Annotated in this window: 51 protein-coding genes (1 of these 51 cut by a window edge); 27 read left to right on the top strand and 24 right to left on the bottom strand. The window is 61.3% G+C overall.

Features of this window, described 5'->3' with window-relative positions; translation table 11 throughout:
- Positions 1-194 precede the first annotated feature (194 nt).
- On the bottom strand, positions 195-1,211 hold the full coding sequence (locus tag AC3WJP_RS21470) for a 1-aminocyclopropane-1-carboxylate deaminase (protein ID WP_493724259.1): 1,017 nt from the start codon (positions 1,209-1,211) through the stop codon (positions 195-197).
- Between the two features lie 167 nt (positions 1,212-1,378).
- Here AC3WJP_RS21470 and AC3WJP_RS21465 point away from each other — a divergent pair, with 167 nt between their 5' ends.
- Positions 1,379-1,888 (top strand): Lrp/AsnC family transcriptional regulator, encoded by a 510-nt coding sequence (locus tag AC3WJP_RS21465; RefSeq protein ID WP_493724260.1) that lies wholly within the window; start codon positions 1,379-1,381, stop codon positions 1,886-1,888.
- Here the strand turns inward: AC3WJP_RS21465 and AC3WJP_RS21460 are convergent, their stop codons facing one another.
- Positions 1,889-2,341 carry a hypothetical protein gene (locus AC3WJP_RS21460; protein ID WP_493724261.1) on the bottom strand — a complete coding sequence of 151 codons (453 nt, stop codon included), beginning with the start codon at positions 2,339-2,341 and terminating at the stop codon, positions 1,889-1,891.
- A 196-nt stretch (positions 2,342-2,537) separates the two neighbouring features.
- Here AC3WJP_RS21460 and AC3WJP_RS21455 point away from each other — a divergent pair, with 196 nt between their 5' ends.
- The gene (locus AC3WJP_RS21455; RefSeq protein WP_493724262.1) at positions 2,538-3,008 is read left to right on the top strand and encodes an Lrp/AsnC family transcriptional regulator; all 471 of its coding nucleotides are present in this window, start codon (positions 2,538-2,540) and stop codon (positions 3,006-3,008) included.
- A gap of 3 nt (positions 3,009-3,011) precedes the next feature.
- On the opposite strand, the gene AC3WJP_RS21450 is transcribed toward AC3WJP_RS21455, so the two are convergent.
- Both AC3WJP_RS21450 and bkdR read right to left on the bottom strand, forming a co-directional pair.
- Entirely contained in the window at positions 3,012-4,025 is a 1,014-nt protein-coding gene (locus AC3WJP_RS21450) for a zinc-dependent alcohol dehydrogenase family protein (RefSeq protein WP_493724263.1), read from the bottom strand.
- Between the two features lie 72 nt (positions 4,026-4,097).
- Positions 4,098-4,586, bottom strand: coding sequence for a Bkd operon transcriptional regulator BkdR (gene bkdR, locus AC3WJP_RS21445; RefSeq protein ID WP_493724264.1), 489 nt, complete (start codon positions 4,584-4,586; stop codon positions 4,098-4,100).
- A 246-nt stretch (positions 4,587-4,832) separates the two neighbouring features.
- Here bkdR and AC3WJP_RS21440 point away from each other — a divergent pair, with 246 nt between their 5' ends.
- The 3 genes from AC3WJP_RS21440 (at position 4,833) to AC3WJP_RS21430 (ending at position 9,773) form a co-directional block, all read left to right on the top strand.
- Positions 4,833-6,170 carry an MFS transporter gene (locus tag AC3WJP_RS21440; protein WP_493735691.1) on the top strand — a complete coding sequence of 446 codons (1,338 nt, stop codon included), beginning with the start codon at positions 4,833-4,835 and terminating at the stop codon, positions 6,168-6,170.
- A gap of 208 nt (positions 6,171-6,378) precedes the next feature.
- Complete coding sequence (locus AC3WJP_RS21435; RefSeq protein ID WP_493724266.1) at positions 6,379-8,043, top strand: GMC family oxidoreductase; 1,665 nt, start codon at positions 6,379-6,381, stop codon at positions 8,041-8,043.
- 128 nt (positions 8,044-8,171) lie between these two features.
- A complete protein-coding gene (locus AC3WJP_RS21430; protein WP_493724283.1) occupies positions 8,172-9,773 on the top strand; it encodes an MFS transporter in 1,602 nt (533 codons plus the stop codon).
- 184 nt (positions 9,774-9,957) lie between these two features.
- On the opposite strand, the gene AC3WJP_RS21425 is transcribed toward AC3WJP_RS21430, so the two are convergent.
- The 4 genes from AC3WJP_RS21425 to glyQ form a co-directional block, all read right to left on the bottom strand.
- A complete protein-coding gene (locus tag AC3WJP_RS21425) occupies positions 9,958-10,731 on the bottom strand; it encodes a lysophospholipid acyltransferase family protein (RefSeq protein WP_493724267.1) in 774 nt (257 codons plus the stop codon).
- Positions 10,732-10,808: 77 nt separating this feature from the next.
- Complete coding sequence (gene gmhB, locus AC3WJP_RS21420; protein WP_493724268.1) at positions 10,809-11,360, bottom strand: D-glycero-beta-D-manno-heptose 1,7-bisphosphate 7-phosphatase; 552 nt, start codon at positions 11,358-11,360, stop codon at positions 10,809-10,811.
- Positions 11,361-11,363: 3 nt separating this feature from the next.
- Positions 11,364-13,418, bottom strand: coding sequence for a glycine--tRNA ligase subunit beta (gene glyS, locus AC3WJP_RS21415; protein WP_493724269.1), 2,055 nt, complete (start codon positions 13,416-13,418; stop codon positions 11,364-11,366).
- A complete protein-coding gene (glyQ, locus tag AC3WJP_RS21410) occupies positions 13,415-14,362 on the bottom strand; it encodes a glycine--tRNA ligase subunit alpha (protein ID WP_493724270.1) in 948 nt (315 codons plus the stop codon). The genes glyS and glyQ overlap by 4 nt, the downstream gene beginning before the upstream one ends.
- Positions 14,363-14,444: 82 nt before the next feature.
- Between glyQ and AC3WJP_RS21405 the strand changes: the two genes are divergently transcribed.
- Positions 14,445-14,996 carry a DNA-3-methyladenine glycosylase I gene (locus AC3WJP_RS21405; RefSeq protein ID WP_493724271.1) on the top strand — a complete coding sequence of 184 codons (552 nt, stop codon included), beginning with the start codon at positions 14,445-14,447 and terminating at the stop codon, positions 14,994-14,996.
- A 38-nt stretch (positions 14,997-15,034) separates the two neighbouring features.
- Positions 15,035-15,922: a lysophospholipid acyltransferase gene (locus AC3WJP_RS21400; RefSeq protein WP_493735690.1), complete on the top strand. Its 888-nt coding sequence runs from the start codon at positions 15,035-15,037 to the stop codon at positions 15,920-15,922.
- 108 nt (positions 15,923-16,030) lie between these two features.
- Here AC3WJP_RS21400 and trkA read toward each other — a convergent pair whose 3' ends face one another.
- The 4 genes from trkA to def all read right to left on the bottom strand — a co-directional run bounded on the left by trkA (position 16,031) and on the right by def (position 20,223).
- The gene (trkA, locus tag AC3WJP_RS21395; protein WP_493724273.1) at positions 16,031-17,404 is read right to left on the bottom strand and encodes a Trk system potassium transporter TrkA; all 1,374 of its coding nucleotides are present in this window, start codon (positions 17,402-17,404) and stop codon (positions 16,031-16,033) included.
- 11 nt (positions 17,405-17,415) lie between these two features.
- A complete protein-coding gene (gene rsmB / locus AC3WJP_RS21390; RefSeq protein ID WP_493724274.1) occupies positions 17,416-18,723 on the bottom strand; it encodes a 16S rRNA (cytosine(967)-C(5))-methyltransferase RsmB in 1,308 nt (435 codons plus the stop codon).
- Positions 18,720-19,652 carry a methionyl-tRNA formyltransferase gene (gene fmt, locus AC3WJP_RS21385; protein WP_493724275.1) on the bottom strand — a complete coding sequence of 311 codons (933 nt, stop codon included), beginning with the start codon at positions 19,650-19,652 and terminating at the stop codon, positions 18,720-18,722. The genes rsmB and fmt overlap by 4 nt, the downstream gene beginning before the upstream one ends.
- A gap of 67 nt (positions 19,653-19,719) precedes the next feature.
- Positions 19,720-20,223, bottom strand: coding sequence for a peptide deformylase (gene def, locus AC3WJP_RS21380; RefSeq protein ID WP_493724276.1), 504 nt, complete (start codon positions 20,221-20,223; stop codon positions 19,720-19,722).
- Positions 20,224-20,375: 152 nt separating this feature from the next.
- Between def and AC3WJP_RS21375 the strand changes: the two genes are divergently transcribed.
- The 3 genes from AC3WJP_RS21375 to tsaC all read left to right on the top strand — a co-directional run bounded on the left by AC3WJP_RS21375 (position 20,376) and on the right by tsaC (position 23,247).
- Complete coding sequence (locus AC3WJP_RS21375) at positions 20,376-21,401, top strand: LysM peptidoglycan-binding domain-containing protein (RefSeq protein ID WP_493724277.1); 1,026 nt, start codon at positions 20,376-20,378, stop codon at positions 21,399-21,401.
- Between the two features lie 102 nt (positions 21,402-21,503).
- The gene (dprA, locus tag AC3WJP_RS21370; protein ID WP_493724278.1) at positions 21,504-22,640 is read left to right on the top strand and encodes a DNA-processing protein DprA; all 1,137 of its coding nucleotides are present in this window, start codon (positions 21,504-21,506) and stop codon (positions 22,638-22,640) included.
- Positions 22,641-22,692: 52 nt separating this feature from the next.
- On the top strand, positions 22,693-23,247 hold the full coding sequence (gene tsaC / locus AC3WJP_RS21365; RefSeq protein ID WP_493724279.1) for an L-threonylcarbamoyladenylate synthase type 1 TsaC: 555 nt from the start codon (positions 22,693-22,695) through the stop codon (positions 23,245-23,247).
- Between the two features lie 266 nt (positions 23,248-23,513).
- On the opposite strand, the gene AC3WJP_RS21360 is transcribed toward tsaC, so the two are convergent.
- The gene (locus AC3WJP_RS21360) at positions 23,514-24,488 is read right to left on the bottom strand and encodes an NADPH:quinone reductase (RefSeq protein ID WP_493724280.1); all 975 of its coding nucleotides are present in this window, start codon (positions 24,486-24,488) and stop codon (positions 23,514-23,516) included.
- Between the two features lie 177 nt (positions 24,489-24,665).
- Here AC3WJP_RS21360 and hemF point away from each other — a divergent pair, with 177 nt between their 5' ends.
- Positions 24,666-25,580, top strand: coding sequence for an oxygen-dependent coproporphyrinogen oxidase (gene hemF / locus AC3WJP_RS21355; protein WP_493724281.1), 915 nt, complete (start codon positions 24,666-24,668; stop codon positions 25,578-25,580).
- Positions 25,581-25,667: 87 nt separating this feature from the next.
- Positions 25,668-26,483, top strand: coding sequence for a shikimate dehydrogenase (gene aroE / locus AC3WJP_RS21350; protein ID WP_493724282.1), 816 nt, complete (start codon positions 25,668-25,670; stop codon positions 26,481-26,483).
- A gap of 105 nt (positions 26,484-26,588) precedes the next feature.
- On the opposite strand, the gene choX is transcribed toward aroE, so the two are convergent.
- Positions 26,589-27,512, bottom strand: a complete 924-nt coding sequence (gene choX / locus AC3WJP_RS21345) for a choline ABC transporter substrate-binding protein (protein ID WP_493723498.1) — start codon at positions 27,510-27,512, stop codon at positions 26,589-26,591.
- A gap of 43 nt (positions 27,513-27,555) precedes the next feature.
- Positions 27,556-29,073 (bottom strand): choline-sulfatase, encoded by a 1,518-nt coding sequence (betC, locus tag AC3WJP_RS21340; protein WP_493723499.1) that lies wholly within the window; start codon positions 29,071-29,073, stop codon positions 27,556-27,558.
- Positions 29,074-29,188: 115 nt separating this feature from the next.
- On the opposite strand from betC, the gene AC3WJP_RS21335 reads away from it, so the two are divergent.
- The 6 genes from AC3WJP_RS21335 to AC3WJP_RS21310 all read left to right on the top strand — a co-directional run bounded on the left by AC3WJP_RS21335 (position 29,189) and on the right by AC3WJP_RS21310 (position 34,565).
- Positions 29,189-30,118, top strand: coding sequence for a choline sulfate utilization transcriptional regulator (locus AC3WJP_RS21335; RefSeq protein WP_493723500.1), 930 nt, complete (start codon positions 29,189-29,191; stop codon positions 30,116-30,118).
- 392 nt (positions 30,119-30,510) lie between these two features.
- On the top strand, positions 30,511-31,464 hold the full coding sequence (locus AC3WJP_RS21330) for a hypothetical protein (protein ID WP_493723501.1): 954 nt from the start codon (positions 30,511-30,513) through the stop codon (positions 31,462-31,464).
- 177 nt (positions 31,465-31,641) lie between these two features.
- Complete coding sequence (locus AC3WJP_RS21325) at positions 31,642-31,971, top strand: DOPA 4,5-dioxygenase family protein (protein ID WP_493723567.1); 330 nt, start codon at positions 31,642-31,644, stop codon at positions 31,969-31,971.
- 121 nt (positions 31,972-32,092) lie between these two features.
- Positions 32,093-32,851: a hypothetical protein gene (locus tag AC3WJP_RS21320; protein WP_493723502.1), complete on the top strand. Its 759-nt coding sequence runs from the start codon at positions 32,093-32,095 to the stop codon at positions 32,849-32,851.
- A 217-nt stretch (positions 32,852-33,068) separates the two neighbouring features.
- On the top strand, positions 33,069-33,755 hold the full coding sequence (locus AC3WJP_RS21315; protein ID WP_493723503.1) for a hypothetical protein: 687 nt from the start codon (positions 33,069-33,071) through the stop codon (positions 33,753-33,755).
- Between the two features lie 237 nt (positions 33,756-33,992).
- On the top strand, positions 33,993-34,565 hold the full coding sequence (locus AC3WJP_RS21310; protein ID WP_493723504.1) for a hypothetical protein: 573 nt from the start codon (positions 33,993-33,995) through the stop codon (positions 34,563-34,565).
- A gap of 75 nt (positions 34,566-34,640) precedes the next feature.
- Here the strand turns inward: AC3WJP_RS21310 and AC3WJP_RS21305 are convergent, their stop codons facing one another.
- The 3 genes from AC3WJP_RS21305 to trpB all read right to left on the bottom strand — a co-directional run bounded on the left by AC3WJP_RS21305 (position 34,641) and on the right by trpB (position 37,286).
- Positions 34,641-35,135, bottom strand: coding sequence for an anti-virulence regulator CigR family protein (locus AC3WJP_RS21305; RefSeq protein ID WP_493723505.1), 495 nt, complete (start codon positions 35,133-35,135; stop codon positions 34,641-34,643).
- A gap of 115 nt (positions 35,136-35,250) precedes the next feature.
- Positions 35,251-36,069, bottom strand: coding sequence for a tryptophan synthase subunit alpha (gene trpA, locus AC3WJP_RS21300; protein ID WP_493723506.1), 819 nt, complete (start codon positions 36,067-36,069; stop codon positions 35,251-35,253).
- Positions 36,066-37,286 carry a tryptophan synthase subunit beta gene (gene trpB, locus AC3WJP_RS21295; protein ID WP_493723507.1) on the bottom strand — a complete coding sequence of 407 codons (1,221 nt, stop codon included), beginning with the start codon at positions 37,284-37,286 and terminating at the stop codon, positions 36,066-36,068. Before trpB ends, trpA begins: the two co-directional genes overlap by 4 nt.
- Positions 37,287-37,358: 72 nt before the next feature.
- Between trpB and AC3WJP_RS21290 the strand changes: the two genes are divergently transcribed.
- Positions 37,359-38,309: a LysR family transcriptional regulator gene (locus tag AC3WJP_RS21290; protein ID WP_493723508.1), complete on the top strand. Its 951-nt coding sequence runs from the start codon at positions 37,359-37,361 to the stop codon at positions 38,307-38,309.
- A gap of 10 nt (positions 38,310-38,319) precedes the next feature.
- Here the strand turns inward: AC3WJP_RS21290 and AC3WJP_RS21285 are convergent, their stop codons facing one another.
- Positions 38,320-38,643: an ElaB/YgaM/YqjD family protein gene (locus AC3WJP_RS21285; protein ID WP_493723509.1), complete on the bottom strand. Its 324-nt coding sequence runs from the start codon at positions 38,641-38,643 to the stop codon at positions 38,320-38,322.
- 154 nt (positions 38,644-38,797) lie between these two features.
- Here AC3WJP_RS21285 and AC3WJP_RS21280 point away from each other — a divergent pair, with 154 nt between their 5' ends.
- Together AC3WJP_RS21280 and AC3WJP_RS21275 are read left to right on the top strand one after the other, a co-directional pair.
- Positions 38,798-39,013, top strand: coding sequence for a dodecin (locus AC3WJP_RS21280; protein WP_493723510.1), 216 nt, complete (start codon positions 38,798-38,800; stop codon positions 39,011-39,013).
- A 133-nt stretch (positions 39,014-39,146) separates the two neighbouring features.
- On the top strand, positions 39,147-39,371 hold the full coding sequence (locus AC3WJP_RS21275) for a DUF1161 domain-containing protein (RefSeq protein ID WP_493723511.1): 225 nt from the start codon (positions 39,147-39,149) through the stop codon (positions 39,369-39,371).
- A 185-nt stretch (positions 39,372-39,556) separates the two neighbouring features.
- Here AC3WJP_RS21275 and AC3WJP_RS21270 read toward each other — a convergent pair whose 3' ends face one another.
- Complete coding sequence (locus AC3WJP_RS21270) at positions 39,557-40,558, bottom strand: LLM class flavin-dependent oxidoreductase (RefSeq protein ID WP_493723512.1); 1,002 nt, start codon at positions 40,556-40,558, stop codon at positions 39,557-39,559.
- 213 nt (positions 40,559-40,771) lie between these two features.
- On the opposite strand from AC3WJP_RS21270, the gene AC3WJP_RS21265 reads away from it, so the two are divergent.
- Both AC3WJP_RS21265 and AC3WJP_RS21260 read left to right on the top strand, forming a co-directional pair.
- The gene (locus AC3WJP_RS21265; RefSeq protein WP_493723513.1) at positions 40,772-41,200 is read left to right on the top strand and encodes an OsmC family protein; all 429 of its coding nucleotides are present in this window, start codon (positions 40,772-40,774) and stop codon (positions 41,198-41,200) included.
- 116 nt (positions 41,201-41,316) lie between these two features.
- Entirely contained in the window at positions 41,317-41,526 is a 210-nt protein-coding gene (locus tag AC3WJP_RS21260) for a DUF1161 domain-containing protein (RefSeq protein ID WP_493723514.1), read from the top strand.
- A 3-nt stretch (positions 41,527-41,529) separates the two neighbouring features.
- Here the strand turns inward: AC3WJP_RS21260 and AC3WJP_RS21255 are convergent, their stop codons facing one another.
- Positions 41,530-41,940, bottom strand: coding sequence for a PA0061/PA0062 family lipoprotein (locus tag AC3WJP_RS21255; protein WP_493723515.1), 411 nt, complete (start codon positions 41,938-41,940; stop codon positions 41,530-41,532).
- Positions 41,941-42,085: 145 nt separating this feature from the next.
- A complete protein-coding gene (locus tag AC3WJP_RS21250; RefSeq protein WP_493723516.1) occupies positions 42,086-42,502 on the bottom strand; it encodes a PA0061/PA0062 family lipoprotein in 417 nt (138 codons plus the stop codon).
- 120 nt (positions 42,503-42,622) lie between these two features.
- Between AC3WJP_RS21250 and AC3WJP_RS21245 the strand changes: the two genes are divergently transcribed.
- Entirely contained in the window at positions 42,623-43,690 is a 1,068-nt protein-coding gene (locus AC3WJP_RS21245; protein WP_493723517.1) for an aminopeptidase, read from the top strand.
- Between the two features lie 87 nt (positions 43,691-43,777).
- Here the strand turns inward: AC3WJP_RS21245 and AC3WJP_RS21240 are convergent, their stop codons facing one another.
- A complete protein-coding gene (locus tag AC3WJP_RS21240; RefSeq protein ID WP_493723518.1) occupies positions 43,778-44,440 on the bottom strand; it encodes an HAD family hydrolase in 663 nt (220 codons plus the stop codon).
- Positions 44,441-44,453: 13 nt separating this feature from the next.
- Positions 44,454-45,002: a gamma carbonic anhydrase family protein gene (locus AC3WJP_RS21235; protein ID WP_493723519.1), complete on the bottom strand. Its 549-nt coding sequence runs from the start codon at positions 45,000-45,002 to the stop codon at positions 44,454-44,456.
- A gap of 91 nt (positions 45,003-45,093) precedes the next feature.
- On the opposite strand from AC3WJP_RS21235, the gene prlC reads away from it, so the two are divergent.
- The 3 genes from prlC to AC3WJP_RS21220 form a co-directional block, all read left to right on the top strand.
- Positions 45,094-47,145, top strand: a complete 2,052-nt coding sequence (gene prlC / locus AC3WJP_RS21230) for an oligopeptidase A (protein WP_493723520.1) — start codon at positions 45,094-45,096, stop codon at positions 47,143-47,145.
- Positions 47,142-47,405: a YheV family putative zinc ribbon protein gene (locus AC3WJP_RS21225; protein ID WP_493723521.1), complete on the top strand. Its 264-nt coding sequence runs from the start codon at positions 47,142-47,144 to the stop codon at positions 47,403-47,405. The genes prlC and AC3WJP_RS21225 overlap by 4 nt, the downstream gene beginning before the upstream one ends.
- Before the next feature lie 122 nt (positions 47,406-47,527).
- Positions 47,528-48,126: the start of a M3 family metallopeptidase gene (locus tag AC3WJP_RS21220; RefSeq protein WP_493723522.1), read on the top strand. It continues 1,417 nt past the right edge of the window; 599 of the gene's 2,016 nt are visible here — the first part of the coding sequence; it begins with the start codon at positions 47,528-47,530; its stop codon lies beyond the right edge, outside the window.

The following is a 48,126-nucleotide window of genomic DNA, read 5'->3' as shown; positions in this document are numbered from 1 at the left end:
GCCCTGTTGAAAAACCAGAGCGAATACCAATCCAAAGCACCGATTCTGGCTTGTTGAAAACCATAGAATCTCCCACATGTAGGAGCCGGCCCTCCGCGGGCAAGCCCTGCTCCTACAGATGGAACCCTGTGGGAGCCGGGCTTGCCCGCGAAGGCGTCATCAGCATCACCGCAGATCCAGCGGCTTGATCACCCTCACCCGTTACGGAAAATAAAGCTGTAAGCACTCAACGCCGGCACACCACCAAGGTGGGCATACAGTACTTTCGAGCCCTCGGGAAACTCGCCATTGCGCACCATGTCGATCATCCCATGCATCGACTTGCCCTCGTACACCGGGTCGGTCAGCACCCCTTCCAGCCGTGCGCACAGGCGGATCGCTTCCAGCGTCCCTTCGCTTGGCAGTCCGTATTCCGGGCCGCCGTAACGGGTATCCAGCACCACATCCTCATCGGTAATCGGCCGCCCCAGGTCGACGATTTCGGCGGTATGCCGGGCGATGCGCAGCACTTGCTCGCGGGTCTTCTCCGGCTTGGCCGATGCATCGATGCCGATCACCTTGTTGGCCCGACCATCGGCGGCGAAGCCCACCACCATGCCGGCATGGGTACTGCCGGTCACCGAGCAGACGACGATGTAGTCGAACGTGAAGCCCAGCTCCTTTTCTTGCTCGCGGACTTCTTCAGCGAAGGCCACGAAGCCGATACCGCCATAGGGGTGCTCGGAACAACCGGCGGGGATCGGGAAGGGTTTGCCGCCGCTTTCCCGCACATCGCTCATGGCCTGTTCCCAGCTCGGGCGGATGCCGATATCGAAGCCGGCCGAATCCAGGCGCACGTCGGCACCCATGATGCGCGACATCTCGATGTTGCCGACGCGGTCATACACGGCGTCGGAGTAGTTGACCCAGTTTTCCTGGACCAGCACGCACTTCATGCCCAGGTGCGCCGCCACGGCCGCGACCTGGCGGGTCTGGTTGGACTGGATGCCACCGATCGACACCAGGGTATCGCAGCCCTGCTCCAGCGCTTCCGGTATCAGGTATTCCAGCTTGCGGGTCTTGTTGCCGCCGAAGGCCAGGCCGCTGTTGCAGTCTTCGCGCTTTGCGTACAGCTCGACCTTGCCACCCAGGTGTGCGCTCAGGCGCTTGAGCGGGGTGATCGGCGATGGCCCGAAGGTCAGCGGGTAGCGCTTGAATTTCTCGAGATTCATGCTGTGGCTCCTGATTCGAAAGGGTATCCAGGCGGCGCAAAAGACTGCGCGGCAACAACGACAGGTTATGAGAAACGGCAAAAAAGCGGGTTGCGATTAGTGGCTTGTTTTTCGCATTTAATTAGCTGGAATCCATGAGTAACGTTTTTTGTTCGGCAGGAGGTCGCTTGAAAGCAATAAATGAAAGTCACCGCGCCGCGGGCCCAACCACGGCGGCGCTTGAGCTGGACCGCATCGATCGAGCCATTCTCAAGACCCTGCAGAAGGATGCGTCGATCTCCAACGTCGCCTTGGCCGAGAAGGTAAAACTCAGCCCACCCGCTTGCCTGCGCCGTGTCGAGCGCTTGAAGGAGGCAGGGTTGATACGGGGCATCGTGGCGTTGCTCGACCCCCAGGCGCTGGATGTCGGTATGGTGATTCTGATCGGCGTGGTGCTGGATCGCTCGACGCCGCAGTCGTTCGCGGATTTCGAAACGGCCGCGCAGAAGGTATCCGGCTGCATGGAGCTGCACGTGGTGACGGGGGAATTCGATTACTTCATGTTGCTGCGTACCCGCGACAATGCCAGCTTCAACCGCTTGCACGCCGAGCAGTTGCTGTATCTGCCGGGCGTGCGGCAAATCCGTTCGTTCATGGGCTTGCGGCAGGTGCTGTCGACCACCTTGCTGCCGATCTGATCAGCACATCGAGAAGTGATCCTGCAGCTGGTGTTTCACCAACTCCCGGGCGGTATCGAGGATGCGCTGCAACTGTGCGTCCACATCGGCAACGCCCGATTGCAGTTCGATAAAGCGCAGCGAATGCCCGCACACCGAACCGAGCCACGCCAGTTGCCCGCCGGTATCCTGCTCGAGATCGAGCAGCACGCAGTGGTGCGGCAGCGCCTTGAGCACAGCGCCGATTTCGCAGTTCGAGTCGAATCCGATTCTCTGGTTTTCAGCATTGAGCCAGTCACGCTGCAGCCCATCGGCATCGTTTATGTGCAGGTAGGCCACCTGCTCCCAGCCCTCAATGGCCGCGTGCAGCGCCGAGGCCAGCGGCTGGGGCATGCGGTTGCCCTCGACCAATACCAGGGCGACGTTTGGGTTCGGGGCTTTGATCCACTGTGATTTGAGCGAGGTGATCGACATGCTGAACCTCCGAATGGGCTGCCCTGAAAGTACGCAAAGACCGAAAGAATTTCATACCTTTAATGGCGGCGGTTTCGGGAGGTTGTTCAGCCTCCGCTGGAAGGAGCGACAGGATCAATGATCCGCGGGCATGGATATTCGGCAGGATCATTGCAAGCAACTCCAGCACCTGCGGGCCTGATCAGGATCGATTGCCATGACGCAAGCCACCGACCTCAACCCTTACGAACGGAAGATTCTTCGCGCCCTGCAGGCCGACGGTAGGATGAGCAATGCCGAGCTGGCCAAGCAGGTCGGCCTTAGCACCACCGCGTGCTGGAACTACACCCGGCGCCTGTTCGATAACGGTGTGATCAAAAGCGTACACGCGCTGATCGACCCCAACGCAGTGGAGCAAGGCACGGTGGTATTGATCGGCGTGGTGCTGGATCGCTCGACGCCGGACAGTTTCGCCGCCTTCGAGAGCGCCGCACGTGCCCTGCCCCATGTGCTCGAATGCTGGCTCGTGGCCGGCGATGTGGATTACTTCATGAAGCTGAGGGTGCGCGACCTGCCGGCCTTCAACCAACTGCACAACGCGCAGATCATCGCGCTGCCAGGCGTTCGTCAGGTGCGCACCTTTTTCGTCCTCAACGAAGTGAAGAGCGACGGTTTGCTGGATTTTTAAGGCTTACCACTCGACCACGATCTTGCCGAAATGCCCGGCGCTCTCCTGATAGCGAAAGGCATCGCCGAGCTTTTCCAGTGGGAAGCTTTTATCCACCACCGGGCGGATCCCAGCCTGGTTCAGGGCTGCGACGTATTCCTGCTGCTGGCGCCGGGTGCCAACGATCAACCCCTGCAACCGCGCTTGCTTGGCCATCAGCAACGACGTCGGGACCTCGCCCCCGCGCCCCGTCAGCACGCCGATCAAAGAGATATGCCCGCCCACACGCACGGCCTTGATGGATTGCCCGAGCGTGCCGGGGCCGCTCAGCTCCACGACATGGTCGACGCCTTTGCCGCCAGTCAGCTTGAGCACATGATCCGCCCAGTCCGGGTGCTCTTTGTAGTTGATGCCATGGTCGGCCCCGAGGGCTTTGGCTTTCGCCAGTTTCTCGTTCGATGACGAGGTGATGATGACCGTGGCACCGAACAACTTGGCGATCTGCAAAGCGGCGATGGAGACACCGCCAGTACCCAAAGTCAGTACGGTGTCGCCGGCTTTCAACAGCCCGTCCGCCACCAATGCCCGCCAAGCGGTGAGCCCTGCAGTCGTGATGGTTGCGGCTTCGGCGTGAGTCCAGCCTTGCGGGGCGTGGGTGAAATCCGTGGCGGCGCGTACGGTGAACTCGGTTGCATAGCCATCGATGCCATCGCCTGGTGTGCCGGCGAAGTTACCGGCGGAGGAAGTCGGCAGGCCGTCCAGCCAGTGTGGGAAAAAGGTAGAGACCACCGAATCGCCCACCTTGAATTCCTCGACTCCCTCACCGGTTGCTTCGACCACGCCCGCACCATCGGCCATCAGCAAGCGCGGTTCTTTCTTCGGGGTCCCGCCTTTGGCTACCAGCAGATCGTGGTAGTTGAGGGAGGTGGCGTGCAGGGCGACACGAATCTGCCCCGGGCCAGGCTGCCCTGGGTCTGGAATGTCACGAACTTCGAGATTATCCAAGCCACCGGGGCCGTTGACGTAAACTGCTTTCATCGAGCTTTCTCCAGGCTGAGGACGGCAAGCCGTCGTTCTCGCAAAGGTGTTCCACGTGGAACAGCATAGAAATCAGTCGCCGATGACCAGCCCATTGGGCGGCAGCGGCAATGCAGTTTTATAACGCACTTGTTTGAGGGCAAAACTGGAACGGATGTTCGCCACATCGGGAAACTTGGTCAGGTGGTCGAGGATAAAACGCTCCAGTGACTGAATATTCGGCACCAACACCCGAATCAGGTAATCCGCGTCGCCGGACATCAGATAGCACTCCATCACCTCCGGGCGGTCGGCGATGGCGTCTTCGAATCGCTGTAGCGCACCTTCGACCTGCTTTTCCAGGCTCACGTGGATGAATACGTTGACGTGCAACCCGAGCACGTCGGGTTCGAGCAAGGTCACCTGGCGCTTGATCACCCCGAGTTCCTCCATTGCCTTGACGCGATTGAAGCAGGGGGTGGGGGACAGATTAACGGAGCGCGCCAGGTCGGCATTGGTGATCCTGGCGTTTTCCTGAAGTGAATTGAGGATTCCGATGTCGGTGCGGTCGAGTTTTTTCATCAGTCATTCATTCTTGTTTTGGCCCTGAATAGGGTCAGATTAACTGTAATTGCCCGTTTCTGCCCGCTGATGATGCACCCTGCCAGGGCGCCACACGCGGTCACTGCTGTCTGCGACCAAATGGCACGGATCCTGCGCGCCCCTGGGTATGTGGATGCCGGTATTTGGCATTCATGCTTGAAGGCGGTGCCGATAATCGAATGAACCTTTATTCATTCTCAATCATCCGGATTCGAGGTCAGCATGATGAACATCGCAGAACAGCAGGTTGATCCCGCAACCCTTAAACGGGTGATATGCGCCGCCGCCATTGGCAACTTCGTCGAGTGGTTCGATTTTGCGGTTTATGGGTTTCTGGCGACGGTCATCGCCGCACAGTTCTTCCCCAGCGGCGACCCGAGCGTGGCGCTGCTGAAAACTTTCGCGGTGTTTGCCGTGGCCTTCGCATTCCGGCCGTTGGGCGGTATTTTCTTCGGCATGCTCGGCGACCGTATTGGCCGCAAGCGGGTGTTGTCGACGACCATCCTGCTGATGGCCGGAGCGACCACGCTTATCGGCGTGCTGCCGGGTTATGCACAGATCGGCCTGTTCGCGCCGCTGCTGCTGACCATCATCCGCTGCGCCCAGGGCTTCTCGGCGGGTGGCGAATATGCCGGCGCCTGTGCCTATCTGATGGAACATGCGCCACGGACCAAACGCGCCTGGTATGGCAGCTTCGTGCCGGTTTCCACCTTCAGCGCCTTCGCCTGCGCCGCAGTCATCGCCTACGCATTGGATGCCTCACTGACGCCTGAGTCGATGGCGAGCTGGGGCTGGCGCGTGCCTTTTTTGGTGGCGGCGCCACTGGGCATCGTCGGGCTGTACCTGCGCTTGCGACTGGATGAAACACCGGCTTTCCAGGCGGTCGCCAACGAGCATGCCGTGGCGCACTCGCCGCTGCGTGAAACCCTCAAGACCCAGGGCGGTGCGATCTGCTGCCTCGGTGCGTTCGTGTCCTTGACCGCCCTGTCCTTCTATACCTTCACCACCTACTTCACCACTTACCTGCAGGTCGCCGGTGGCTTGAGCCGTGCGACTGCCCTGTTGATCTCGGTAATCGCTTTGGTGTTTGCCGCTTTGATGTGTCCGGTGGCGGGCGCGTATTCCGACAAGGTTGGGCGGCGAGCGACCATTCTCACCACCGGCGTTGGCTTGATCGTGGTGGTGTACCCGGCCTTCATGCTGGCCAGCTCCGGCTCCTTTGCCGGTTCCATCGTCGGCGTGATGTTGCTGGCGCTGGGGGCGGTACTCAGTGGTGTGGTGACCGCAGCGCTGTTGTCGGAAGTATTCCCGACCCGCACGCGCTATACCGCTTCGGCGATCACCTACAACATGGCGTACACCCTCTTCGGCGGCACAGCGCCGTTGATGGCGACTTGGTTGATCGGCATGACTGGCAGCAACCTGGCACCGGCGTACTACCTGATCGCGATTTCATTGCTGGCGTTGGCGGGTGGGTTGGCGCTGCCGGAGACCTCGAAGATATCGCTGCACAGTTCGTTACCGGATGCGGATGAGGGATCGTTGGCAGGCTCGGTTGGTTGATTGGCTTTGGTGGCCTCATCGCGGGCAAGCCCTGCTCCACAGGTGTATAGCCTTTCACTGTGGGAGCAGGGCTTGCCCGCGAAAGGGCCATAAGCTGCACGACACATCCTGGATAAAAACGCACAACCGATGGGTGAAAATCATCGGCCACGTTTTCCGCACAAGGGTCTAGGATTAAGGGGTAAAAAAATAATAAAAGAGGCGTTCAATGCCATCTTCCACCCCGTACGACTTTATCGTGGTCGGCGCCGGGCCCGCAGGGGCTTTGCTCGCCAATCGTCTATCGGCAGACCCGACAAAGCGGGTGCTGCTGCTCGAAGCCGGTGGCCGGGACAACTACGCCTGGATTCACATCCCCGTCGGCTACCTGTTCTGTATCGGCAACCCCCGCACTGACTGGTGCTTCAAGACCGAGGCGCAATCCGGACTGCAAGGCCGTGCCCTGAGTTATCCCCGAGGCAAGGTGCTGGGCGGCTGCTCCTCCATCAACGGCATGATCTACATGCGCGGCCAGGCGGCGGACTACGATGGCTGGGCCGCCGCAGGCAATCGCGGCTGGGGCTGGGACGATGTGCTGCCGTTGTTCAAGAAGAGCGAAAACCATTATCAGGGCAACTCGGACTTCCACAGTGCCGAGGGCGAGTGGCGGGTCGAGAACCAGCGTTATCGATGGCCGATCCTCAACTCCTTTCAACTGGCCGCCGCGCAGTCGGGCATCGCCAGCATCGATGATTTCAACACGGGCGATAACGAAGGCTGCAGCTACTTTCAGGTCAACCAACGTTCCGGTGTGCGCTGGAACTCCGCCAAAGCCTTCCTGCGACCGATCCTCAAACGTCCCAATCTCACCCTGCTCACCGGTGTCGAGGTCAGCAAGGTCATCCTCGAGCAAGGCCGCGCTGTGGCTGTCAGTGCACGTTGGCAGCAAGCCCAACAGCGCTTTGAATGCCGCGGCGAGATCATCCTCTGCGCTGGCGCCATTGGCACGCCCAATATTCTCCAACGCTCGGGCATCGGCCCGCGGTCATTGCTCGAACGTCTGGGCATCCCAGTGCAGGTGGAGCGGCCAGCAGTGGGCGGCAATCTTCAGGATCACTTGCAGCTGCGGCTGATCTACCAGATCGACAAGGCCCGGACCCTCAACCAGGTCGCCAACAGCCTGTGGGGCAAGTTCGGCATGGGCCTGCGCTATCTGTACGATCGCAGCGGCCCGCTGGCCATGGCGCCGAGCCAGTTGGGCGCCTTCGTGCGCTCGGGGCCGGAACAGACCCGGGCGAATCTCGAATACCACGTGCAACCGCTGTCGCTTGAGCGTTTCGGTGAACCCTTGCACAGCTTCCCGGCGTTTACCGCTTCGGTGTGCAACCTGCGGCCGATGAGTCGCGGCCGGGTCGATATCGTCTCTGCCGAGGCGGATCACGCCCCCTCCATAGACCCCAACTACCTGAGCCACCCGGACGACCTGCGCGTTGCCGCCGACTCCATCCGTCTGACTCGCCGGATCGTCAACGCCCCGGCCCTGGCCGCCTTCAATCCCAGAGAGTACCTCCCGGGCCCCGAATTGCAGACCGAAGAACAGCTGCACGAAGCGGCCGCGCGAATCGGCACGACGATTTTCCACCCGGTTGGCACGTGCCGTATGGGCAATGACGCTGATGCGGTGGTCGACGACCAGCTACGGGTCCGGGGTGTGCAAGGGCTGCGGGTCGCCGATGCCTCGATCATGCCCAGCATCACCTCCGGCAACACCTGCTCCCCGACCCTGATGATCGCTGAAAAGGCCGCGCAATTACTGGCGGCACAACGCGCCCCTTCCGTTCGCGTAGACACAGGAACGACCCAGAAGAGAGAGGCAGAACCCTTGGAAACCTGAACACCCACGCTGTGATTTAGCCTCGGGGCCGTCAAGCCTTGAGTCGACAGTGGACAACAACAATAAGCACTGTGCCCTCGGGCCGAAGGAAATCACCTATGTCGGACTACCTCCACAAGCACCCGGCCATGGCCGCCCCCGATCCTGCGGCCGCAGGTCGGGAGGAAAGAAAGATCATTTTCGCGTCATCCCTTGGGACTGTTTTCGAGTGGTATGACTTTTTTCTCTATGGCGCGTTGGCGGCGATCATCAGCAAGCAGTTCTTTGCCGGGGTCAACGACACCACCGCGTTTATCTTCGCCTTGATGGCCTTCGCCGCCGGCTTCCTGGTTCGCCCTTTTGGCGCGCTGGTGTTCGGGCGCCTGGGTGACATGATCGGGCGCAAATACACCTTTCTGATGACCATCGTGCTGATGGGCCTGTCGACCTTCGCGGTGGGCCTGTTGCCGACGTACGGCACCATCGGCATCGCCGCCCCGATCATGCTGATATGCCTGCGCATGCTGCAGGGGCTGGCGCTAGGGGGCGAGTATGGTGGTGCTGCCACCTATGTGGCCGAGCATGCGCCACCTGGCAAGCGTGGGCATCACACTGGCTGGATTCAATCCACCGCGACGCTGGGTCTGTTGCTGTCGCTGTTGGTCGTGCTGGGTTGCCGCTACCTGACCGGAGATCAGTTCGAAGTCTGGGGCTGGCGCCTGCCCTTTCTGCTGTCGGTGGTGCTGCTGGGCATTTCGACCTGGATCCGCATGAGCCTGCACGAGTCGCCCTCGTTCAGCAAAATGAAATCCGAGGGCAAGACCAGCAAGTCGCCGATTCGTGAATCCTTCGGCTCCTGGCCCAACCTCAAGATTGTTCTCATCGCGCTGTTCAGCATCAACGCCGGTCAGGCAGTGACCTTCTACGCTGCGCAGTTCTACGTGCTGTTCTTCCTGACCCAGATCCTCAAGATGGATGCCGCCCAGGCCAACACCTTGCTGATCATCAGCGTAGTGATCGGTGCGCCGTTCTTCGTGTTCTTCGGCTGGCTGTCGGATCGCATAGGTCGCAAGCCGATTCTGCTGATGGGCCTGCTGCTGGCGACGGTGCTGTACTTCCCGCTGTTCAAGGCGCTGAGCCATTACGCCAATCCGCAGATCGATGCAGCCAGCCGCCAATCGCCGATTACCGTGATGGCGGACCCTTCGACCTGCACCTTCCAGTTCGACCCAGTGGGCAAAGCCAAATTCGACAGCCCATGCGATAAGGTCAAAACCTTCCTGGTCAAAGCGGGCCTGCCCTACAGCACGGAAAAAGTTGCCGCCGGCACCAACGTGGCGGTGACCATCGGCAACACGCGCATCGATGGCTATGACGAAGCGGCCATGCGCGCGGCAGTCACCACTGCCGGGTATCCCGCCAAGGCGGATGCCAGCCAGGTCAACCAGCCGATGGTGGTGTTGATCATCTTCGCGCTGATTCTGATCGCGACCATGACCTACGGGCCATTGGCGGCGGTGATGGTCGAACTGTTCCCGACGCGGATCCGCTACACCTCGATGTCCCTGCCCTACCACATCGGCAACGGCTGGTTTGGCGGCTTCCTGCCGACGGTGTCGTTCGCGCTGGTGGTGTACACCGGGGACATTTTCTATGGGCTTTGGTACCCCGTGATAGTCACTGCGGTGAGCTTGGTAGTGAACATCTTCTTCCTCAAGGAAACCAAAGACGTCGACCTCGACAACGCCTGATGCAAACCTGGCGACAATAAAAAAACCGGCGCTCTGGAGAGTGCCGGTTTTTTGTTGCGCGAAAAACTTATGCACGTTTTTCGGTTTTTTAGACCACTGGGAAATAACATTAAAAATCAGCTACTTAGATAAAAATAATGATTTTTATCAAAAAACTGTACACAAGTTATCCACAGATGACCCGTTATACCGGATTAGCGTTTTCCACCACTTGCGGGACCTCTGGGAGAGAGCCCATTTGCCGCTGGGTTTCTTCGTTCCAGGCGTAGGCGCGGTCATTCAAGGCGGCGATGGCACGAGGCCCGGTACCTTCGGCATACATCGGCGCGCCGATCACCAGTTCGATGGTCCCGGCGTGCTTGCCCCAGCCCTCGCGCGGCCAGTACTTACCGGCGTTGTGTGCAACCGGCAGCACGGGCAGGCCGGCATTCACCGCCAATGCGGTACCACTGCGGGAGAACTTGCCGATCTGGCCATAGGGGGTGCGCGTGCCTTCCGGGAAGATCAGCACCCAGACGCCATCCTTGAGCAACGGATCGCCCTTGGAGGCCACTTGCTTGAGCGCCGCCTTGGGGTTGTCCCGGTCGATGGCGATGGGCCGCAGCATGGCCATGGCCCAGCCGAAGAACGGCACGTACAACAGCTCGCGCTTGAGCACCTGGCTCAGTGGCTGAAAGTAGGCGGAGAGAAAGAACGTCTCCCAGGTGCTCTGGTGGTTGGAGAGGATTACGCAGGGCGTGGTCGGGACGTTTTCGGCGCCGGTGATATTGACCTTGATCCCCAGAATGCTGCGCGTCAGCAGCAGCGCGAAGCGGCACCAGTAGACGTTGATGAACCGATACCGGACGCGGAATGGCATGAACGGCGCGACGAAAAAGCTCAGCGTGCACCAGAGCAACGAGCTGGTGCCCAGCAGCAGGTAAAAAAGGACGAGCCTGATTGGCTGCACATTGGCCATGCGGTGATTACCGTTGCGGGCATGCCCGCCTGATGGCGGCGATTCCGGGCTGGGCGGGGCGATGGATTGCCCGCGGCCTAGGCGTGGGAAGCGCCGGCGTTGTGGATAAGTGTTCTGGCCACCTCGGCCAGATCCTCGAAAATCAGTGTGCCCGCCGGCAGTGACTTGCCAAGCGTGCGTTGGCCTTTACCGGTTTTCACCAATACTGGCTGAGAGTCGACGGCCACGGCGGCCTCCAGGTCACTGGCGCTGTCGCCAACGAACCAGAGACCGGCCGGTGTCGTATGGTAATGCTCTGAAATGTTTTGCAACATCCCCGGAAGCGGTTTCCGGCATCGGCAACCGTCGTTCGGCCCATGGGGGCAGTAGACGATCAGGCCGAGTTCACCGCCCTGCTCCCGCACCAGATCGCGAAGACGCTGGTGCATGGCCTCGAGCACCGCGATGCTGTAATAGCCACGGGCGATGCCGGACTGGTTGGTGGCCACGGCCACGGTCCAGCCGGCCTTGCTCAACTGCGCGATGGCCTCGATCGCGCCGGGAATGGGAATCCACTCCTCCAGCGACTTGATATAGGCGTCGGAGTCCTGGTTGATCACCCCGTCACGATCGAGAATCAGCAGTTTCACGGCTTACCCCAGCAGCGAGATGTCGGCGACGCCCAGGAACAAGCCGCGCAGCCGTGCCAGCAACGCATAACGGTTGGCCCGTACCGAGGCGTCTTCGGCGTTGACCATCACTGCCTCGAAGAAGGCGTCGACCGGTTCACGCAGTGCCGCCAGGCGAGCCAACGCTTCACGGTACTGACGGCTGGCAGCCATCGGCGCCACGGCGTGATCCGCCTGCTGGATGGCCGAGTACAGCGAGAACTCGTTGGCGTTGTCGAAGTACTTGGGCTCGACAGTTGCCGCCACGCCACCTTCGGCCTTGCTCAGCAGGTTGGACACGCGCTTGTTGACGGCGGCCAGGGCGGCGGCTTCCGGCAGACGGCGGAAGGCCTGCACGGCCTGCACGCGCTGATCGAAGTCCAGTGCCGAACCCGGCTTGAGCGCGCGCACCGACAGGTACACGGCGACGTCGGTGCCTTCGTCTTCATAACGCGCGCGCAGGCGGTCGAAGATGAAGTCCAGCACCTGTTCGGCCAGGCCAGCGCCTTTGACCTTGGTCCCCAGGGCCGAGACAGCGAAGGCCACCGCTTCGGTCAGGTCGAGGTCAAGTTGCTTCTCGATGAGGATACGCAGCACGCCCAGCGCCGCACGACGCAAGGCGTACGGGTCCTTGCTGCCGGTGGGCAGCATGCCGATGCCGAAGATCCCCACCAGGGTGTCGAGCTTGTCGGCGATGGCCACGGCGGCGCCGGTCAGGGTGGTCGGCAGTTCGGCGCCGGCACCGCGAGGCATGTATTGCTCGTTCAGCGCCAGGGCGACATCGTCAGGCTCGCCGTCGTTGAGGGCGTAGTAGTAGCCGGCGACACCTTGCATCTCCGGGAACTCGCCGACCATTTCGGTGGCCAGGTCGCACTTGGACAGCAAACCTGCACGGGCGGCGCGTTCGGCATCGCCGCCGATGCGCGGGGCAATGAACGCGGCCAGTTTGGAAACCCGCACGGCCTTGTCGTAGACGCTGCCCAGTTGCGCCTGAAACACCACGTTCTCAAGGCGCTGGTTGAAGGTCTCCAGCGGCTGCTTCTTGTCTTGCTTGAAGAAGAACTCGGCGTCGGTCAGGCGTGGGCGCACGACCTTCTCGTTACCCGAGACGATCTGGCGCGGGTCCTTGCTCTCGACGTTGGCCACGGTAATGAAGCGCGGCAGCAGCTTGCCGTCGGCATCCAGCAGGCAGAAGTACTTCTGGTTGTCCTGCATGGTGGTGATCAGGGCTTCCTGTGGCACTTCGAGGAAACGCTCCTCGAACGAGCACACCAGCGGCACCGGCCACTCGACCAGCGCGGTGACTTCGTCCAGCAGGCCGGCGGGCACGATGGCGGTGCCTTCCTGCTGGGTCGCCAGTTCGGCGGTGCGCTTGCTGATCAGTTCGCGACGCTCATCGGCATCGGCCAGCACGTAGGCCTTGCGCAGGTCCTCGGCATAGTTGGCCGGGGCGCTGATGCGTACGTTTTGCGGATGATGGAAGCGGTGCCCCCGGGATTCGCGGCCCGCCGTTTGCGCGAGGATGGTGCAGTCGATGACCTGCTCGCCGAACAGCATCACCAGCCACTGGGTCGGACGCACGAACTCTTCCTTGCGAGCACCCCAGCGCATGCGCTTGGGAATCGGCAGGTCGTTGAGCGAGTCTTCGACGATCTGTGGCAGCAGGCTCACAGTCGGCTTGCCGGCGATGTGCTGGCTGAAGCGCAGCTTGGCACCGCTCTGATCGATTTCACTCAGCTCGACGCCGCATTTTTTCGCGAAGCCCAACGCCGCCTGGGTCGGATTGCCCTCGGCGTCGAACGCGGCCTGACGGGGCGGGCCGTCGAGATTGATGCTGCGGTCAGGTTGTTGCACGTCCAGCGCGGTCAGCAACACGGCCAGGCGACGTGGCGCGGCGTAGGCTTTTTTCGCGGTGAAATTCAAGCCGGCGCTGTGCAGACCTTTTTCGATACCGGCCAGAAAGGCCTCGGCCAAGGTGTTCAGGGCCTTGGGTGGCAGCTCTCCGGTGCCCAGTTCAACCAGAAAATCTTGAGCACTCATTGTGCAGCCTCCAGCTTAGCCAACACTTCATCACGCAGATCGGGGGGGGCCATCGGGAAGCCCAGCTTGGCGCGAGCTTGCAGGTAGCTTTGCGCCACGGCACGGGCCAGGGTGCGCACGCGCAGGATGTACTGCTGGCGCGCGGTCACCGAGATGGCGCGGCGGGCGTCGAGCAGGTTGAAGGTGTGCGAGGCCTTGAGGACCATTTCGTAGGTCGGCAGCGGCAGTTGCAGCTCGATCAGGCGGTTGGCTTCGCTTTCGTAGAAGTCGAACAGCTCGAACAGTTTTTCGACGTTGGCGTGCTCGAAGTTGTAGGTGGACTGCTCCACTTCGTTCTGGTGGAACACGTCGCCGTAGGTCACCTTGCCGAACGGGCCGTCGGTCCAGACCAGGTCGTAGACCGAGTCCACGCCTTGCAGGTACATGGCCAGGCGCTCGAGGCCGTAGGTGATTTCACCGGTGACCGGGTAGCACTCGATGCCGCCCACTTGCTGGAAGTAGGTGAATTGCGACACTTCCATGCCGTTGAGCCAGATCTCCCAGCCCAGGCCCCATGCGCCGAGGGTCGGCGATTCCCAGTTGTCTTCGACGAAACGCACGTCGTGCACCAGCGGATCGAGGCCGATGTGCTGCAGCGAGCCGAGGTACAGCTCCTGGAAGTTGTCCGGGTTGGGCTTGAGCACCACCTGGAACTGATAGTAGTGCTGCAGGCGGTTGGGGTTCTCACCGTAGCGGCCGTCGGTAGGGCGACGGCTGGGCTGCACGTAGGCAGCGTTCCAGGTTTCCGGGCCGATGGCGCGCAGGAACGTGGCGGTATGAAAAGTGCCGGCGCCTACTTCCATATCGTAGGGCTGAAGTACCACGCAACCTTGCTCGGCCCAGTATTGCTGGAGGGCGAGGATCAAGTCTTGGAAGGTACGCACGGCTGGCGTAGGCTGGCTCACAAATTCACCTGTGTCTTGGGCTGCGAATATAAAGAGCGGGAGTATACCCCGATTCTGCTTCGCCTCTCACCCTTGGAGCCTTATGCCGCGCTGCTTTTGGTGTACAGAAGATCCGCTTTATCAGGATTATCACGATCATGAGTGGGGGGTGCCGCTGCGCGACCCCGCCGCGCTCTTCGAACTTCTTTTGCTCGAAGGGTTCCAGGCCGGTCTATCGTGGATCACGGTGCTCAAGAAGCGCGCGCACTACCGCAAGGTGATGTTCGGTTTCGATCCCGTGCGCCTGGCGCGCATGACCGACGAGCAGGTCGAGGCGCTGATGCTCGACCCGGGCATCATCCGCCATCGCGGCAAGATCGCCGGCGCGCGCAAGAACGCCCAGGCGTGGCTGGCGCTGGCGGATCCCGTCGAGTTTCTCTGGTCGTTCGTCGGTGGCCAGCCGATCGTCAACCATCACCCCGATCGCAGCGGCATGCCGACCCAGACCGAGCAGGCGGTGGCCATGAGCAAGGCGCTGAAAAAGGCCGGCTTCACCTTTGTCGGGCCGACCATCTGCTACGCCTTCATGCAGGCCTCGGGCATGGTCATGGACCACACCACCGATTGTGATCGCTACGCCATCCTCAGCCGCTGACGGGTACAATGGCGCCCTCGCAAATTCAGGAGTGATCTGTGGAAAAGTTCAAAGGCGCCATCATGGTCGGGGCCTTGCGCCTGTTCGCCTTGCTGCCGTGGCGCGCCGTGCAGCGCGTCGGCACCGCCATGGGCTGGCTGATGTGGAAGCTGCCCAACCGTTCGCGCGAGGTGGTGCGCATCAACCTCGCCAAGTGCTTCCCCGAACTCGACCCGGTCGCCCGCGAGCGCCTGGTGGGCCAGAGCCTGATGGACATCGGCAAGTCGTTCACTGAGAGTGCCTGCGCCTGGATCTGGCCGGCGCAGCGCTCCATCGACCTGGTGCGTGAAGTCGAGGGCCTGGAAGTGCTGACCGCGGCACTGGCCACCGGCAAGGGCGTGGTCGGCATCACCAGCCACCTGGGCAACTGGGAGGTGCTCAATCACTTCTATTGCAGCCAGTGCAAACCGATCATTTTCTACCGCCCGCCCAAGCTCAAGGCGGTGGACGACCTGTTGCGCCAGCAACGTGTGCAACTGGGCAACCGTGTGGCGGCGTCGACCAAGGAAGGCATCCTGAGCATCATCAAGGAAGTGCGCAAAGGCGGTCAGGTGGGGATTCCGGCCGATCCGGAGCCGGCTGAGTCGGCGGGGATCTTCGTGCCCTTTCTGGGGACCCAGGCGCTGACCAGCAAGTTCGTGCCCAACATGCTGGCCGGTGGCAAGGCGGTAGGGGTGTTCCTGCATGCCTTGCGCCTGCCGGATGGCTCGGGGTTCAAGGTGATCCTCGAAGCGGCGCCCGAGGACATGTACAGCACCGATACCGCGACTGCCGCCGCGGCCATGAGCAAGGTGGTAGAGAAGTACGTGCGCGCGTATCCGAGGCAGTACATGTGGAGCATGAAGCGCTTCAAGAAGCGGCCGGCGGGCGAGGCGCGCTGGTACTGAAGCCGCTGCCTGTGCGCCGTACTCCGTGGTGAGGGGGCTTGCTCCCGATAGGCCGGTGCTGACACACCCTGCATGGCAGGTCAGCCCCCTCACCACAGGGGTTGAGCTTCAGAAGAAGCTCAGCCCTACATGAAACAGCTTCTCCACCTCGCGAATCTGCTTTTTATCCACAACGAACAGAATCACGTGATCCCCCGCCTCGATCACCGTGTCGCCGTGGGCAATGATCACCTCGTCGTTGCGGATGATCGCGCCGATGGTGGTGCCTGGCGGCAGGGTGATACGTTCGATGGCGCGGCCGATGACCTTGCTCGAACGCGCATCGCCATGGGCAATGGCCTCGATGGCTTCCGCCGCGCCACGGCGCAGGGAGTGCACGCTGACGATGTCGCCGCGGCGCACGTGGGTCAGCAGGGTGCCGATGGTGGCCAACTGCGGGCTGATGGCGATGTCGATCTCGCCGCCCTGCACCAGGTCGACGTAGGCCGGGTTGTTGATGATGGTCATCACCTTGCGCGCGCCCAGACGCTTGGCCAGCAGGGACGACATGATGTTGGCTTCGTCATCGTTGGTCAGGGCCAGGAAGATGTCGGCCTGGGCGATGTTCTCTTCCAGCATCAGGTCGCGGTCCGAAGCGCTGCCCTGTAGCACCACGGTGCTGTCGAGGGTATCGGACAGATGCCGGCAGCGCGCCGGGCTCATCTCGATGATCTTGACCTGATAGCGGCTCTCGATGGCTTCGGCCAGCCGCTCGCCGATCTGCCCGCCGCCGGCGATGACGATGCGCTTGTTGTGCTCGTCCACGCCGCGCAACTCACCCATCACCGCGCGGATATCGCCCTTGGCGGCGATGAAGAACACTTCGTCGTCGGCTTCGATCACGGTATCGCCGCGGGGCAGGATCGGTCGGTCGCGGCGGAAGATCGCCGCCACGCGGGTGTCTACGTTGGGCATGTGCCGGCGGATCTGGCGCAGTTGCTGGCCTACCAACGGGCCGCCGTAGTAGGCCTTGACGCCCACCAGTTGCACCTTGCCCTCGGCGAAGTCGATCACTTGCAGGGCGCCGGGGTGCTCGATCAGGCGCTTGATGTAGTTGGTGACCAGCTGTTCCGGGCTGATCAGCACATCCACCGGAATGTGCTCGTTCTCGAACAGCTCCGGGCGGGTCAGGTAGGCCGCGGCGCGCACTCGGGCGATCTTGGTCGGGGTGTGGAACAGGGTGTAGGCGATCTGGCAGGCGATCATGTTGGTTTCGTCACTGTTGGTGACGGCCACCAGCATGTCGGCATCATCGGCGCCGGCCTGGCGCAGCACGGTGGGGAACGCGCCGTGGCCCTGGATGGTGCGGATGTCGAGGCGATCACCCAGGGCGCGCAGCAGGTCGGCGTTGGTGTCGATCACGGTGATGTCGTTGGCTTCGCTGGCCAGATGCTCCGCCAGCGTGCCGCCCACCTGCCCCGCGCCGAGGATGATGATTTTCATCCGCTCTCCTGTCAGTGCCCTGCGGCGATTTTGATCAGCTTGGCATAGTAGAAGCCATCGTGACCGCCTTCTTGCGCCAGCAATTGGCGGCCATGGGGCTGCTTGATGCCGGCCTGGGTGTCGAGGTCGAGTTCGCGGGCGCCGCGGGTGCGCGCGAGAAAGGCCTCGATCACTTCGGTGTTTTCGGTCGGCAGCGTCGAGCAGGTGGCGTACAGCAGGATGCCGCCCACTTGCAGCGTCGGCCACAGCGCGTCGAGCAGCTCGCCTTGCAGCGTGGCCAGCGCGGCGATGTCTTCGGGCTGACGGGTCAGCTTGATGTCCGGGTGGCGGCGGATCACCCCGGTGGCCGAACACGGCGCGTCGAGCAGGATGCGCTGGAACGGCTGGCCGTCCCACCAGGCGGCGGTGTCACGGCCGTCGGCGGCGATCAACTGCGCATCGAGGCCGAGCCGATCAAGGTTCTCGCGCACCCGCACCAGGCGTTTGGCTTCGAGATCGACCGCGACCACGGCCTTGAGATCGGCCTGGGCTTCGAGCAGGTGGCAGGTCTTGCCGCCCGGTGCGCAGCAGGCGTCGAGCACGCGCTGGCCGGGGGCCAGGTCGAGCAGCGCGGCGGCCAGTTGCGCCGCCTCGTCCTGAACGCTGATCCAGCCATCGGCGAAACCCGGCAGGTCGCGCACGTCGCAGGCGGCTTCGAGCACGATGCCGTCGCCGCTGAAGGTGCACGGGGTGGCCGCAACGCCAGCTGCACTGAGCAGTTGCAGGTAGGCATCGCGGCTGTGGTGGCGGCGATTGACCCGCAGGATCATCGGCGGATGGGCGTTGTTGGCCGCGCAGATGGCTTCCCACTGCTCGGGCCAGAAGGCCTTGAGGGCTTTCTGCAACCAGCGCGGGTGGGCGGTACGCACCACCGGATCACGCTCCAGCTCGGCGAGGATTTCCACGCCTTCGCGCTGCGCGCGGCGCAGCACGGCGTTGAGCAGGCCCTTGGCCCAAGGCTTTTTCAGCTTGTCGGCGCAGCCCACGGTTTCGCCGATGGCGGCATGAGCCGGGACGCGGGAATAAAACAGCTGGTACAGGCCTACCAGCATCAGCGCCTCGACGTCGGCATCGGCGGCCTTGAACGGCTTTTGCAGCAGCCGCTCGGCCAGTGCCGACAGCCGTGGCTGCCAACGGGCGGTGCCGAAGGCGAGGTCCTGGGTCAGACCACGGTCGCGGGCCTCGACCTTGTCCAGCTGCTTGGGCAGCGAGCTGTTCAGTGAGGCCTTGCCGCTGAGCACGGCGGCCAGGGCGTGGGCGGCGGCCAGACGTGGGTTCATTGGCCGAGCACCGTACCGACGGCGAATTTCTCGCGGCGACTGTTGAACAGGTCACTGAAATCGAGGGGTTTACCACCGGGCAATTGCAGGCGAGTCAGGCGCAGCGCCTGGCTGCCACAGGCGACCACTAGGCCGTCCTTGCTGGCGCTGAGGATCTGCCCCGGCGCGCCCTGCCCTTCGCTCAATTCAGCGGCCAGCACCTTGATGGGCTCGCCATTGAGCAGGCTGTGGCAGACAGGCCACGGGAAGAACGCCCGCACCTGTCGCTCGAGCTCGACCGCCGGCCGTTGCCAGTCGATACGCGCTTCGTCCTTGTTGAGCTTGTGGGCGTAGGTGGCCAGGCTGTCGTCCTGGACTTCGCCTTCGAGGGTGCCTGCCTGGAGCCCGGCAATGGCTTGCAACACGGCGGGCGGGCCCATCTGCGCCAGGCGGTCATGCAGACTGCCGCCGGTATCAGCGCTGGCGATTGGGGTGCTGACCTTGAGCAGCATCGGCCCGGTGTCGAGGCCGGCCTCCATGCGCATCACCGTCACGCCGCTTTCGCCATCGCCGGCTTCCACCGCGCGCTGGATCGGCGCCGCGCCGCGCCAGCGTGGCAGCAGCGAGGCATGGCTGTTGATGCAGCCCAGGCGCGGGATATCCAGCACCACCTGGGGCAGGATCAAGCCATAGGCGACGACGACCATCAAGTCTGGCGCGAGGGCCGCGAGCTCGGCCTGGGCCTCGGCATTGCGCAGCGTCTGCGGCTGGTACACCGCAATGTCATGCTGCAACGCCAGTTGCTTGACCGGGCTGGGCATCAGTTTCTGCCCACGACCGGCCGGCCGATCAGGCTGGGTGTACACCGCGACAACCTCGTGAGGGCTGTCGAGCAGGGCCTGGAGGTGGTCGGCGGCAAATTCGGGAGTCCCCGCAAAAACGATGCGCATGGCAGCCTCTTGAATAAAAGTCTTGAAACAAAAAGGCTTGCCGCAGCAAGCCTTTGGAGGATGGCGATCACGCCTGGCGGTGCAGTTTTTCGAGCTTCTTCTTGATGCGGTCGCGCTTGAGCGTAGACAGGTAATCGACGAACAGCTTGCCGTTGAGGTGATCGCATTCGTGCTGGATGCACACGGCCAGCAGGCCTTCGGCGATCAGTTCGTAGGGCTGGCCGTCGCGGTCCAGGGCCTTGACCTTGACGCGCTGCGGACGATCGACGTTCTCGTAGAAGCCGGGCACCGACAGGCAGCCTTCCTGGTATTGGTCCATCTCGTCGGTCAGCGCTTCGAACTCGGGGTTGATGAACACCCGCGGCTCGCTGCGATCTTCGCTCAGATCCATGACCACGATGCGCTGGTGCACGTTGACCTGGGTGGCAGCCAGCCCGATGCCGGGCGCTTCGTACATGGTTTCAAACATGTCATCGATCAGCTGGCGAACCTTGTCGTCGACCACAGCCACTGGCTTGGCCAGGGTGCGCAGACGCGGGTCTGGAAATTCGAGGATGTTTAAAATAGCCATATGCGTAATTGCTGCACTGTGAGGTAAAGTCTGTGAGGAGCGGCCGCGCAGCCCATGTTGAGCGTCCGCTGGAAAACGTTCTCCGTCACGAGGAGAAGTCCCGCGCACCGCGCGCGTTTCACGTGATCGCACATAATAAAGGGATTCACGGCATGAGGAAATCACTACTCGCCTTGCTGTTGCTGGCCGTCGCGGGCGTGGTGCAGGCTCAGGTGTTGCTCAAGGACGGTTATCCACAGCGCTACACGGTCGTGCAGGGCGATACGCTGTGGGACATTTCCGGCAAATTCCTTCAGCAGCCTTGGCAGTGGCCGAACATCTGGCATGCCAATCCGCAGATCGCCAATCCCGATCTCATCTACCCCGGCGACACCCTGGTGTTGAGCTATGTCGACGGCCAGCCGCAGTTGATGCTCGAGCGCGGACAGTCGCGGGGCACGATCAAATTGTCACCGCATATTCGCAGCTCGCCGATGGCCGAAGCGGTGCCGACCATCCCTCTGGGAGCGATCAACGCCTTTCTGATCAACAACCGTATCGTCGATGATCCCGCGGTATTCGACCGCGCGCCCTATATCGTCGCCGGCAACGCCGAGCGCGTGCTCAGCGGCATGGGCGACCGGATCTACGCCCGCGGCACCTTCAGCCCGGACCACACCGTCTATGGCATCTTCCGCCAGGGCAAGACCTATACCGATCCCGCCACCGGCGAGGTCCTCGGCATCAATGCCGACAGCGTCGGCGGCGGCGAAGTGGTCGCCACCGAGCGGGACATCGCCACCCTCAACCTGCAGCGCTCGAGCACCGAGGTCCGCCTGGGCGATCGGCTGTTCAGCACCGAGGAGCATGCGGTGACCTCGACCTTCATGCCGAGCCCGCCGAACAGCCCGATCGACGGCTTGATTCTCGATGTACCTCGGGGGGTGACCCAGGTCGGCAAGTTCGACGTGGTGACATTGAACAAGGGCCGCCGTGACGGCTTGGTCGATGGCAATGTGCTGGCGATCTACAAGACCGGCGAGACCGTTCGCGATCGCGTGACCGGTCAGCAGGTCAAGGTGCCTGACGAAAATTCCGGATTGCTGATGATCGTTCGCACTTATGAAAAGCTCAGCTATGGTTTAGTGCTCAGCGCCAATCGCTCGCTGGAAGTGATGGATAAAGTCAGAAATCCCTGAGGGTTTTTGATAGCTTCCTCACGAAGTTTTCCTTTAGTTGTCAACAGAGTTATCCACAGGTTTTGCTGTGGAATAAAAGCCCAAGAGATCAAGGATGATCGAATGCCACTCTTCACCGAAGGCGCGGCTGCGCCCGTTGTTTGTCCCCTCACCAGCGCCGAACTGCAAGCCCGTTTATGCTTGCAGCGGCTCCCGGAAATCGGCTCCGCCCGCTTGCGCAAACTGGTCGATGCCTTTGGCGGTGCCGCTTCGGCGCTGACGGCATCATCGGCGGCCTGGCGGTCGCTGGGCATGCCGGCGGTCAGTATAGATGCGCGCGGCAGTTCTGCAATCTGTGCTGGTGCCAGCGCTGCGATGCGCTGGTTAGAGCGGCCGGGGCAGTCTTTATTGATGTGGGACCAGCCCGGCTACCCGGCGCTGCTGGCGGAAATTCCCGATCCACCGGCGCTGTTGTTCGTCGTCGGCGATGCCCGTGTCCTTGAACATCCACAGCTGGCGATCGTCGGTAGCCGGCGTGCTTCGCGGCCGGGCCTGGACACCGCCGCGGCCTTTTCCCGCAGTCTGGCGCGCATCGGTTTCAGCATCACCAGCGGCCTTGCGTTAGGGGTCGATGGCGCGGCGCACAAGGCGGCGCTGGAGGCGGCAGGCGTCACAATCGGCGTGCTCGGTACCGGCCTCGAAAAACTTTATCCACAGCGCCATCGGCAGCTCGCCGCCGACATTTGCGCGCAAGGCGGCGCGGTCGTTTCGGAGCTGCCGCTGGACGCCGGGCCCCACGCCGCAAACTTCCCGCGGCGCAACCGGATCATCAGTGGGCTGTCACTGGGCGTGCTGGTGATCGAAGCCAGCATCGCCAGTGGCTCGCTGATCACCGCGCGCCTGGCAGCCGAACAGGGCCGTGAAGTGTTCGCCATTCCTGGCTCGATTCATCACCCGGGCGCGAAAGGCTGCCACCAGTTGATCCGCGACGGTGCGCAGTTGGTCGAAAGCATCGAGCACATTCTCGAGGCGTTGCGGGGCTGGCAGCATTTGCCGCCGCCGACGGACTCGGCTGCCAGTACAGTTCCCGCCCCGGTGCATCCGCTGGTGCAACTGCTGGTGGCCTGTCCGCACACCAGTGAAGGCCTCGCCCTTGCAAGCGGGCAGGATCTGTCTGCGGTGCTGGCCACCCTGACCCAGCTGGAAATGGATGGCCGCGTGACCTGCGAGGCTGGCCGTTGGTTTGCGCGCTCGGGATAAGTACACTGCACCCACTGTAAAAAGCGAACAGTGTGCAAACGGAGTGACAGCGATGGTGAGCAGTTGGCGTGTGCAGCAAGCGGCGCGCGAGATCCGGGCGGGCGCGGTGATTGCCTATCCAACCGAAGCGGTCTGGGGCCTGGGCTGCGACCCTTGGGACGAAGAGGCGGTGGACCGCTTGCTGGCGATCAAGAATCGCTCGGTCAGCAAGGGCTTGATCCTGGTTGCGGACAACATCCGTCAGTTCGACTTTCTGTTCGAGGACTTCCCCGAGACCTGGATGGATCAGATGTCGAGCACCTGGCCTGGGCCCAACACCTGGCTGGTCCCGCATCAGGGGCTGCTGCCCGAGTGGGTGACCGGCGATCACGAGTCGGTGGCAGTGCGGGTCAGCGACCATCCGCTGGTGCGTGAGCTGTGTGCGTTGGTGGGGCCATTGATTTCGACCTCGGCCAATCCCCAAGGGCGGCCGCCGGCGCGTACACGCTTGCGGGTGGAGCAGTACTTTCGCGGGCAGGTGGATCTGGTGCTGGGCGGGTCGCTGGGTGGGCGCAAGAGCCCAAGCGTGATTCGCGATCTGGTGACGGGTGAGATCGTCCGGCCCTGAAAAGCTTCGCGGGCAAGCCCTGCTCCCACAGGAGTACGACGCAATACCTGTGGGAGCGAAGCTTGCTCGCGAAGAGGCCCTGAGCTTCAGCACAACCCTTCAGGCCTGCCACATCCCCTTCGCGGGCAAGCCTTGCTCCCACAGCCGTACAACGCAATACCTGTAGGAGCGAAGCTTGCTCGCGAAGAGGCCCTCAGCTTCACCACAACCCCTGAGCCCTGCCAACATCCCATTCGGGGGCAAGCCCCCTCGCTACAGGGCCCACATCAAGGCAACAGAATCGTCGACCCCATGGTCTGGCGCCCCGACAAGGCCGTCTGCGCCTTGGCCGCGTCGCTCAACGGATAGCGCTGGCTGATCTCGACGTCGATCTTGCCGCTGGCGATCATCTCGAACAACTCGTCCGCCATGCCCTGCAAGGCCGGCGGCACCGCGTAGGTGGCCAGCGTCGGGCGAGTCACGTACAGCGAGCCCTTGGCCGACAGAATCCCCAGGTTGACCCCACTGACCGCCCCCGAGGCATTACCAAAGCTGACCAGCAGCCCCCGTGGCGCCACGCAGTCTAGCGAGGTTTCCCAGGTGTCCTTGCCGACGCCGTCATACACCACCGGGCATTTCTTGCCATCGGTCAACTCCAGCACGCGCTTGGCGACGTCCTCGTGGCTGTAGTCGATCACTTCCCAGGCCCCGGCCGCCTTGGCGCGAGCGGCTTTCTCCGACGAGCTGACGGTACCGATCAGCTTGACCCCAAGCGCCTTGGCCCACTGGCAGGCAATCAAGCCCACACCACCGGCAGCCGCGTGGAACAGGATGGTCTCACCGGCCTTGAGCGCGTAGGTCTGGCGGAACAGATACTGCACGGTCAGGCCCTTGAGCATCACCGCCGCCGCCTGCTCGAAGCTGACGCTGTCGGGCAGCTTCACCAGCACCGCAGCCGGTACCACGTGCACCTGGCTGTAGGCACCCAGCGGCCCTCCGGCATGGGCGACGCGATCACCCACCTTGAAGGCGGTGACCTGATCGCCTACCGCTTCGACCACGCCCGCCGCCTCGGTGCCCAGGCCCGATGGCAGTTTCGGGGCGGGGTACAGGCCGCTGCGGAAATAGGTATCGATATAGTTGAGGCCGATGGCCTCGTTGCGTACGCGAACCTCCAGGGGGCCTGGTTCGGCAGGTTGAAAGTCGACGAACTCGAGTACTTCCGGGCCGCCGTGGGCGCTGAACTGGATACGTTTGGCCATCTGCATTCTCCTGTGCGATTGGGGACTGACTCCCCATCGAACGCCTTTGCGCGACAGACGTCAACTGCGACGCGCCATGATGGGGTGGTATGCTACGCGCCGATTTTGCCGTCGCTGTCAGTTATCCACAGGCGCGCCTGCATCTGAAGAAGCACACGTCCGTTCATAGGTGACCGCATGACTACCCGCACCGAGGCCGTCAAAGCCTACCTGCTCGACTTGCAAGACCGCATCTGCACCGCCCTCCAGGACGAGGACGGCAGCGGCCGTTTCGTCGAGGACGCCTGGGTGCGCGATGCCGGCGGTGGCGGGCGCACGCGGGTCATCGACAACGGTGCGCTGATCGAAAAAGGCGGGGTCAACTTCTCCCACGTCTTCGGCAGCGGCCTGCCCCCCTCGGCCAGCGCCCATCGCCCGGAGCTCGCCGGGCGTGGCTTCGAAGCACTGGGGGTGTCGTTGGTGATCCACCCGCACAACCCTCACGTGCCGACGTCCCACGCCAACGTGCGGTTTTTCATCGCCGAAAAAGAAGGCGAAGAGGCGGTGTGGTGGTTCGGCGGCGGTTTCGACCTGACGCCCTATTACGCCAACGAAGAAGACTGCGTGCACTGGCACCGCGTTGCCGAGCGTGCCTGCGCGCCCTTCGGCGCCGAGGTGTACCCGCGCTACAAGGCCTGGTGCGATCGCTACTTCCACATCAAGCACCGCAACGAGCCGCGCGGCATCGGCGGGCTGTTTTTCGACGACCTCAACGAGTGGGATTTCGACACCAGCTTCGCCTTCATGCGCGCCATCGGCGATGCCTTTCTGGAGGCTTATGTGCCGATCGTGCAGCGCCGCAAGGCCATGGCCTTCGATGCCCGGCAGCGCGAGTTCCAGGAATATCGCCGCGGCCGTTATGTGGAATTCAACCTGGTCTATGATCGCGGCACGCTGTTCGGCCTGCAGTCGGGCGGCCGTACCGAATCGATCCTCATGTCGTTGCCGCCGCAAGTGCGCTGGGGTTATGACTGGCACGCCGAACCGGGCAGCCCGGAAGCGCGGCTGACCGAGTACTTTTTGCAGGATCGCGACTGGCTGGCCTTGACCTGACCGCCACAGCGGCATTTTTTTCGCGGGCAGAGTCCGCTCCCACCGCTGTGGATAACCTGCCCTAACAACATTCTTCAGGAAGCGCCCATGGACCAGTACGTCGTCTTCGGTAACCCGATCGGCCACAGCAAATCGCCCGCCATCCACCGGCTGTTCGCCGAGCAGACCGGCGAGCAGCTGGAATACAGCGCCCTGCTGGCACCGCTGGAAGACTTCGCCAACTGCGCCCTGGGCTTCTTCAAGCAAGGCCTCGGCGCCAACGTCACCGTGCCCTTCAAGGAAGATGCCTTTCGCCTCTGCGACGTGCTGACCGATCGCGCTCGCCGTGCCGGAGCGGTGAACATGCTGACCCGCTTGGACAACGGCGGCCTGCGCGGCGACAACACCGACGGCCTGGGGCTGGTGCGTGACCTGACGGTCAACGTCGGGGTCAGTCTCAAGGGCAAGCGCATCCTGTTGCTCGGCGCGGGCGGCGCGGTGCGCGGGGTGATCGAGTCGCTGCTGGAGCAGCAACCGGTGTCGCTGATCATCGCCAACCGCACGGTGGACAAGGCCGAGCAACTGGCCGATATCTTCAAGGATCTCGGCCCGGTGGCGTCCAGTGGTTTCGATTGGCTGGAAGAGTCGGTGGACATCATCATCAATGCCACCTCGGCGAGTCTGGCCGGTGAGCTGCCGCCGATCGCCGCGAGCCTGATCGAGCCCGGTGTGACGGTGTGCTACGACATGATGTACGGCAAGGAGCCCACACCGTTCTGCCGTTGGGCCAGTGAACATGGCGCGAAGCTGTCGGTAGATGGCTTCGGCATGCTGGTGGAGCAGGCGGCGGTGGCGTTCACCTACTGGCGTGGGGTCGAGGTGGATACTGCCCCGGTGCTGCAGGCGCTGCGCGCTCAGTTCTGACCCCTGTAGCGAGGGGGCTTGCCCCCGATAGCGGTTGACCAGTCACAGAGATGTCGCTGACACCCTTATCGGGGGCGAGCCCCCTCGCTACAGGATAATGGCGCGTTACAACTTGGCCTTCACCGCCCCCAGCGCATCCTTGCCATCGATGGTCTTCACGCCATCCAGCCATTTATCCAGCACCGCCGGGTTGGCCTTGATGTAATCCTTCACCGCCACCGCGTTGCTCACCTTCTTGTTCACCACCTCCGCCATGATGCCGTTTTCCATGTCCAGGCTGAACGTCAGATTGCCCAGCAACTTGGCCACACCCGGGCAGGCATCGGCGTAACCCTTGCGCGTCAGGGTATAAACGCTACCCGCCGAGCCGAAATACTTCTCCCCGCCGGTCAGGTAATGCATCTTGAACTGCACGTTCATGGGATGCGGCGTCCAGCCCAGGAACACCACGAACTTCTCGCGTTTCACCGCCCGGGCCACTTCCGAGAGCATCCCCTGCTCGCTTGATTCCACCAGTTTCCAGCTGCCGAGGTCGAACTCCTTCTTCTTGATGATCTCGGCCAGCGACAGGTTGGCCGGTGCACCGGAGCCGATGCCGTAGATCTTGCTGTCGAACTTGTCGGCAAACTTGTTGAGGTCGGCGAAATCATGCACACCGGCGTTGTAGACGTAGTCCGGTACCGCCAGGGTGAACTCGGTGCCGTCCAGGTTCTTGGCCAGTTGCACCACGTCACCGTTGGCGATGAACTTGTCGTAGAAGCCTTGCTGCGCCGGCATCCAGTTGCCGAGAAAGACATCCATCAGACCATCCTTGAGGCCGCCGTAGGCAATCGGTACCGCCAGGGTGTCGATCTTGGTCTGGTAGCCCATGCCTTCTAGCACAAAGGTGGCGATCGCATTGGTGGCGGCGATATCGCTCCAGCCTGGATCGGCCATCTTGACCGTGCTGCAGCTCTGTTCGGCGGCATAGGTACCGGCGCTGGCCAAGGCCATGACGCCGGCGGCGACGATTGTGGATATCTTCATCAAGCTTCCCCTTTGATTTTCAAAAAATGCACAGCCGGCAGTGTTGTTATTGCAGTGGGCTGGGTTGTGGATAACGTGCCTTGCGCTCCAGATCGTCGAGGTCGATATGGTTGCGCATGTATTGCTGGCTGGCGTCCACAAACGGCTGGTGATCCCAGCTCTTGAGCGTGCCCTGAGTCAGGGACTGGGCGACGAAGCGCCGGCGGCGCTGGCTGGCCAATACCTGTTGGCGAATCGCGGGTACGTCCCATTTGGCGCGGGCTTCGGCGAGGAAGGCGGCGAGCAGGTCGCGGTGCTCGGCGGCCTGGCTGAGGTCTTCGCGCTCATGGGGGTCGTTGCCTACGTGGTAGAGCAGGCACGGATCGTCCTCGCTGTAGATGAATTTCCACGGGCCACGGCGGATCATCATCAGCGGCCCGACGGTGCCTTCGGCCATGTATTCGCCGAACACTTCGTCGTGGGCGCCGGTACCGGTGAGGTGGCCGACGAACGAACGACCGTCCAGTGGCAAGCCCGGCTCCAGTTCACCGCCCGCCAGCTCGACCAGGGTCGGCAGCAGGTCGGCGGTGGACACCGAAGCCGTCACTCGCCCGGCCTTGAACTGCCCCGGCGCGCACACCAGCAGCGGCACCCGCGCGGACATCTCGAACCAGTGCATTTTGTACCAGAGGCCGCGTTCGCCGAGCATGTCGCCGTGGTCGCCGGAGAACACGATGATGGTGTCGTCCATCAGGCCGGTGTCTTCCAGCGTCTGCAGGAGCTTGCCGACGTTGCTGTCGACATAGCTGCAGGCGCCGAAATATGCCCGGCGGGCGTCGCTGATCTTGTGTTCAGGCAGCGGCTTGTCCCACAGGTCGTAGACCTTGAGCAGGCGCTGGGAGTGAGGGTCGAGCTCCTCCTGACCGGGGACGTTCTGTGGCAAGGGGATGTCGGTGTCGGCGTACAGGTCCCAGAACGGCTTTGGAATGGTGTACGGGTCGTGGGGGTGGGTCATCGATACGGTCAGGCAGAACGGCTGGTCGCCGTCTTCGCGAATGTGATCGAACAGGTATTGCTGGGCCTTGAACACCACCTCTTCATCGAAATCCAGCTGGTTGGTACGCACGCAAGGGCCGGCCTGCAGCACCGACGACATGTTGTGATACCAGCTGGGACGCACATCGGGCTCGTCCCAGTTCACCGCCCAGCCATAGTCGGCGGGGTAGATATCACTGGTCAGGCGTTCTTCATAACCGTGCAGCTGGTCCGGCCCGCAGAAGTGCATCTTGCCCGACAGCGCGGTGTGGTAGCCCAGGCGACGCAGGTAGTGGGCATAGGTGGGTACGTCGGCGGCGAAATCGGCGGCGTTGTCGTAGGCGCCGATCTTGCTCGGCAACTGGCCGCTGACCAGGGTAAAACGCGACGAGGCGCAGAGCGGGCTGTTGCAGTAGGCGGAGTCGAACACCACACCCGTCTCGGCGAGGCGGCTCAGGTGCGGCATCTTGATCGGGGACGGGGCGTAAAACGGCAGCAGGGGTGCGGCCATCTGGTCGGCCATGATGAAAAGAATGTTCTTGCGCTTCATGGGCTCGCGTCGTTCCATAGTGGATGGTTATGCGATATCGCTGGACGTCAGGATGCCGTCGCAGGCGGGAAGCGGTAAAGCCCATGCAACATAATGACTAGGATAAGCACAGCTTATGTTTGAGAGCCTTGGCAGTCTGTCGCTGGATTTGCTCCGCGCCTTCGAGTCGGCCGCTCGTCACCGCAGCTTCACGGCAGCGGCGCAAGAGCTCGGCACTACCCAGCCGGCGGTGAGCCAGCAGATCAAACGCCTCGAAGAACAGTTGTCCACGCGGCTGTTCGATCGGGTCTACCGCGGCATCGAGTTGACCGATGCCGGAGCGTTGTTGTTCGAGCAAGTCCAGCTGGGTTTGCTGAATATCGACGCGTGTTTGCACCGGATCACCGCGCAATCGCAACATGAGGTGCTGCAGGTCTCCACGGATTTTGCCTTTGCCGCTTACTGGTTAATGCCCCGCCTGCATGGCTTCCACCAACTTTATCCACAGGTCGATGTGAGCCTCGTGACCAGTGAACGCAGCTACTCGATGTTGCGCAGTGACATCGACGTGGCGATCCTTTTCGGTGACGGCCGCTTCAATCAGGGTGAAAGCCACTGGTTGTTCGGTGAAGAAGTGTTCCCCGTGTGTAGCCCACGGCTGATCGAAGGCCGCTCTGCCCCGCTGCCCGTCACCGCGCTGCAGGATCTGCCGCTGCTGCACCTGCGCGGCGAAAGCAGCCACCACTGGTTCGACTGGACCGGCCTGTTCCGCGCCTTGGATATCCCCGGCGCACCCGCCCCCGGGCAACTGCGCTTCGACAACTACACCTTGCTGATCCAGGCGGCGATTGCCGGCCAGGGAGTGGCCATCGGCTGGCGCCATCTGGTGGATGCGCTGCTGGAGCAAGGCCTGCTGTGCCGCCCGGTCGCGCAGACTGCCCGTTCGCCCATGGGCTATTACGTGGTGCTGCCGCAGCGCAAGCGCCGAGGCGAGATGATCGATCGGTTCGTGGAGTGGCTGCGCGAGGAGCAGGTGGGTGGGCAGTGGTTGCGGATTGATTCTTGAGGCTGCTTGGGAATCTTCCTACAGTCGTGTCGGAATAAGACGACATACGATAGCGGCTCGTCATCCTTAAACTCCGATCCTCCATCAGCTTTGCATGTTCGCAAGTACATTGCGCTTCGCTATAGAGGCGGGTGTTTACCAATGTATCTGGCGGTACAGCATCTACCGAAAAATGAGTACTGTCCATGGACGTATATGCGTGAAAAACCGAAAGTGCTCGGATTTATCTGGGCCTGCATATGGAATCTATTGAGGGTGGTTGTTTTTTTATGGCTGATTTTTCAGCTGATGGGTATTGGGGCCTCCATACTTGGAGGTATTGCGGGTTGACTTAGGTTGCAGATACGCTGAATTAATAATCGCTATCTTCGCCCAAAAATACGGTATCAACGATGATGCAAAAAATTGATCAGATGAAAATGGATGAGTTGAATTCCACGCTTTCCAGTTCCGGGCCTGATGCGCTGTATAATGCGATGGCGCAGATGGGATATCAATATGCAAAGCTTGCGGAGGGCGTGGCTTTAGGCGACTCGCTTTCTGGCTCAGCGGCGATAAATTTTATGCAGTTGACTGCGAAACACGCTGGAAAGAACATAGATCAAGAACAGCTTCAGAAGATACGGCATGACATGGCTCAAGCATATCTTAAAGCCTTGGCCGAGCAGCTTCGAGGTGGTGAAGGTATGGTTTCCCGTGATATTAACGCCCAAGAAGCTTGGGATTTCCACAGCGCAGTATTCGCTAAACATAATTTAGACCAGGATAGTTGGACACTAAATTCGGTTTTCAAAGCATTGGATTCGGAAAATAGAGAGACGTATTGGGATCTGGTAAAAAGCTCTGCTGGTAGCTCGCTTGCAGAGGGTGATCTGGCATTCCAAACTCATAGGATGATGGCCTTGGCTTCGGTAGTGGGATCGCAAGAGGTTAAACAGAATGCCGATAGATGGCTCGCACGCGTGGAGCATCCTTCCACCGCGAGTGCCATAGCACAAATGCTGGCCGCTAACATAGGTAAAACGTTGTCGGACTTCTCGTTCAACGATCTATTCGGTCCTTCAGAGACAATTCCGGAGGTGCAGCCACCAGTAATACAACCGGCGCCAGAACCTCCACCTAGCGGAATGGGCGCTCATATCGATAGTAATCCACCATCAGTTAATCTCGGAGCGAGTGCAGGCACTCATATTCCTGTTCATTCTTCCGGTGCTCGCGTGGATATTGGTCCCTTAGAGTTTCCAAATATTTCCGCTGACCGTGATCGCTGCCCTAAGGAATATCGGCACGGAGATGAGTGTGATTGGGATGCTGCCAAGGGAGCTGCGGATTATCTCAAGAAATAACAAACTCATCGCGGTCACGTTCGAGTGAGCTACTTTGGGCGGCCATGAGCAGGTTACATACCGAACCAACGCATTATGGCTGGGGTATAGTTTGTGGTCGTCAGTCCCTAGAGCATGCGTCGTCTCGAAAAAACCGATAATCTTGCGGATATCATTCTTCCACCAAGGTCCGCACCCGTGTCCACCATCCACTCTTACCACGCCCACATCTACTACGACGCCAGCACCCTGCCCCAGGCCCGCGCGCTATGCGAAGAGGCCGTGCGGTTGTTCGGGGTAAAAATGGGTCGCATGCACGAGCGCCCGGTGGGGCCGCACCCGGACTGGAGCTGTCAGTTGACCGTGGCGGTCGAGGAAATCGGGGCGGTGCTGGGATGGTTGGCCTTGAATCGCAATGGTTTGGTGGTATTCATGCACCCGGAAACGGGAAATGCTTTAGCGGATCACGCCCGTCATGCGATATGGATGGGAGCTATGCGGCCGTTGGATCTGAGTATTTTTGGATGATGAAAAAGTGGTTCTATAATTTTCTAGAGTGCTTCATAAAGAGCTAATCCTGAGCTGAGCGAATTCTGGAAGCGCATAGATGCTGTGGGAAATATCCTGATTTTTTTTCAGGAGGTTAGCTATGTTAGACGTCAATATAGCGTTGAACGCAGTATATCGTATTGGTGAGATGGCAGCGCAAGGCTCAAAAGATACTAAAGCTAATGGTATTGTTGAGCGGGTAGTTGGGAGTACTATCTCAAGTAATACATTGGCAGTCTTGATGAAGGACAGGGATAATCTGCCCCATACGATGGCAAAGCTGATGCTTTTAATGAGCAAACCTGTGAGTGATTTTAGTGAATATAATCTATCAAGGCAGTATGGAAATAGTTCTATCCCTACCACAGTAGTCGACTTGGAGGTACCTGCAAGCTCCTTTGATGACGCTCAACATGCCGATAAGCCAAGTGCGTTCTCCAAAATGGTCGCTGCGTTGGAGGTGCACAAGGGCTTAATCTACGGTTCCCATAGAACAAAAATTCAAGCTAATCGTTCTGCCGTCGGATTGCAACAATGGGCCCAGAAGGCGGATGTAGAAACTATGGAGTTCACTATCGAGAATTTCGTAATGGATATGGAGGCTGTCATATCTCACAAGCGCCGTACCAATAGACTCGAAGCGGACAAGCTCCAAAGTCTGGCCAAGTGCGCAATCGAATCGGCACTGGATCTCGCGAAGCAAAACATACTGGAAAAAACCGCAGTCAGTGGTGGGGAACTGCTCAGGCCGGAAATGGAGGATCGCGTTGAAGCGGCCTTGCGCACCGCGCAATATCATGGATTCAGCACTGGCGTTACTCTCGCGTTGATTAATCGCGACGACATAAAATTTGACTAAATCAGCTGTAGCGTCATCGGTAGCGGTGGTGTGGGGTATCATCGCTACCAAAGTGTAACGAAAGTGTACTAAGGGGTAATTTATCCACACGGTACCATTGACCAAGGCTCCCTGATCTAACGTGTATTTTATACTAGATATTTCCATGGCTGATTTTTGGCAGCACAAAAGTCAGAAATCCGGGTAGCCTACGCATTTCTAGTCGGAGTATCCGTGTATGGACATAGCCAAATCGATGACATCAATCTATGCTAGCCAATATCTAGGGCATCGCACGAATGTACATGGAGTTGTTGGAACTAATAGTATATCCGGTAATCTTTCCGAAGCCCGAAATGGCTTGGCAACACTCGCTGGCCTATCCCGGCACTTAGCATCCTTTGCGAACACAATTACACAGATCATATCTCTGACTAAGAAGAACCCCGCTATTCAGGAGCCGCATGCGCCTGTGAGTCCCCTGGTCAGTACATCGCCGACTCCTGGCGGCGAACATATCGATAACCTGGTTTCCGCTATCGAGGTTTACAAGTCGCGAGTATCTATTTTCTCAACCTCGCGAAAGCCAATAACGCGGGCTTATAAGGCAGCGCAATCTATACAGCGGTGGGCAAACACTCGGAAAGTCGAAGATTTCTGTAATTCAGGCCCCTGTTTTATAACTGATATGTCAGCGCTACTGACGCTTACCGCCAAACAGAAAAAAGGCGCTGAGCTTCAAAGTCTGTTTCGTCTTGCGGTTGACAATATCGTAGTGTTATTGGCAGATTCTTTGGAGTTGGAAACTGGATTGATAAATCATGCTGCAAATATGCCAGGGCACGAAAGAGTTCCGTTAGAACAATTTTTTGCACTATTGGGTAAATTCGAGTTGATGTCGCTTCAGGTCAACGTCAAACTTTAGAAAAGGTCTGTCAGTTTATGACTGGCGCCATTGTTGCTTCTTGGAGAAATAATATGACTGTTAGCAGTGTAGTAACCACGCAGACAATGTCCAATAACCCAAATGAGCTTTGGGAAAATAAAGGTGTTCACACCTATGCACCATCTATGAATGCCATTACGCAACTGCCATCCTTGATCTCTGGTACGCACCAGGGTGTTAACTCTGCCCCCCCCCATAAACACGCCGTCATCAAGCGTGCCTCATCCTGAAGCAAGTTTTCAAATCCCTCAGATACTTGTAAATGGCCAGCAAATTACTGATAAAACTCAAGGAGCAAAAACCACGATCAAACTGACCTCTCTAGAGGCGGATAGTCCTTTCCATAGAATGGTCGAGTCACTTAAGGTCAATCCCGCTAATTGTCTTGGAGGGTCTCACGAAACCAAGGTACACGCTGAAATTGCGGCTAAGTGCCTGCTTATTTGGGCGGAACATGGGCAACGAGATATCTTGGAAATGGGTGTACATTTTATCGAGGACATGGCCGCATTAATCGAGCATAAAAAAGGTACTAATCCCACTGAGGCAGCTGCCCTCACGCAATTAACGCGCGAGGTGGTTGACGCGATTATTGCTCGCGCCGACGATATCTACCCCGAAACTATCAATGAAGAAGGTCAAGATTCAGATATTTCCCTTGCCCTGTCTAAAATAGGAAAGACATTGGATGCCGCTGTTAAGAATGGATTTGCGACAATGCCTAATGCGCAATCGCACCCCCAACATCATACTTCTCGACGACAAAACGTAGCTGATCGCCGAGTTTGATAAGACTCACTCAACGTGAATGATCATTGGATAATGATTCCGGCCCACGCGATATGAGCCGGAATCACCCATCGATCAATTCAACACATTGTCCAGGATCTCATACACCAACCCAGTCCCAACCGCGACCAGCACCACATCGCTGCCCAGCCGGCGCCACTGGTAGCCGTCGTAGTGTGGCAGGTGGCGCAGTGCAGCGGCGTCCAGCGGACGACCGTAGCCGCGTGGCAGCGGGCGACCGCGCTCCACGTGGATGTTCGGTGGCAGCGGGTTGCCGCGGCCGAAGCTCTCGCGATTTTGCGAAATGGTCTGGCGCACAGGGCCGAAGTCCTGCGGCGGACGGCCACCGCGGTTGCTCTGCTGGTTGCCATGGCCGGAGCCGTTGCCGCCGCCCTGCTGGCCGCGATCCTGCTGATGTTGCTGCTGCCCCTGCCCTTGCCCCTGCGGGCCTTGCTGATGCTGCTCGCCGCCCGGGCCGTGATCATTTGGCCCCGGAGCCGCTTGCAACAGCGGGGTCACACCGACCAGCACGATACCCATGGCAGCGATCAGCGGTTTTGGCAATTTCATCAAATGTATCCTCAGGCACTAACAGCAAAAAGGGAGGTAGCCCAAAAGCTCCCTCCCTCTGTTCTTGCAGCGTTAGTCCCTGAAAACAGAGGCTAATTCCTTTGTATCAGGAACTTTACCCTCGGCTGACGCGGGCTTTACGCACGCCGTCGGCCAAGGCTTTGCACAGGCTCAGCACGTCGTCGACCGCTTGCCCGGCGTTGGCTGCCTTGGCGACCTTGTCGACCAGCGCCGACCCGACCACCACGCCATCGGCCAGGCGCGCGATCGCGGCGGCCTGTTCGGGGGTGCGGATACCGAAACCGACGCTGATCGGCAAATCGGTGTGGCGGCGCAGGCGCTCGATGGCGCTGCTGACCTGGTCGCTGGTGGCGGAACCGGCACCGGTCACGCCAGCCACGGAGACGTAGTAGACGAAGCCGGAGCTGCGCTCCAGTACGGTCGGCAAGCGCACGTCATCGGTGGTCGGGGTGGTCAGGCGGATGAAATCGATACCGGCGGCCTGGGCCGGGGTCGCCAGCTCGGCGTCGTGCTCGGGCGGCAGGTCGACGATGATCAGGCCATCGACGCCAGCGGCCTTGGCCTCAGCGACGAAGGCTTCGACGCCAAAGCGGTGGATCGGGTTGTAGTAGCCCATCAGCACGATCGGCGTGGTGCTGTCGTCGATGCGGAACTCGCGGACCATCTTCAAGGTTTTCGCCAGCGTCTGACCGGCTTCCAGAGCGCGCAAGGTGGCGAGCTGGATGGCGATGCCATCGGCCATCGGATCGGTGAAGGGCATGCCCAGCTCGATGACGTCGGCACCGGCCGCAGGCAGGCCCTTGAGGATCTCCAGAGAGGCGTCATAGCCAGGGTCGCCAGCGGTCACGAAAGTGACCAGGGCGGCGCGGCCTTCGGCCTTGAGGTCGGCAAAGCGTTGTTCGAGGCGGCTCATACCGATTTCTCCTGGGTCGCGGCCATGTGGTTCATCACGGTTTGCATGTCTTTGTCACCACGGCCCGACAGGCACACCACCATCAAGTGATCTTTGGGCAGGGTCGGCGCGCGCTTGATCACCTCTGCCAGGGCGTGAGCGGTTTCCAGCGCCGGAATGATGCCTTCCAGGCGGCAGCTGGTGTGGAACGCGGCCAAGGCTTCGTCATCGGTGATGCTGGTGTAGTTGACGCGCTTGATCTCGTGCAACCAGGCGTGCTCGGGGCCGATGCCAGGGTAGTCGAGCCCGGCGGAGATCGAGTGGGCGTCGGTGATCTGGCCGTCTTCGTCTTGCAGCAGGTAGGTGCGATTACCGTGCAGTACACCCGGGACGCCGCCGTTCAGGCTGGCGGCGTGTTTGCCGGAATCGACACCGTGGCCGGCCGCTTCGACGCCGATGATTTCCACATTGGCGTCATCCAGAAACGGGTGGAACAGGCCCATGGCGTTGGAGCCTCCACCTACGCAGGCCACCAGGCTGTCGGGCAAACGGCCTTCCTTTTCAAGCATCTGCTCTTTGGTTTCCTTGCCGATGATCGACTGGAAGTCACGCACCATGGCCGGGTAAGGATGCGGGCCGGCGACGGTGCCGATCAGGTAGAAGGTGTCGTCGACGTTGGTGACCCAGTCGCGCAGGGCGTCGTTCATGGCGTCCTTGAGGGTGCCGGTGCCGGAGGTGACCGGCACGATCTCGGCGCCCAGCAGCTTCATGCGGAACACGTTGGCCTGTTGGCGCTCGATGTCGGTGGCGCCCATGTAGATCACGCAAGGCAGGCCGAAACGGGCAGCGACGGTGGCGGTGGCCACGCCGTGCATGCCGGCGCCGGTCTCAGCGATCAGGCGCTTTTTGCCCATGCGCTTGGCCAGCAGCACCTGGCCGATACAGTTGTTCACCTTGTGGGCGCCGGTGTGGTTGAGTTCTTCACGCTTGAAGAAGATCTTCGCGCCACCCAGGTGCTCGGTCAGACGTTCGGCAAAATACAGCGGGTTCGGGCGGCCGATGTAGTCGCGCTGGAAGTACGCCAACTGTTCGAGGAATTCAGGATCGGCCTTGGCCGCTTCGTACTCGCGGGCCAGGTCCAGCACCAGCGGCATCAGGGTTTCGGCAACGTAGCGGCCGCCGAATGCACCGAACAGGCCGTTGGCGTCGGGGCCGCTGCGCAGATTAGTCTGAGTCATGGAACGCTCCACTGAACGAATGGCGTTGGACAGGAATGTCGATAGAGCTAACTGTAGACACCCCACGGGCGGATGAAAACCGATAAGATTGCGGCAACCTGTCAGGAATTCTCACATATTACCATGAGCCGTGACCTCCCCCCTCTCAATGCCCTGCGGGCCTTCGAAGCCGCCGCCCGGCTGAACAGCGTCAGCCTGGCGGGCGAACACTTGCACGTAACCCACGGCGCGGTGAGCCGGCAGATCAAGGTGCTTGAGGAACATCTGGGCGTGGCCTTGTTCAGCAAGGATGGCCGCGGCCTTAAACTCACAGATGCCGGCATCCGGTTGCGCGATGCCAGCAGCGATGCGTTCGAGCGCCTGCGCAGCGTGTGCGGCGAGATCAGCCAGGGCAATGCCGATGCGCCATTCGTGCTCGGCTGTTCCGGCAGCTTGCTGGCGCGCTGGTTCATTCCGCGGTTGGGGCGCCTGAACGCGGATCTGCCGGATCTGCGCCTGCACCTGTCGGCCGGCGAAGGCGACCTCGATCCGCGCCGGCCGGGGCTCGATGCCCTGCTGGTGTTCGCCGAGCCACCGTGGCCGGCGGACATGCAAGTTTTCGAACTGGCCAGCGAGCGCATCGGCCCGGTGGTCAGCCCGCGGTTCGCCGGCTTTGATCGGTTATGCCAGGCGCCGGTCGCGGCGCTGCAGCACGAGACGTTGCTGCAAACCACCTCGCGCTTGCAGGCGTGGCCCAGCTGGGCGCAGCAGAATGGCATTGCCGTCGAGGCGCTGCGTTACGGGCAGGCGTTCGAGCATCTGTATTATTTGCTGGAGGCGGCGGTCGCCGGGTTGGGTATCGCGATTGCGCCCGAGCCGTTGGTGGCGGACGACTTGAACGCCGGTCGCCTGGCCGCGCCCTGGGGCTTTACAGAAACCCCGGCGCGCCTGGCGCTCTGGGTGCCGCGCCGCGCCGCTGATGGGCGCGCGCAGCAACTGGCGCAATGGCTCAAGGCTGAGTTGCACCAGCGCATTCCACTGTAGCGAGGGTCTATCAGTCACGCTTGCTGATCAGGTACGCCGCCAACAGGCCGAGCGCGCCGACGGCCACGCCAGCTGTGGTCCATGGGTGTTCTTGAGCGTAGTCGCGAGTGGCGACGCTGGTTTCGCGGGTTTTGACTTTCACTTCTTCATAGACATCGCTGAGCAGATGACGGGAGTGCTTGAGGGCGTTCTCGGCATTGGCCTTGAGCGCCTTGAGGGTTTTCAGTGACTCTCCGGACGCGTCCTCTTTCAGGCTTTCCAGTGACTTGAGCAGGCTTTCGATTTCGGCTTCCATGCTTTGCAGCGAGGCTTTGCGTAACGAAGTATTGGCCATGGTGACTTCTCCTGAGGATGAGTTGCTGTGTAAGTTTCCGACTGCACGTTGTGCAGAAAGTGCAGTGCGGGTGAACTTTTCCCGTGGATTTCCCCACAGATGTACACGACCACAGCGCAGTCACGCTGAAATCCGATCATTAGGGAGAACCACCATGAGCGACCATCACACGTACAAGAAGATCGAACTCGTCGGCTCCTCGCCGACCAGCATCGAAGATGCCATCAACAACGCCCTGGCCGAAGCCAGCAAGAGCCTCAAGCACCTGGAATGGTTCGAAGTAACCGAGACCCGCGGCCACATCCAGGCCGGGCGCGCGGCGCACTTCCAGGTGACCTTGAAAGTCGGCTTCCGCATCGAGCAGAGCTGATCGGAAATCTCCTACATCAGCGCCCGATGTTTCGGACTGGCTGATGTGGGTTTATTCGGCTACAAGTAGCGGGCGCTGACCAAATTCGGGAGGCGCCCATTTTATTGTTTGATCCGACCAGGGAATGTGACCGATGAAGAAGTTTCTGTTGGCGGTAGGTTTGTTGAGTATTGCCAGTGGCGCATTTGCGGCAGGCAAATCGTGTGACGATCTCAAAGGCGAGATCGATGCCAAGATCAAGGCCAAAGGGGCGTCGGGCTATTCGCTTGATGTCGTTGCCAAGGGCGCCGGTGCGGATGCCAAAGTGGTCGGGACATGCGAAGCGGGCAGCAAAGAGATTGTGTACAAGAAGGGCTGATGATTCAGATGCAAAAAAAGCCGGCTTGGATGCCGGCTTTTTGCTGCCTGCGCCTCGCGCAATGGGCCTGGCTCGCGGGCCCCTTCGCGGGCAAGCCTCGCTCCCACAGAGTTGACGGCAGCTGAGTCGTACACCTGTGGGAGCCGGGCTTGCCCGCGAAGAGGCCGACCCTGCGTACCTCGATGTCAGCCCCTGACCGCCTGAGCCAGCAGTTCGTAGGAGCGAATCCGATCGGCGTGTTCGTACAGGTCGCAGGTAAAGATCAACTCGTCGGCCTGGGTCTGCTCCACCAGCACCTCGAGTTTGGCGCGCACCTTGGCCGCGCTGCCGATCATCGCCAGGCCAAGGAAATCCCCTACCGCCTCGCGCTCATGGGGCAGCCACAGGCCTTCCATCGATTCCACCGGTGGCTGTTGCATCAGGCTCTTGCCGCGCATGAGGTTGAGAATGCGGCGATACACCGAGGTGGCCAGGTACTCCGCGCGCTCGTCGGTCTCGGCCACCACCAGTGGCACGCCGAGCATCACGTAGGGTTCATCCAGCACGGCGGAGGGCTGAAAGTGGTTGCGGTAGACGCGGATCGCCTCGTGCATGTAGCGCGGCGCGAAGTGCGAGGCAAAAGCGTAGGGCAGACCACGCATGCCGGCCAGCTGAGCGCTGAACAGGCTCGAACCGAGCAACCAGACGGGGACGTTGGTGTCGCTGCCGGGGACGGCGATGACCTTCTGCTCGGGGAAGCGTGGGCCGAGGTATTCGATCAGTTCGGCGACGTCATCGGGGAAGTCGTCGGCGCTGCCGGAGCGCTCGCGACGCAAAGCGCGGGCGGTCATCTGATCGGAGCCGGGCGCACGGCCCAGGCCGAGGTCGATACGGCCTGGGTACAGGCTTTCCAGCGTGCCGAACTGCTCGGCGATTACCAATGGCGCGTGATTGGGCAGCATCACGCCGCCGCTGCCGACGCGGATGGTCGAAGTACCGCCGGCCAGATATCCCAGCAGCACCGAGGTGGCCGAGCTGGCGATGCCATCCATGTTGTGGTGTTCGGCCACCCAGAAGCGGTTGTAGCCAAAGCGCTCGACGTGTTGGGCGAGGTCCAGGGAGTTGCGCAACGATTGTGCTGCACCCTTGTCGGCACGCACGGGCACCAGGTCGAGGGCGGAAATTTTGATATCGGCGAGTCGTTTCATGGGGCTTGAACATCCTCTGCTGGGTCGATGCACAGCGACAGGGCCGAGCGCATGACCGTGTGATCATCGCGTCACAGGCGTGGGTTCATGATATGGGCATATCCACCTAATTCAATACCCGGTGTGCAATCGATCTGAACTTGCTGACGGGCGTCACCTCTGAATAGGAGTAATGGCACTCAACCTTCGAGTGCGATCCTGACGGAGGTTTCCATGAAAAAGACAGCATCGGCAATTTGGGAAGGCGGTCTGAAAGACGGTAAAGGCCAGATTTCCACGGAAAGCGGCGCGCTGCGCAACACCCCTTATGGTTTCAATACTCGCTTCGAAGGCGTGCCAGGCACCAATCCGGAAGAACTGATCGGCGCTGCGCACGCGGGCTGCTTCTCGATGGCGCTGTCGATGATCCTCGGCGAAGCAGGCCTGACCGCCGAGCGTATCGACACCACCGCCGAAGTGACGCTGGACAAGCAGCCTGACGGCTTCGCCATTACTGCGGTGCATCTGATCCTCAAGGCCAAGGTGCCTGGTGCATCGGCCGAGCAGTTCAGCGAGCTGGCCAACAAGGCCAAGGCCGGCTGCCCGGTATCCAAGGTGCTCAAAGGCGCCGACATCAGTCTGGATGCAACACTGCTGTCATGAGTGACCTTTCCTGTGGGAATGGGCTAAGCCCACGCAGCGGAGCGCTCGGTGCGGCGTCTGGCTTGTTCGCGGGCAGAGCCCGCTCCCACAGGGGCGCGTGGCTGGCGCTCGGCTTGATGATCGTGGCCGGTAACGCGCTGGCCGCGCCTAAGGCGTGTGAAGCATTGAAGGCCGAGATCGAAGCCAAGATCCAGGCGCAGGGCGTCACGTCCTACACGCTGGAAATCATCACCGCCGAAGAAGCCAAGAGCCAGGATCCGTCCATGATCGTCGGTTCCTGCAACTTTGGTCGCATGAAGATCATCTATCAGAAAAACGATCGATAGCGGCTAGAACAGGCAGCTTTGCTGGTTGTCATCCGCCACGATCGCGCCGCTGGCGTCATGCAGGCGCGCCTCGGGCGAAATCCCCAGTACCCACCCTTCCAGACGATAGTGTTGGCCGGCCTTGAAGTCCGGGTATTCGACGCGCAGGTAGCAGGTACGGTATTGCGGGTCGTTCCACCTGGCGCCCCAGGTGATTTCGTAATCGAAGCGAATCAACAAGGTGTGCGGCCCCGGGGTGACCTGGAAATAGCGGCCGTCATCCAGACGCTTGCCGTCGAGCCGTTCGGCCATGACCAGCCTGCCAGTCTGGGTGTACAGGTCGACCCAGGCCATCTTTGGATTATCGGGCGGCAGCGGCGGTAACGCGCAAGCGCTCAGCAAGCTGACCAAGGACAGGGGAAGCAGGTGGCGCATGGCAAACTCCGCAGGTGAGGTTGCAAGCATATCACCGCTTTTCATACCCCTGTAGCGAGGGGCTCGGCCCGAAAACGCTATTGCCACTGCGGTAACGGGTGGAGCCATTCGGGGGCAAACCCCTTCGCTACAGGCGTGGGGCTCCTCAGGCGCTCTGGCACCCGGCCGGCTTGGCCTGGCCGACCACCTTGCGCTGCTGGTCATAGAGCTTCGCCCACGGCTGGAAGCCCAGGCTGCCGGCCTCGAGCTGATAGCGCTCGCCGGCGGTGAAGGTCTTGAAGTTCAGGCTCAGCTGGCAATCGCGCCACAAGGTTTCGCTGTTCGGACCGATATTGGTAGGGTCGACTGCGAACTGATAGCGTACCTTGAGCTCATGGCTACCAGGTTGCACTTCAAAATAGCGTTTGTCCGTCCAGTCGTGGGCATCCACCTGTTCCGCGCGCAGCGAGCTGTCGGCCTTGGGGTGCAAGTCGATCCAGGCTTGCCTGGGGTCGGGATTGGGCAGGGTGCTGCAGCCGGCCAGCATGGCCGCTACTGAACAAACGAACAATATTTCACGCATGGCGAATCTCCTAAGAGGCAACATGGGCCCTGCCCGCCCCCGGTGTAGCGCATGAAAACGCCGAGGGCTTTGTGTAACGAGCGAGCGGGACGACCGATGGCGCAGATGGGATTTTTTTCTTTGGCACGCTCAAACCTTGGCTCACTCGACCGTTTTTTTCGGCTGTTGGTTCCCCTGACGCTCAGCGGGCTGCTCAACGGTTGCTCGACCCTGAGCTACTACGGACAGCTGGCCGATGGCCAGTGGCAGCTGCTGCGCGGACGGCAGCCGGTGGCCACAGTCATCGCCGATCCGGCCACCGACGCCAGGTTGCGCGCACGCCTGGAGCGCTCCCAGGCGGCTCGCGATTTCGCCAGCCAGCACCTGCATCTGCCGAACAACCGCAGCTATCGCCTGTACGTGGACATTCATCGGCCCTCGGTGGTGTGGAACGTGTTCGCCACCACCGAGTTCTCGCTGAACCCGCAGACCCATTGCTTCCCCATCGCCGGTTGCGTCGCCTACCGCGGCTACTACAGCCAAGGCGCGGCCCGGGGCGCAGCGGCGTTGCAATGCCAGCAGGGGATGGATGTGTACGTGGGCGGCGTGGAGGCCTATTCGACCCTGGGCTGGTTCGATGACCCGATCATCAGTTCGATGATGACCTGGGGCGACGAGCGCCTGGCCACGCTGATCTTTCACGAGCTGGCCCATCAGAATTTCTACCTGAAGAACGACACCGAATTCAACGAATCCTACGCCACCTTCGTCGAGCAGGAAGGCACTCGGCAGTGGCGCGTCGCGCGGGGGCTGGCGCCGGCCAACGTGGATCTGAACCTGCAGCTGGACCAGTTCACCCAATTGGTATTGGCAACCCGCGAGCGTCTGCAGCAGCTTTACGCGCAGCCGTTGAGCAGCGACGCCATGCGCAGCGCCAAGGCGGCAGAGTTCCAGCACATGCGCCAGCAATACGAAGCGCTCAAGGCCAGCCAATGGGGTGGCAAGGGCCGATTCGATGCTTGGGTGTATTCGCCGTTGAACAACGCCAAGCTGCTGCCGTTCGGCCTGTACGACCAGTATGTGCCGGCGTTCGCGCAGGTGTTCAGGCAGGTGAACGGGGATTGGCCGGCATTCTATGCCGAGGTCCGGCGCCTGGGTGGCTTGCCCGCGGATGAGCGCAAGGCGGCGTTGCAGCAACTCATGCGCTGACCCCGTAGCGAGGGGGCTTGCCCCCGAAAGCCAGTACCCACGACATCACCGCTGCAGATATACCGCTATCGGAGGCAAGCCTCCTCGCTACAGGGTTTCAGGCGCAATCAGGAACGCGTCGCGCATTTGCGCCACCGTCTCGAAATGATAAGTCGGCCGCTGCGCGCTCAACTCTTCTCGACCGCCAAAGCCATACCCCACCGCCGCCACATCCAGGCCGTTGAGCCTGCCACCGATCAAGTCATGCTTGCGATCGCCGATCATCAGGGTATGGGCTGGATCCAGCCGCTCTTGATCGAGAAGGTGGCGGATCAGCTCGACCTTGTTGGTCCGCGTACCGTCCAGCTCGCTGCCGTAGATCACCTTGAAATGCCGAGCGAAGTCGAAATGCCGGGCGATCTCCCTGGCGAATTCCCACGGCTTGGAGGTGGCGATATACAAGTGCCGGCCCTGCCCCACCAAGGTCTCCAGCAGCTCGACTACGCCATCGAACACCTGATTCTCATACAGCCCGGTGACCTTGAAGCGATCACGATAATGATTGAGCGCCTCCCAGGCCCGTGCTTCGTCGAAGCCATAAGCGTGCATGAACTGCTCCAGCAGCGGCGGCCCGATAAAGTGCTCCAGCGCCACCAGGTCCGGCTCGTCGATGCCCAGCTTGGCCAGCGCATACTGCACCGAGCGGGTAATACCCTGGCGCGGGTCGGTCAGCGTGCCATCGAGGTCGAACAGAATATTTTGATAATGCATGAGGGTCCCGATCTTATTCGCCCCGGTCGAAGCCTTCGGCCAGGTGTTGGTCTTTGAGCTTCACGTAGTTGCCCGCGGTGTAGGTGAAAAACGCCCGCTCCTTGTCGGTCAAAGGCCGTGCCTGTTTGACCGGGCTGCCGACATAGAGATATCCGCTCTCCAGGCGCTTGCCCGGCGGTACCAGGCTGCCGGCGCCGATGATCACCTCGTCCTCGACCACCGCGCCGTCCATCACCGTGCTGCCCATGCCCACCAGAATGCGGCTGCCCAGGGTGCAACCGTGGAGCATGACCTTGTGGCCGATGGTCACGTCGTCGCCGATGATCAAAGGGAAGCCCTCAGGGTTGAATGGGCCGGCGTGGGTGATGTGCAGCACGCTGGCGTCCTGCACGCTGGTGCGCTGGCCGATGCGGATGCGGTGCATGTCGCCGCGGATCACCGTCAGCGGCCACACCGAGCTGTCGGCGCCCAGTTCGACGTCACCGATGACCACTGCCGAACGGTCGACGAATACCCGCTCGCCCAGCGCTGGCGTGTGATGTTGGAAGGTGCGAATGGCCACGATAGTCTCCTTCTTTGAGAGCGATAGCTGCGGTGAGCGTCGATTGTAATTAAGATGTCCCAGTGTTTCTTCTCAGCCAAGGTGTTTAACCGTGAGCGCGAACAATCCGCTTCTGCAGTCCTACGATCTGCCACCGTTCTCTGCGATCCGTCCAGAGCACGTGCAACCAGCGATTGAACAGATCCTGGCCGATAACCGCAAAGCCATCGCCGACCTGCTGGCCAACCAGGGTAGCCAACCGACCTGGGCCGGCCTGGTGCTGGCCATGGACGAACTCAACGACCGCCTGGGCGCCGCCTGGAGCCCGGTCAGCCACCTCAATGCCGTGCGCAACAGCCCCGAACTGCGCCAGGCCTACGAAGGCTGCCTGCCCGCACTGAGCGCCTACTCCACCGAGATGGGCCAGAATCGCCAGTTGTTCCAGGCCTTCGAAGCGCTGGCCAACGGCCCGGAAGCGGCCGGCTTCGACATCGCCCAGAAAACCATTCTGGAGCACTCGCTGCGCGATTTCCGCCTGTCCGGTATCGACCTGCCGCCCGAGCAGCAAAAGCGCTATGCCGAGGTGCAGAGTACGCTCTCCGAGCTGGGCAGCAAATTTTCCAACCAGCTGCTGGATGCCACCCAGGCGTGGACCAAGCACGTCACCGATGAAAGCAAACTCGCCGGCCTTACCGACTCGGCCAAGGCGCAGATGGCCGCCGCGGCCAAGGCCAAGGATCTCGACGGTTGGCTGATCAACCTCGAGTTTCCCAGCTACTACGCGGTGATGACCTACGCTCACGACCGCGCGTTGCGTGAAGAGGTCTACGCGGCCTACTGCACCCGCGCCTCCGATCAAGGCCCGAACGCCGGTCAGAACGACAACGGCCCGGTCATGGAGCAGATCCTCGACCTGCGTCAGGAACTGGCCAGCCTGCTGGGCTACGCCAACTTCGCCGAGCTGAGCCTGGCCACCAAGATGGCCGAGTCCAGCGATCAAGTGCTGAGCTTTCTGCGCGATCTGGCCAAGCGCAGCAAGCCGTTTGCCGTTCAGGACCTGCAACAGCTGCGTGCCTACGCCGCCGAGCAGGGCTGCGCCGATCTGCAAAGCTGGGACAGCGGCTTCTATGGCGAAAAACTGCGCGAGCAGCGCTACAGCGTGTCCCAGGAAGCCCTGCGTGCTTACTTCCCGATCGACAAGGTGCTCGGTGGTCTGTTCGCCATCGTGCAGCGCCTGTACGGCATCGAGATCGCCGAGCAGAAGGGCTTCGACACCTGGCACCCGGACGTGCGCCTGTTCGAGATCAAGGAAAACGGCCAGCACGTCGGCCGCTTCTTCTTCGACCTCTATGCCCGCGCCAACAAGCGTGGCGGCGCGTGGATGGACGGCGCCCGCGATCGTCGCCGCACCGCTGACGGCGTGCTGCAGAGCCCGGTGGCCAACCTGGTGTGCAACTTCACCCCGGCCGACGCCGGCAAGCCGGCGCTGTTGACCCACGATGAAGTCACCACGCTGTTCCACGAGTTCGGCCATGGCTTGCATCACCTGCTGACCCGCGTCGAGCATGCCGGCGTGTCGGGCATCAATGGCGTGGCCTGGGATGCCGTCGAGCTGCCGAGCCAATTCATGGAAAACTGGTGCTGGGAGCCTGAAGGCCTGGCGCTCATCTCCGGTCACTACGAGACCGGCGAAGCGCTGCCCCAGGACCTGCTGGAAAAAATGCTCGCCGCCAAGAACTTCCAGTCCGGCCTGATGATGGTGCGCCAACTGGAGTTCTCGCTGTTCGACTTCGAGATGCACGCCACCCATGGCGATGGGCGCAGCGTCGCGCAGGTGCTGGACGGCATCCGCGATGAAGTCTCGGTCATGCGCCCACCGGCCTACAACCGCTTCCCTAATAGCTTCGCGCACATCTTCGCGGGCGGTTACGCGGCGGGCTACTACAGCTACAAGTGGGCCGAGGTGTTGTCGGCGGACGCCTTCTCCAAGTTCGAAGAAGAAGGTGTGCTCAACGAGCAGACTGGCCGCGCCTTCCGTGAAGCCATCCTGGCCCGCGGCGGTTCCCAGGCGCCGATGGTGCTGTTCGTCGACTTCCGCGGGCGTGAGCCCTCGATCGATGCGCTGCTGCGCCACAGCGGCCTGAGCGAGGACGCGGCGGCATGATCACCAAGAAGCGCTTTATCGCCGGGGCGGTCTGCCCGGCGTGCAGCGAGCCGGACAAACTGATGATGTGGAGCGTTGACGACGTGCCTCATCGTGAGTGCGTGGCCTGCGGCTATGCCGACACCCTCAACGAGCAAGGTAACTCGGTGCCCAGCGAGCTGGGTACGCGGGTCAACAAGCCCGCGCCGAAGGTTGCCAAACCGAATGTCCAGGTCGTGCAGTTCTTCCCCAATCCGAAGCTCAAGAAGCCCACGGAGTAAGACCGCAAAACGGCAGCCTCGCGCTGCCGTTTTCATTCATGTGCGGTAGAGGGGCAACGCCGTTCGCCCTTCGCGCGTCCCTAGACTGAGGCTCCCTATCAGCCCCGTCAAAGGACACGAACATGCACGAAAATTCCCTGCCCGCTTTCAGTCAGATGCGCGCCGACGAGATCGGCCCGGCCATCGAGGCGATGCTGGCGAGCAATCTCCAAGCCCTTTCTGCCATTCTCATCGATCAGCAAGCCGCCCCGACCTGGGAAGGTTTGATGCACCCTCTCGAAGACCTCAACCAGCGCATGCTGGCCCTGATTCAGCCCATTGGCCTGCGGGCCCAGGAAGATCACAGCGGCGAGCTGGCGCAGGCGTTTCAGCAGGGCATGGAGCGCGTCACCTTGTATCTGACCGCGCTGCGCCAGAACCCTACGCTCTTTGGCCTGATGCAAACACTGCAGGAGAGCCCGGCGGCGGCCGATTACACCCCCGAGCGTCACTGTGTCCTGGGCCATTGGCTGCGGGACGCCAGATTGGCGGGTATAGGTTTCGAAAAGCCAGTGCGTGATCGCGTGCAGCAGCTGCAGCTCGAGCTGGAAGTCCTGTTCGCGCAATTCACCCACAACACCCAGCTAGCGCGCGAGGCCTGGAGCAAGGACTTCACCGACGAGAGCGAGCTGAGCGGGCTCTTGGATGTACACAAGCAAGGCCTCGCCGAGCTGGCGGCGCA

The organism is Pseudomonas sp. GW821-FHT01A09 (assembly GCF_058986725.1).
Note: the sequence above shows the minus strand (reverse complement) of the source record. Positions and strands in the feature narration are given on the sequence as shown.

Bases quoted from the DNA above. Each gene is read 5' to 3' on its own strand.
- AC3WJP_RS21470 (WP_493724259.1), bottom strand. From the start codon at position 1,211: ATGAATCTCGAGAAATTCAAGCGCTACCCGCTGACCTTCGGGCCATCG.
- AC3WJP_RS21460 (WP_493724261.1), bottom strand. From the start codon at position 2,341: ATGTCGATCACCTCGCTCAAATCACAGTGGATCAAAGCCCCGAACCCA.
- AC3WJP_RS21455 (WP_493724262.1), top strand. From the start codon at position 2,538: ATGACGCAAGCCACCGACCTCAACCCTTACGAACGGAAGATTCTTCGC.
- AC3WJP_RS21450 (WP_493724263.1), bottom strand. From the start codon at position 4,025: ATGAAAGCAGTTTACGTCAACGGCCCCGGTGGCTTGGATAATCTCGAA.
- bkdR (WP_493724264.1), bottom strand. From the start codon at position 4,586: ATGAAAAAACTCGACCGCACCGACATCGGAATCCTCAATTCACTTCAG.
- AC3WJP_RS21440 (WP_493735691.1), top strand. From the start codon at position 4,833: ATGAACATCGCAGAACAGCAGGTTGATCCCGCAACCCTTAAACGGGTG.
- AC3WJP_RS21435 (WP_493724266.1), top strand. From the start codon at position 6,379: ATGCCATCTTCCACCCCGTACGACTTTATCGTGGTCGGCGCCGGGCCC.
- AC3WJP_RS21430 (WP_493724283.1), top strand. From the start codon at position 8,172: ATGGCCGCCCCCGATCCTGCGGCCGCAGGTCGGGAGGAAAGAAAGATC.
- AC3WJP_RS21425 (WP_493724267.1), bottom strand. From the start codon at position 10,731: ATGGCCAATGTGCAGCCAATCAGGCTCGTCCTTTTTTACCTGCTGCTG.
- glyS (WP_493724269.1), bottom strand. From the start codon at position 13,418: ATGAGTGCTCAAGATTTTCTGGTTGAACTGGGCACCGGAGAGCTGCCA.
- AC3WJP_RS21405 (WP_493724271.1), top strand. From the start codon at position 14,445: ATGCCGCGCTGCTTTTGGTGTACAGAAGATCCGCTTTATCAGGATTAT.
- trkA (WP_493724273.1), bottom strand. From the start codon at position 17,404: ATGAAAATCATCATCCTCGGCGCGGGGCAGGTGGGCGGCACGCTGGCG.
- rsmB (WP_493724274.1), bottom strand. From the start codon at position 18,723: ATGAACCCACGTCTGGCCGCCGCCCACGCCCTGGCCGCCGTGCTCAGC.
- fmt (WP_493724275.1), bottom strand. From the start codon at position 19,652: ATGCGCATCGTTTTTGCGGGGACTCCCGAATTTGCCGCCGACCACCTC.
- def (WP_493724276.1), bottom strand. From the start codon at position 20,223: ATGGCTATTTTAAACATCCTCGAATTTCCAGACCCGCGTCTGCGCACC.
- AC3WJP_RS21375 (WP_493724277.1), top strand. From the start codon at position 20,376: ATGAGGAAATCACTACTCGCCTTGCTGTTGCTGGCCGTCGCGGGCGTG.
- dprA (WP_493724278.1), top strand. From the start codon at position 21,504: ATGCCACTCTTCACCGAAGGCGCGGCTGCGCCCGTTGTTTGTCCCCTC.
- tsaC (WP_493724279.1), top strand. From the start codon at position 22,693: ATGGTGAGCAGTTGGCGTGTGCAGCAAGCGGCGCGCGAGATCCGGGCG.
- AC3WJP_RS21360 (WP_493724280.1), bottom strand. From the start codon at position 24,488: ATGGCCAAACGTATCCAGTTCAGCGCCCACGGCGGCCCGGAAGTACTC.
- hemF (WP_493724281.1), top strand. From the start codon at position 24,666: ATGACTACCCGCACCGAGGCCGTCAAAGCCTACCTGCTCGACTTGCAA.
- aroE (WP_493724282.1), top strand. From the start codon at position 25,668: ATGGACCAGTACGTCGTCTTCGGTAACCCGATCGGCCACAGCAAATCG.
- betC (WP_493723499.1), bottom strand. From the start codon at position 29,073: ATGAAGCGCAAGAACATTCTTTTCATCATGGCCGACCAGATGGCCGCA.
- AC3WJP_RS21335 (WP_493723500.1), top strand. From the start codon at position 29,189: ATGTTTGAGAGCCTTGGCAGTCTGTCGCTGGATTTGCTCCGCGCCTTC.
- AC3WJP_RS21330 (WP_493723501.1), top strand. From the start codon at position 30,511: ATGATGCAAAAAATTGATCAGATGAAAATGGATGAGTTGAATTCCACG.
- AC3WJP_RS21320 (WP_493723502.1), top strand. From the start codon at position 32,093: ATGTTAGACGTCAATATAGCGTTGAACGCAGTATATCGTATTGGTGAG.
- AC3WJP_RS21315 (WP_493723503.1), top strand. From the start codon at position 33,069: ATGGACATAGCCAAATCGATGACATCAATCTATGCTAGCCAATATCTA.
- AC3WJP_RS21305 (WP_493723505.1), bottom strand. From the start codon at position 35,135: ATGAAATTGCCAAAACCGCTGATCGCTGCCATGGGTATCGTGCTGGTC.
- trpA (WP_493723506.1), bottom strand. From the start codon at position 36,069: ATGAGCCGCCTCGAACAACGCTTTGCCGACCTCAAGGCCGAAGGCCGC.
- trpB (WP_493723507.1), bottom strand. From the start codon at position 37,286: ATGACTCAGACTAATCTGCGCAGCGGCCCCGACGCCAACGGCCTGTTC.
- AC3WJP_RS21290 (WP_493723508.1), top strand. From the start codon at position 37,359: ATGAAAACCGATAAGATTGCGGCAACCTGTCAGGAATTCTCACATATT.
- AC3WJP_RS21285 (WP_493723509.1), bottom strand. From the start codon at position 38,643: ATGGCCAATACTTCGTTACGCAAAGCCTCGCTGCAAAGCATGGAAGCC.
- AC3WJP_RS21280 (WP_493723510.1), top strand. From the start codon at position 38,798: ATGAGCGACCATCACACGTACAAGAAGATCGAACTCGTCGGCTCCTCG.
- AC3WJP_RS21275 (WP_493723511.1), top strand. From the start codon at position 39,147: ATGAAGAAGTTTCTGTTGGCGGTAGGTTTGTTGAGTATTGCCAGTGGC.
- AC3WJP_RS21270 (WP_493723512.1), bottom strand. From the start codon at position 40,558: ATGAAACGACTCGCCGATATCAAAATTTCCGCCCTCGACCTGGTGCCC.
- AC3WJP_RS21265 (WP_493723513.1), top strand. From the start codon at position 40,772: ATGAAAAAGACAGCATCGGCAATTTGGGAAGGCGGTCTGAAAGACGGT.
- AC3WJP_RS21260 (WP_493723514.1), top strand. From the start codon at position 41,317: ATGATCGTGGCCGGTAACGCGCTGGCCGCGCCTAAGGCGTGTGAAGCA.
- AC3WJP_RS21255 (WP_493723515.1), bottom strand. From the start codon at position 41,940: ATGCGCCACCTGCTTCCCCTGTCCTTGGTCAGCTTGCTGAGCGCTTGC.
- AC3WJP_RS21250 (WP_493723516.1), bottom strand. From the start codon at position 42,502: ATGCGTGAAATATTGTTCGTTTGTTCAGTAGCGGCCATGCTGGCCGGC.
- AC3WJP_RS21240 (WP_493723518.1), bottom strand. From the start codon at position 44,440: ATGCATTATCAAAATATTCTGTTCGACCTCGATGGCACGCTGACCGAC.
- AC3WJP_RS21225 (WP_493723521.1), top strand. From the start codon at position 47,142: ATGATCACCAAGAAGCGCTTTATCGCCGGGGCGGTCTGCCCGGCGTGC.